Source organism: Streptomyces sp. NPDC052114 (assembly GCF_040680155.1).
Classification (GTDB): domain Bacteria; phylum Actinomycetota; class Actinomycetes; order Streptomycetales; family Streptomycetaceae; genus Streptomyces.
Genome location: NZ_JBFAWC010000017.1, coordinates 55,594 through 112,914 on the forward strand (window position 1 = coordinate 55,594; position 57,321 = coordinate 112,914).

Annotated in this window: 47 protein-coding genes and 1 tRNA gene (1 of these 48 only partly in view); 26 read left to right on the top strand and 22 right to left on the bottom strand. The window is 72.5% G+C overall.

Annotated elements, in window-relative coordinates:
• Together AB0L89_RS31560 and AB0L89_RS31565 are read right to left on the bottom strand one after the other, a co-directional pair.
• Positions 1–536 carry the start of a serine-threonine protein kinase gene (locus AB0L89_RS31560; protein ID WP_365148534.1) on the bottom strand. 733 nt of this gene lie to the left of the window's left edge, so the window shows 536 of its 1,269 coding nt (coding positions 1–536); its start codon is at positions 534–536; its stop codon lies beyond the left edge, outside the window.
• Between the two features lie 118 nt (positions 537–654).
• Positions 655–1,242, bottom strand: coding sequence for a hypothetical protein (locus tag AB0L89_RS31565; RefSeq protein ID WP_365148537.1), 588 nt, complete (start codon positions 1,240–1,242; stop codon positions 655–657).
• Between the two features lie 268 nt (positions 1,243–1,510).
• On the opposite strand from AB0L89_RS31565, the gene AB0L89_RS31570 reads away from it, so the two are divergent.
• Positions 1,511–2,479, top strand: coding sequence for a LysR family transcriptional regulator (locus AB0L89_RS31570; RefSeq protein ID WP_365148540.1), 969 nt, complete (start codon positions 1,511–1,513; stop codon positions 2,477–2,479).
• Positions 2,480–2,563: 84 nt separating this feature from the next.
• On the opposite strand, the gene AB0L89_RS31575 is transcribed toward AB0L89_RS31570, so the two are convergent.
• The gene (locus tag AB0L89_RS31575; RefSeq protein ID WP_365148832.1) at positions 2,564–3,817 is read right to left on the bottom strand and encodes an MFS transporter; all 1,254 of its coding nucleotides are present in this window, start codon (positions 3,815–3,817) and stop codon (positions 2,564–2,566) included.
• Between the two features lie 137 nt (positions 3,818–3,954).
• Positions 3,955–5,283, bottom strand: coding sequence for an erythromycin esterase family protein (locus tag AB0L89_RS31580; protein ID WP_365148543.1), 1,329 nt, complete (start codon positions 5,281–5,283; stop codon positions 3,955–3,957).
• Between the two features lie 159 nt (positions 5,284–5,442).
• Here AB0L89_RS31580 and AB0L89_RS31585 point away from each other — a divergent pair, with 159 nt between their 5' ends.
• Positions 5,443–6,141, top strand: coding sequence for an alpha/beta hydrolase (locus AB0L89_RS31585; protein ID WP_365148546.1), 699 nt, complete (start codon positions 5,443–5,445; stop codon positions 6,139–6,141).
• Positions 6,142–6,177: 36 nt separating this feature from the next.
• Here AB0L89_RS31585 and AB0L89_RS31590 read toward each other — a convergent pair whose 3' ends face one another.
• Positions 6,178–7,434, bottom strand: a complete 1,257-nt coding sequence (locus tag AB0L89_RS31590; protein ID WP_365148549.1) for a DUF1343 domain-containing protein — start codon at positions 7,432–7,434, stop codon at positions 6,178–6,180.
• Positions 7,435–7,559: 125 nt separating this feature from the next.
• On the opposite strand from AB0L89_RS31590, the gene AB0L89_RS31595 reads away from it, so the two are divergent.
• Genes AB0L89_RS31595 through AB0L89_RS31605 form a run of 3 tightly spaced genes read left to right on the top strand, consistent with a single transcriptional unit; the run spans position 7,560 to position 10,621 of the window.
• A complete protein-coding gene (locus tag AB0L89_RS31595; protein ID WP_365148835.1) occupies positions 7,560–8,327 on the top strand; it encodes an SDR family oxidoreductase in 768 nt (255 codons plus the stop codon).
• Complete coding sequence (locus AB0L89_RS31600) at positions 8,324–10,006, top strand: AMP-binding protein (RefSeq protein WP_365148552.1); 1,683 nt, start codon at positions 8,324–8,326, stop codon at positions 10,004–10,006. The genes AB0L89_RS31595 and AB0L89_RS31600 overlap by 4 nt, the downstream gene beginning before the upstream one ends.
• Before the next feature lie 21 nt (positions 10,007–10,027).
• Entirely contained in the window at positions 10,028–10,621 is a 594-nt protein-coding gene (locus tag AB0L89_RS31605; protein ID WP_055700013.1) for a TetR/AcrR family transcriptional regulator, read from the top strand.
• Between the two features lie 7 nt (positions 10,622–10,628).
• Here the strand turns inward: AB0L89_RS31605 and AB0L89_RS31610 are convergent, their stop codons facing one another.
• From AB0L89_RS31610 to AB0L89_RS31620, 3 genes are all read right to left on the bottom strand, one after another.
• A complete protein-coding gene (locus tag AB0L89_RS31610) occupies positions 10,629–11,843 on the bottom strand; it encodes an acyl-CoA dehydrogenase family protein (RefSeq protein ID WP_365148555.1) in 1,215 nt (404 codons plus the stop codon).
• Between the two features lie 9 nt (positions 11,844–11,852).
• Positions 11,853–12,884, bottom strand: a complete 1,032-nt coding sequence (locus tag AB0L89_RS31615; RefSeq protein WP_365148558.1) for a phosphotransferase family protein — start codon at positions 12,882–12,884, stop codon at positions 11,853–11,855.
• Between the two features lie 182 nt (positions 12,885–13,066).
• Positions 13,067–13,363 carry a hypothetical protein gene (locus AB0L89_RS31620; protein ID WP_365148561.1) on the bottom strand — a complete coding sequence of 99 codons (297 nt, stop codon included), beginning with the start codon at positions 13,361–13,363 and terminating at the stop codon, positions 13,067–13,069.
• 152 nt (positions 13,364–13,515) lie between these two features.
• Here AB0L89_RS31620 and AB0L89_RS31625 point away from each other — a divergent pair, with 152 nt between their 5' ends.
• Both AB0L89_RS31625 and AB0L89_RS31630 read left to right on the top strand, forming a co-directional pair.
• On the top strand, positions 13,516–14,451 hold the full coding sequence (locus tag AB0L89_RS31625) for an NADP-dependent oxidoreductase (RefSeq protein ID WP_365148564.1): 936 nt from the start codon (positions 13,516–13,518) through the stop codon (positions 14,449–14,451).
• Between the two features lie 106 nt (positions 14,452–14,557).
• On the top strand, positions 14,558–15,973 hold the full coding sequence (locus AB0L89_RS31630; protein ID WP_365148567.1) for an amidohydrolase family protein: 1,416 nt from the start codon (positions 14,558–14,560) through the stop codon (positions 15,971–15,973).
• A gap of 9 nt (positions 15,974–15,982) precedes the next feature.
• Here AB0L89_RS31630 and AB0L89_RS31635 read toward each other — a convergent pair whose 3' ends face one another.
• The 6 genes from AB0L89_RS31635 to AB0L89_RS31660 all read right to left on the bottom strand — a co-directional run bounded on the left by AB0L89_RS31635 (position 15,983) and on the right by AB0L89_RS31660 (position 19,787).
• Positions 15,983–16,312: a DUF202 domain-containing protein gene (locus AB0L89_RS31635; protein WP_365148570.1), complete on the bottom strand. Its 330-nt coding sequence runs from the start codon at positions 16,310–16,312 to the stop codon at positions 15,983–15,985.
• Positions 16,309–16,701, bottom strand: a complete 393-nt coding sequence (locus AB0L89_RS31640; protein WP_365148573.1) for a DUF202 domain-containing protein — start codon at positions 16,699–16,701, stop codon at positions 16,309–16,311. Before AB0L89_RS31640 ends, AB0L89_RS31635 begins: the two co-directional genes overlap by 4 nt.
• 88 nt (positions 16,702–16,789) lie before the next feature.
• Positions 16,790–17,326, bottom strand: a complete 537-nt coding sequence (locus AB0L89_RS31645; protein ID WP_365148576.1) for an NUDIX domain-containing protein — start codon at positions 17,324–17,326, stop codon at positions 16,790–16,792.
• A 38-nt stretch (positions 17,327–17,364) separates the two neighbouring features.
• Positions 17,365–18,135: a glucose 1-dehydrogenase gene (locus AB0L89_RS31650; protein WP_365148579.1), complete on the bottom strand. Its 771-nt coding sequence runs from the start codon at positions 18,133–18,135 to the stop codon at positions 17,365–17,367.
• Positions 18,132–18,785 carry a TetR family transcriptional regulator gene (locus AB0L89_RS31655; protein WP_365148582.1) on the bottom strand — a complete coding sequence of 218 codons (654 nt, stop codon included), beginning with the start codon at positions 18,783–18,785 and terminating at the stop codon, positions 18,132–18,134. Before AB0L89_RS31655 ends, AB0L89_RS31650 begins: the two co-directional genes overlap by 4 nt.
• A 114-nt stretch (positions 18,786–18,899) precedes the next feature.
• Complete coding sequence (locus AB0L89_RS31660; protein WP_365148585.1) at positions 18,900–19,787, bottom strand: DMT family transporter; 888 nt, start codon at positions 19,785–19,787, stop codon at positions 18,900–18,902.
• 265 nt (positions 19,788–20,052) lie between these two features.
• Here AB0L89_RS31660 and AB0L89_RS31665 point away from each other — a divergent pair, with 265 nt between their 5' ends.
• The 3 genes from AB0L89_RS31665 (at position 20,053) to AB0L89_RS31675 (ending at position 24,478) form a co-directional block, all read left to right on the top strand.
• Positions 20,053–21,708 (top strand): FAD-binding dehydrogenase, encoded by a 1,656-nt coding sequence (locus AB0L89_RS31665; RefSeq protein ID WP_365148588.1) that lies wholly within the window; start codon positions 20,053–20,055, stop codon positions 21,706–21,708.
• 178 nt (positions 21,709–21,886) lie between these two features.
• Entirely contained in the window at positions 21,887–22,849 is a 963-nt protein-coding gene (locus AB0L89_RS31670) for a hypothetical protein (RefSeq protein WP_365148591.1), read from the top strand.
• Between the two features lie 63 nt (positions 22,850–22,912).
• Positions 22,913–24,478 carry an APC family permease gene (locus AB0L89_RS31675; protein ID WP_365148594.1) on the top strand — a complete coding sequence of 522 codons (1,566 nt, stop codon included), beginning with the start codon at positions 22,913–22,915 and terminating at the stop codon, positions 24,476–24,478.
• 144 nt (positions 24,479–24,622) lie between these two features.
• Here AB0L89_RS31675 and AB0L89_RS31680 read toward each other — a convergent pair whose 3' ends face one another.
• A complete protein-coding gene (locus AB0L89_RS31680; protein WP_365148597.1) occupies positions 24,623–26,020 on the bottom strand; it encodes a gluconate:H+ symporter in 1,398 nt (465 codons plus the stop codon).
• Positions 26,021–26,075: 55 nt separating this feature from the next.
• Positions 26,076–26,588: a gluconokinase gene (locus tag AB0L89_RS31685; protein ID WP_365148600.1), complete on the bottom strand. Its 513-nt coding sequence runs from the start codon at positions 26,586–26,588 to the stop codon at positions 26,076–26,078.
• Between the two features lie 181 nt (positions 26,589–26,769).
• On the opposite strand from AB0L89_RS31685, the gene AB0L89_RS31690 reads away from it, so the two are divergent.
• Together AB0L89_RS31690 and AB0L89_RS31695 are read left to right on the top strand one after the other, a co-directional pair.
• Positions 26,770–27,471 (top strand): FadR/GntR family transcriptional regulator, encoded by a 702-nt coding sequence (locus AB0L89_RS31690; RefSeq protein ID WP_365148603.1) that lies wholly within the window; start codon positions 26,770–26,772, stop codon positions 27,469–27,471.
• 38 nt (positions 27,472–27,509) lie between these two features.
• On the top strand, positions 27,510–27,911 hold the full coding sequence (locus AB0L89_RS31695) for a YchJ family metal-binding protein (RefSeq protein ID WP_365148606.1): 402 nt from the start codon (positions 27,510–27,512) through the stop codon (positions 27,909–27,911).
• A gap of 33 nt (positions 27,912–27,944) precedes the next feature.
• Here AB0L89_RS31695 and AB0L89_RS31700 read toward each other — a convergent pair whose 3' ends face one another.
• On the bottom strand, positions 27,945–29,222 hold the full coding sequence (locus tag AB0L89_RS31700) for a lipase family protein (RefSeq protein WP_365148609.1): 1,278 nt from the start codon (positions 29,220–29,222) through the stop codon (positions 27,945–27,947).
• Between the two features lie 374 nt (positions 29,223–29,596).
• Between AB0L89_RS31700 and AB0L89_RS31705 the strand changes: the two genes are divergently transcribed.
• Complete coding sequence (locus AB0L89_RS31705) at positions 29,597–32,470, top strand: peroxidase family protein (RefSeq protein WP_365148612.1); 2,874 nt, start codon at positions 29,597–29,599, stop codon at positions 32,468–32,470.
• Positions 32,457–33,836: a hypothetical protein gene (locus AB0L89_RS31710; RefSeq protein WP_365148615.1), complete on the top strand. Its 1,380-nt coding sequence runs from the start codon at positions 32,457–32,459 to the stop codon at positions 33,834–33,836. Before AB0L89_RS31705 ends, AB0L89_RS31710 begins: the two co-directional genes overlap by 14 nt.
• A gap of 33 nt (positions 33,837–33,869) precedes the next feature.
• On the opposite strand, the gene AB0L89_RS31715 is transcribed toward AB0L89_RS31710, so the two are convergent.
• The gene (locus tag AB0L89_RS31715; protein WP_365148618.1) at positions 33,870–35,435 is read right to left on the bottom strand and encodes an acetolactate synthase large subunit; all 1,566 of its coding nucleotides are present in this window, start codon (positions 35,433–35,435) and stop codon (positions 33,870–33,872) included.
• 73 nt (positions 35,436–35,508) lie between these two features.
• Entirely contained in the window at positions 35,509–36,582 is a 1,074-nt protein-coding gene (locus AB0L89_RS31720) for a helix-turn-helix domain-containing protein (RefSeq protein WP_365148621.1), read from the bottom strand.
• 52 nt (positions 36,583–36,634) lie between these two features.
• Here AB0L89_RS31720 and AB0L89_RS31725 point away from each other — a divergent pair, with 52 nt between their 5' ends.
• Complete coding sequence (locus AB0L89_RS31725; protein ID WP_365148624.1) at positions 36,635–37,045, top strand: cupin domain-containing protein; 411 nt, start codon at positions 36,635–36,637, stop codon at positions 37,043–37,045.
• A 30-nt stretch (positions 37,046–37,075) separates the two neighbouring features.
• On the opposite strand, the gene kdpB (AB0L89_RS31730) is transcribed toward AB0L89_RS31725, so the two are convergent.
• A complete protein-coding gene (gene kdpB / locus AB0L89_RS31730; RefSeq protein ID WP_365148627.1) occupies positions 37,076–39,220 on the bottom strand; it encodes a potassium-transporting ATPase subunit KdpB in 2,145 nt (714 codons plus the stop codon).
• A 351-nt stretch (positions 39,221–39,571) separates the two neighbouring features.
• On the opposite strand from kdpB (AB0L89_RS31730), the gene AB0L89_RS31735 reads away from it, so the two are divergent.
• Both AB0L89_RS31735 and AB0L89_RS31740 read left to right on the top strand, forming a co-directional pair.
• A complete protein-coding gene (locus tag AB0L89_RS31735; RefSeq protein WP_365148630.1) occupies positions 39,572–40,273 on the top strand; it encodes a VOC family protein in 702 nt (233 codons plus the stop codon).
• A 188-nt stretch (positions 40,274–40,461) separates the two neighbouring features.
• Positions 40,462–42,963 (top strand): ATP-binding protein, encoded by a 2,502-nt coding sequence (locus AB0L89_RS31740; RefSeq protein ID WP_365148633.1) that lies wholly within the window; start codon positions 40,462–40,464, stop codon positions 42,961–42,963.
• 11 nt (positions 42,964–42,974) lie between these two features.
• Here the strand turns inward: AB0L89_RS31740 and AB0L89_RS31745 are convergent, their stop codons facing one another.
• Positions 42,975–44,915, bottom strand: coding sequence for an amino acid transporter (locus AB0L89_RS31745; protein ID WP_365148636.1), 1,941 nt, complete (start codon positions 44,913–44,915; stop codon positions 42,975–42,977).
• Positions 44,916–45,176: 261 nt separating this feature from the next.
• Between AB0L89_RS31745 and AB0L89_RS31750 the strand changes: the two genes are divergently transcribed.
• The 7 genes from AB0L89_RS31750 to AB0L89_RS31780 all read left to right on the top strand — a co-directional run bounded on the left by AB0L89_RS31750 (position 45,177) and on the right by AB0L89_RS31780 (position 55,164).
• Positions 45,177–47,018 (top strand): APC family permease, encoded by a 1,842-nt coding sequence (locus AB0L89_RS31750; RefSeq protein WP_365148639.1) that lies wholly within the window; start codon positions 45,177–45,179, stop codon positions 47,016–47,018.
• A gap of 249 nt (positions 47,019–47,267) precedes the next feature.
• Positions 47,268–47,357: a K(+)-transporting ATPase subunit F gene (gene kdpF / locus AB0L89_RS31755; protein WP_033264828.1), complete on the top strand. Its 90-nt coding sequence runs from the start codon at positions 47,268–47,270 to the stop codon at positions 47,355–47,357.
• Between the two features lie 8 nt (positions 47,358–47,365).
• Positions 47,366–49,030 carry a potassium-transporting ATPase subunit KdpA gene (kdpA, locus tag AB0L89_RS31760; protein ID WP_365148643.1) on the top strand — a complete coding sequence of 555 codons (1,665 nt, stop codon included), beginning with the start codon at positions 47,366–47,368 and terminating at the stop codon, positions 49,028–49,030.
• A complete protein-coding gene (gene kdpB, locus AB0L89_RS31765; RefSeq protein WP_365148646.1) occupies positions 49,027–51,180 on the top strand; it encodes a potassium-transporting ATPase subunit KdpB in 2,154 nt (717 codons plus the stop codon). The genes kdpA and kdpB (AB0L89_RS31765) overlap by 4 nt, the downstream gene beginning before the upstream one ends.
• Positions 51,181–51,187: 7 nt before the next feature.
• Positions 51,188–51,856 (top strand): potassium-transporting ATPase subunit C, encoded by a 669-nt coding sequence (locus AB0L89_RS31770; protein ID WP_365148649.1) that lies wholly within the window; start codon positions 51,188–51,190, stop codon positions 51,854–51,856.
• A 95-nt stretch (positions 51,857–51,951) separates the two neighbouring features.
• On the top strand, positions 51,952–52,635 hold the full coding sequence (locus AB0L89_RS31775) for a response regulator (RefSeq protein WP_365148652.1): 684 nt from the start codon (positions 51,952–51,954) through the stop codon (positions 52,633–52,635).
• A 27-nt stretch (positions 52,636–52,662) separates the two neighbouring features.
• Positions 52,663–55,164, top strand: coding sequence for a sensor histidine kinase KdpD (locus AB0L89_RS31780; RefSeq protein WP_365148655.1), 2,502 nt, complete (start codon positions 52,663–52,665; stop codon positions 55,162–55,164).
• Positions 55,165–55,240: 76 nt separating this feature from the next.
• On the opposite strand, the gene AB0L89_RS31785 is transcribed toward AB0L89_RS31780, so the two are convergent.
• A tRNA-Leu gene (locus AB0L89_RS31785) sits at positions 55,241–55,328 on the bottom strand.
• 188 nt (positions 55,329–55,516) lie between these two features.
• On the opposite strand from AB0L89_RS31785, the gene AB0L89_RS31790 reads away from it, so the two are divergent.
• Together AB0L89_RS31790 and AB0L89_RS31795 are read left to right on the top strand one after the other, a co-directional pair.
• Positions 55,517–56,842 (top strand): M20/M25/M40 family metallo-hydrolase, encoded by a 1,326-nt coding sequence (locus AB0L89_RS31790; protein ID WP_365148658.1) that lies wholly within the window; start codon positions 55,517–55,519, stop codon positions 56,840–56,842.
• Between the two features lie 190 nt (positions 56,843–57,032).
• Positions 57,033–57,266 (top strand): chaplin, encoded by a 234-nt coding sequence (locus AB0L89_RS31795; protein ID WP_055702555.1) that lies wholly within the window; start codon positions 57,033–57,035, stop codon positions 57,264–57,266.
• Positions 57,267–57,321 lie beyond the last annotated feature (55 nt).

Sequence of the window (57,321 nt, forward strand, 5' to 3'; positions counted from 1 at the left end):
TCGGTGAGCATCGCGGGCTCGCCCGCGCCGGTGTCCTCGCCGAAGTGCCGGGCCGGGCTGGTCTCCCGCAGCGAGACCAGCTCGCGCACCAGCCGCCCGAACTCATAGATCCGGGTGGGCACTTCGGAGCGCTCGACGAGCAGTTCGGCGATCCGGTCGAGCGTCGCGCCGTGCTCGGGGAAGACCCGGTCGAGCGCCTGCCGGGTCGCCGCGTCGAGGACCGGGCCGCCCGGCGGCGCGGCGGCGGTCACGGTGGCCGAGGGGTCGTAGTTCGGGATGGGCTCGTCGGCGAAGCGGATGGCCGGCCAGAGCACCCCGACGTAGCCGAGGCGCACCTTTGACGCCGAAAGCCCCGGACAGGGGTCGAAGAAGCGACGGTACAGCTGCCGGGCGTCCCGCTTCTCGTTGTTCCAGCCGTGCGCGAAGACCAGCAGGTCGGTGACGCGTTCACGTTCCGCGCCCGACAGCAGCTGTGCGCGCTGCGCGGTGTCGACGTCGCCGTCGGCGTCGAAGGTCAATTCCCAGTAGGGCTCCACGCCGGTATGGTCCTGCGGCCCGGGACACCTGGCCAGATGTCGCGCGGCACACACCGGTGCCGGTATCCACCCCCGGAGGCACCGGTCCCGGTGTGTGCCGCGCGGTGCGGCACGGCGGCTAGGCGCCGGCCTTGTGCTGCCGCGCCCAGCGGTTCACGGGCGGCAGCCAGCACAGCACGATGGCCGCGAGGGCGGTGAGCAGCGAGACGAGGCTCAGCACGACGACGGAATCGGGTTCGTAGTCACCGAGCACGAGGAAATGCGGGAACAGCGCGACGACGGCGGAAACAGTGATCAGGACGCGTGACCAGACGGCGGCGCCGCGGCGCGCGACAAGGGCGAATATCAGCAGGCACACCGCGGTGAACACGGCGAATCCGGCGCGCGCGGCGAGCGTCCCGGCGCGGTCGCTCACCAGCTCGTCCCACATCGGCCCGGTGAGGGCCTTGAGGTCGGCCGCGGTCGTCCCCGACGGCAGGCCCACGACGTCCGGGTGCTCCGCGATGACGTCATTGATGTTCTCCTCGGCCATGTCCTCGCCGCCCGCGAAGACGAGGACGGCGCCGACGACGGCGGAGGCCGCGGAGACCACGGTGGTCCAGAACAGGGCGGCGAGGGTGCCGGGACGCCGGGCCGCGCGCCGCGTGGGGGGTGCGCCCGCACCCGGCGGTGCGGTGGGCGCGGGGGCGGCCTGGAAGTGACTCACGAGCGTGACTCTCCTTGCAGAGATGAATGATCGACCGGGATTGGCTCGACCATTCCACGGGTACCGGGAACGCATCCAGCATTTTCTGGAAGAAATCCCCAGATAATCTGTGCTGAACTCCGGATCAGTTTCCCGCTGTGGTTATGCTGCATGGCCGTAAAAGACGAGGGAGTCGGAGAGCGAGAACTCGCGCATGGCATTATCTGAGCCGCAGCAGGACCCCACATCCCAAACGCGGCAGTACCCCACGGATCTCCTTGACACCACGATGGACCAGTTGCGCACGCTGCTCGCGGTGCACGAGAGCGGCACCGCGCTGGCCGCCGCCCGCCGGCTCGGCCGCGAGCAGTCCAGCGTGCAGAAGCAACTGGACACGATGAACCGCACGTTCGGGGCGCTGTGCGGGGAGGCGCTCGTCCTCAAGCGCGGCCGCGGCAAGGACGTCCTGTTCACCCCCACCGGCGAGGCCCTGGTCGAACTCGCGCGCCGCACCCTCGACCAGTGGACCGAGGGCGTCCACGACGCCCGGCGCCGCCTCGGCAGGACCCTCTCCGTGGGCTCGACCCGCTACACGCTCGGGTTCCTCCTCGACGCCGTGGAGCGGGTCAGCGAGGCGTACGAACGGCGCGGTGTCGACCTGAAGGTGACCCATGTGCGCACCGGTGACCTCTTCGCCCGACTGCAGGCCAAGGAGCTGGACCTGGTCTGCGGCAGCATCGTCGTCACCGAGGGCCGGGAGACCGAGCTCGACCCGTACGAGATCATCGAGTGGCGCCGCAGCGGCCTCTCCCTGCTCACCAATCTGCCCGAGGAACGCCTGCCCGGCCCCTCCGTGACCGCGGGCCGGCTGACCACGCTGCCCCTGGTGGTCTCGGCAGGCGGCCTCATCGCCAGCTTCCTCACCTCCTGGTACGGCCCCGACTACCGCCAGCACCTCTCCGTGGCCGCCGAGATAGAGGCCGCGCACTACGGCTTCGAGCTGCTGCGCTCGGGCGTGGTCAGCGGGGCGATGCTGGTGACGCAGGGCATCGGGGAGGCCGCCGAGAGCGGCAGCCTCCCGGAGGCGGGGGGTCTGCGGCGCCTGGACATCATCGGGGACGTCGGGCCGCGGACCGAGGTGCTCGTCGGGGTGTTCACCCGGCGCGGCGACCGCGCCTCGTGCGGTCCAGGACATCCTCTGAATCTCTTGTGGGACGCGTTGTCCAAGGACAACGAACGCTGGTGGCTCAGCCGCTGAATTGCCCGCGAGAATTCAGCGGCAGTACACATGCGTGAGGCATTCGTGAATTCCCGCCCGAGGCGTCGCGGGTTCCCGTGCGGTTCACGCCAGTTCCCGGTCCCGCGTCTCCGGCAGGGCGAGGACGCACACCAGCGAGACGACCGCCATCGCGCTCACGTACCAGCCCACCGACGACGAGCCGAACGCCGACTGGAGCCGGGTCGCCACCAGCGGCGAGACCGCGCCGCCGAGCACACCGCCGAGGTTGTAGGCGAGGGAGGCGCCCGAGTAGCGCACGTTCGTGGAGAACAGCTCCGGCAGGTACGCGCCCATCGGGCCGTAGACCACGCCCATGCAGAACAGCGCGCCGCCGATCGCGAGGGCGACGAGCACCGGCTGCTCGGTGTCCAGGAGCGGGAAGAGCACAAGTCCCCACACCACCGCGAGGCCCGCGCCCACGAGGACCAGCCTGCGCCGCCCGGCGCCGTCGGAGCGCGTCGCGGCGAGCCAGGTGCCGGCCGCGAGGAAGAGGCAGGCCACCAGCGACAGACCCAGCATGGTGTTGCGGGAGATGTGCAGGGTGCCGGTGGCGTAGGAGAGGCAGTAGGTCGTGGCGGTGTAGAAGAGCCCGTACGCGACGACCATCCCGCCCGCGCCGAGCAGCAGTTCGCGCGGGTGGCGGCGCAGCACGTCGAGCGTGGGGACCTTGCTGGCCTCCTGCGCCGCCATGACCTTCGCGAACACCGGCGTCTCGCTGATCCGGAGCCGCACGAACAGGCCGACGCCGACCAGCAGGAACGAGAGCAGGAACGGCACGCGCCAGCCCCACGAGCGGAACGCGTCGTCGGAGAGCACGGACGAGAGCAGCCAGAAGACGCCGGTCGCCGCGAAGAAGCCCACGGACGGCCCGAGTTGGGGGAAGGCGGCGTACAGTCCGCGCTTCTTCCGCGGCGCGTGCTCCACCGCGAGCAGCGCCGCCCCGCCCCACTCGCCGCCGAGCCCGATGCCCTGGAGGAAGCGGAGCAGGATCAGCAGCAGCGGCGCCCAGATGCCCCACGTGCCGTAGCCGGGCAGCAGGCCGACGAGGGCGGTGGAGAGGCCCATCAGGAGCAGCGAGGCCACCAGGACCGACTTGCGCCCCACCCGGTCGCCGAAGTGGCCGAAGATCACCGAGCCGATGGGCCGTGCCGCGAACGCCACCGCGTAGGTGGAGAACGAGGCGAGCGTGGCGTTGACCGGGTCGAGCGTCGGGAAGAACGCCTCGTTCAGGACGAGGGCCGCCGCCGTGCCGTAGATGTAGAAGTCGTAGAACTCGATGGCCGTCCCGATGAAGGAGGCCACGGCCACCCGCCGCATGCTCTCCGGGCTCGTGTCCGACGGCTCGCTCTCGCCCCGGGCCTGCTGTTTCGCTGCTGCTGTCGCGTCGCTCTGCACGAGCGGCACTCTCGTGGTGGATGTAGGGGCCAGTCAATACTTGATACGGCCGGTCTCGGTCACTGAGACTGACGGCGCGCCGCGGTGACGTCGTGGAGATGGATGAGGACGTCGTGGGACGGCGCGAGACGGACCTTGTACGGGCCGTCGGGCCACCCCGAACCGATGGTGCGGGTCTCGCGCGCCCGGCCCAGCCACTTCCTGGTGTCGGCCGGCAGCTTGCGCAGGTCCACGTAGTAGTCGTCGAAGCGCACCTTGTCGAGCGTGTGCTCGTTCATGCCGCGCGTGGCCGCGCCCAGCGTGATCGGACTCCACTTCTCGTCGTCCCTGCCCTGCGCCATGAACGAGCCCTGGTTGAAGGTGAATCCGATGCTCGCGTACCGGGTGCCGAGCCGGTCGCGCAGGAAGGCGCCCTGCATCTTCGGGTAGCGAGGGTCGTAGGACTCGTACGCGACATGGGCGTTGTGGGCCGACAGGAGCACCTTGTCGCCGGTGTACCGCTGCCACCACGCGGTGTTCTCCGCCATGATGCGGTCGCGGTAGAGCATGGCGTCCTTCTGGCCCTCGGCCGTGTCGAGCGGGAAGGCGTACATGTCCCCGGTCTGCGCGACCGACAGGGCGTGGTGCAGGGCGAGTTCGAACGCCTTGTCCCGGCCCCCGGGACGGCGCTCCTCGAGCAGGTCGTACGCCGCCCACGCCTTCTTCGCCAGGGCCGTGCGCTCGGCGCGGGGCAGCCCCATGTACGTGTCGCCGTCCGTCACGCGCCGCAGCGGCGCGTAGAGACCGTCGATCCGCGCCAGCAGATCCGGCTCGTGGGCGCGCACGTACGTGCGCACCCCGTCGAACAACTCCACGCCCTGCTCGGGGTAGTTGAGGTCGTTGCCCATGAAGCGCAGCGGGCGCTCCGGGTTCCGGTCGTTGTACGCCCGCATCCAGCGCAGCAGATGGACGTACTCCTCGGTGTCCCACGGCGTCTTCGCCAGCTCGCGGTGGACCAGCTCGCGCGCGTCGCCCCGCCCGCCCCGCACATAGGCGTCGAAGCGCAGCCCGGTCGTCCAGCTCATCTCCTGCGCGAAGGTCGTGAACCCCTTCTTCTCCACGAGGTGCCGGAACACCCGCTCCTTCATCGTGAAGAACTCGTGCGAGCCGTGCGTCGCCTCGCCCAGGCCCACCACCGAGGCGTCGCCCACCATCCGGCCGAGCGGCCCGAGGTCCTTGGTGGCGGTGCCCGGGTCGGTGGAGCGCAGGGGGTGTGCCGCGCGCTCGATCGCCGCGACCGGATCGGCGGGGCGCGGCGCCGCCCGCGCGGCCTGGGGGGCCAGCAGCGCCCCCGCACCGGCCGCCGTGACCAGCAGCAGCGGAACCCCGCGGCGCGTCACCCGTGTCATGTCGGTCCTCCTTGGATCTCCGGCGTCGTCCTGAAGATCACGATCCCGTGCGGGGCGGGGCCCGCGCCATGGAGCAGGCACCCACCCGACGATGGAGCAGGCACCCTCATGGGCGGTGGGGTCTGCCCCACCGCGCCCTCGGCGTGTACGTTCTCCGCCATGGCGCAATTCGTACTGGTGGCAGGCGCGTGGCTGGGATCGTGGGCGTGGGAGGAGGTGGCGGGGGAGCTGCGGGCGGCCGGACACGGCGTGCACCCCCTGACCCTCTCCGGGCTCGCGGACAAGCAGGACGTGCCGGCCGGACCGCAGACACACGTGCGGGACGTCGTCGACGAGGTCGAGCGGCTCGACCTGCGTGACGTCGTCCTGGTCGGACACAGCTACGCGGGCATCCCCGTCGGCCAGGCCGCCGCGCGGATCGGCGACCGGCTCGCGCACCTGGTCCTCGTCGACGCCAGCGTCCCCGTCGAGGGCGAGTCGTTCGCGTCGATGTGGTGGCAGGGCGAGGAGGTCTTCGACGCCGCGCTCGCGGAGAACGACGGCGACTGGGCGCCCCTGGGCGCGGCCGACTTCGACGGGCAGGGCCTCGACAGCGAGCAGGTCGCGCGGTTCGCGAGCGGGGCGACGCCGCACCCCGGCGCCACCCTCACCGACCCCGCCGTCCTCGCGCGCCCGCTCGACGAGCTGCCGGCGACGTACATCAAGTGCCTGCTCGACGGGGACGAACCGATGGACGACGTCGCGGAGCTGCTCAAGAGCGAGCGCTGGCGGCTCGTGGAGATGGACACCGGCCACTGGCCGATGTTCTCCAGGCCGCGCGAGCTGGCCAGGATCCTGCACGGGAGCGTACGGGGCTGACCCCGGTCGCCCGCCCTCCCGGGCGGATCCCGCCGCTCAGGCGTAGCGCAGGTACCGGCGGCGCACCGCGCGGAAGCGCGCGAGCTCCTCGGTCCAGGCGCCCACCACCTCGTCGGTGCCGGCCCCCGCGTCGATCGCCGTCCGCACCCGCGCGGACCCGGTGAGCCTGTCGATCCAGTGGTCGGAGCGCCACGCGAACCCGCGCCAGGCCTTCTTGGCGGTGACCAGGAGCGCGATGCCGGTACGCACGGCGTCGTACGCCTCCCGGTCGTGCACGTGGAGCTGCACGCCCCCGATGGTCCTGCCCTGGAACTTGGAGAAGGTGGGGGCGAAGTACGCCTCCCTGAAGTGCACGCCCGGCAGGCCGAGTTCCGCGAGCGCCGCCGCCCAGCGCCGGTCGACGCCGTCCGCGCCGAGCAGTTCGAAGGGCCGGGTCGTGCCCCGCCCCTCCGAGAGGTTCGTGCCCTCGAACAGACAGGTGCCCGCGTAGACCAGGGCGGTGTCGGGCGTCGGCATGTTCGGGCTCGGCGGCACCCACGGCAGCCCCGACGCGTCGAAGAAGTCGGCGCGCCGCCACCCCGTCATCAGCACGGTCTCCAGCTCCACGGGCCGCTTCAGGAACTCCCCGTTGAACAGGAGCGCCAGCTCCGCGACCGTCATCCCGTGCGCCTGCGCGACCGGCTCGCGCCCCACGAAGCTCGCGAACTCCCGGTGCAGGACGGGGCCGTACGCGTCCCGTCCCGAGACCGGGTTCGGCCGGTCGAGGACCACCAGCCGCTTGCCCGCGAGCCGCGCGGCCACCATGCAGTCGTACAGCGTCCAGATGTACGTGTAGAAGCGGGCGCCCGCGTCCTGGATGTCGAACAGGAGCGTGTCCGCGCCGGACGCGGTGAAGACGTCCGCGAGCTCCTTGCCGCTCTTTTGGTACGTGTCGTACACGGGCAGCCCGGTCGCCGGATCGTCGTGGCGCCCCTCGGAGCCGCCCGCCTGAGCGGTCCCCCGGAAGCCGTGCTCGGGGCCGAACACCGCGACCACGTCGACGCGCTCGTCGGCGTGCAGGACGTCCACGACGTGGCGCACGTCGCGGGTCACGCCCGTGGGGTTGGTGATCACGCCCACCCGCCGCCCGGCGAGGAGCGCGTAGCCGTCGGCGGCCAGGCGCTCGAAGCCGGTGCGCAGCCGGTGCCCGGCGGGGTCAGGGGCGTCGGGCAGCGGCGTTCCGGAGGCCGTGGCGGACGGCACCAGTGCGGTCGATGCGGTGGCGGCGAGCAGCCCGCGCCGGGAGAGGTTCATGGCCCCGCACGCTAGTGCCCGAAGGGGGACGGGAGAACGAACGCGGCCCGCACGCCCCCCTTTCGCCACGACATACCGACTGGTTAGTCTGCGATCAAAGCCGAGCCGCAGGTCGAAGGAGACCGATCGTGGAGACCTTGCAGGACAAGGGAGTCGTCGTCACCGGCGCGGGAGGCGGGATCGGGGCCGCGCTCGCCCGCCGCTTCGCCGCCGAGGGAGCGCGCGTCGTCGTCAACGACCTGGACGGCGCCAAGGCGAAGGCCGTCGCGGACGAGGTGGGCGGTATCGCCGTGCCGGGCGACGCCTCCACGATCGTGCCGCAGGCCACCGAAGCGCTCGGCGGGACCGTCGACGTGTACTGCGCCAACGCCGGGCTCGCCTCCGGCGGCACCGAGGCCGCGCCCGAGGACGTCTGGGCGGCGGCCTGGGACGTGAACGTCATGGCGCACGTGCGGGCCGCGCACGCGCTGCTGCCCGGCTGGCTGGAGCGCGGCGACGGCCGCTTCGTCTCCACCGTCTCCGCCGCCGGACTGCTCACCATGATCGGCGCCGCCCCCTACAGCGTCACCAAGCACGGCGCGTACGCGTTCGCCGAATGGCTCTCCCTCACCTACCGCCACCGGGGCGTCAAGGTGCACGCGATTTGCCCTCAAGGCGTGCGCACCGACATGCTCACCGCCAGCGGCACCGCCGGTGACCTGGTGCTCGCGCCGACCGCCATCGAACCGGACGACGTCGCCGACGCGCTGTTCGCGGGGATGGCCGAGGACCGCTTCCTGATCCTGCCGCACCCCGAGGTCGACGCGTACTACCAGGCCCGCGCCGCCACCCCCGACAAGTGGCTGACCGGCATGAACCACATCCAGCAGAAGTGGGAGGCGACGCAGCGGTGAGCGACCTGCACACCGGCGGCGCGGGATACGCCGCCAAGCCCTGGCTCGGCCGGCTCAACGAGGCCCAGCGCGCCCCCGTGACCCCCGCCGACTCCGTCCTGCACGCCTTTCGCGCTGCCGCGGCCCGCGCCCCCGAGCGCACCGCCCTCGCCTACTTCGACGGCCGCCTCAGCTACCGCGAGACCGACACCCTCACCGACTCCGTCGCGGGACACCTCGCCGCGCGCGGCATCGCCCGCGGCGACCGCGTCGCGATCCTCCTCCAGAACACCCCGCACTTCGTGCTCGCGCTCCTCGGCGCCTGGAAGGCGGGCGCCACGGTCGTCCCCGTCAACCCCATGTACAAGTCGGCGGAGGTCGGCCACGTCCTCGCCGACGCCGACGTCACCGCGCTGATCTGCTCGGACCGCGCCTGGGAGACGTATCTGCGCGACACGGCCGCCGGATCGCCGGTGCGCGTGGTCCTCACCGCCTGCCAGCTCGACCTGCAGAGCCGCGACGACGCCCGCGTCCTCGACTTCGACCGGCTGCCGCCCGCCGCCGACGCCGAGGACCTGCTCGCCGTCGCCCGCAAGGGACTCCCGGCCCCCGCGGAGCGCACGCCCGGGCCCGGTGACGTGGCGCTGATCAGCTATACGTCGGGCACCAGCGGCACCCCCAAGGGCGCCATGAACACCCACGGCAACATCACCTACAACGCCGAACGCCAGCGCACCGGATCGGGCATACCGGAGGGCTCCTGCTACTTCGCCCTCGCGCCGCTGTTCCACATCACCGGCATGGTCGCGCAGGTCGCCGCGTGCCTCGCCAACGCGGGCACCCTCGCGCTCACCTACCGCTTCGAGGCGGGCGTCGTCCTCGACGCCTTCGCCGAGCACCGCCCCGCCTACACCGTCGGCCCCTCCACGGCCTTCATGGCCCTGGCCGCGCACCCCTCGGCGACCCGGGCGCACTTCGACTCCTTCGTGCTGATCTCCTCGGGCGGCGCGCCGCTGCCCCCGGCGCTCGTGGAGAAGTTCCGCGCGGCCTTCGGGCCCTACCTCCACAACGGCTACGGCCTGACCGAGTGCACCGCGCCCTGCGCCTCCGTGCCGCCGGGGCAGCAGGCGCCCGTCGACGCGGCCTCCGGGACGCTCGCCGTCGGCGTCCCGGGCCCCGAGACGGTCGTACGCGTCCTGGACGACAAGGGCCACGAAGTGCCCTTCGGGGAACAGGGCGAGATCGTCGTGCGCGGCCCCCAGGTGGTCCCCGGCTACTGGAACCTGCCCGACGCCACCGCCGCCACCTTCCCCGGCGGCGAACTGCGCACCGGTGACATCGGCTTCATGGACACCGACGGCTGGCTCTACGTCGTCGACCGCAAGAAGGACATGATCAACGCGTCCGGCTTCAAGGTGTGGCCGCGCGAGGTCGAAGACGTCCTGTACACGCACGCCGCCGTGCGCGAGGCGGCCGTCGTCGGCGTGCCCGACAGCTACCGCGGCGAGACCGTCAAGGCCTACGTCAGCCTGCGCCCCGGGAGCGAGACCGACCCCGGCGAGCTGGCCGCGTACTGCAAGGAGCGGCTGGCCGCGTACAAGTATCCGCGCGAGGTCGAGATCCTGGCGGAGCTGCCGAAGACGACAAGTGGGAAGATCCTCCGGCGGGAACTGCGTTCCCGTACACAGAACAGTCAGTGAGGCGAAAGGCAGGTGGCGGCAGTGGCCAGGACGACGGACGGTGGCGGCACGCCCGTCCCGCAGCGGCTGCTGGCCGCCGCCACCCGGCTCTTCGCCGACCGCGGCTACGACCGCACGTCGGTGCAGGAGATCGTGGAGGCGGCCGGCGTCACCAAAGGCGCGCTGTACCACTACTTCGGGTCCAAGGACGACCTCCTGCACGAGGTCTACGCCCGGATGCTCCGCGTCCAGCAGGAGCGTCTCGACGCCATCGCGGACGCCGACGCGCCCGTGGAGCAGCGGGTGCGGGACGCCGCCGCGGACGTCGTGGTCACCACCATCGACAACCTCGACGACGCCTCGATCTTCTTCCGCTCCATGCACCACCTGAGCCCCGAGAAGAACAAGCAGGTGCGCGCCGAGCGGCGCCGCTACCACGAGCGGTTCCGGGCCCTGATCGAGGAGGGCCAGGAGTCCGGCGTCTTCTCCGCGGCGACCCCGGCGGACCTGGTGGTGGACTACCACTTCGGCTCGGTCCACCACCTGTCCACCTGGTACCGCCCCGACGGCCCGCTCACCCCGCGTCAGGTCGCCGACCACTTGGCGGACCTGCTCCTGCGGGCGCTGCGGCCCTGAGGGGCCCTCAGAGGTACTTCTTCAACTCCCGCCGGGCCAGCGACCGCTGGTGCACCTCGTCCGGGCCGTCGGCCAGCCGCAGCGTCCGCGCCGCCGCCCACAGCTCCGCCAGCGGGAAGTCCTGGCTGACGCCGCCCGCGCCGTGCAGCTGCACCGCGCGGTCGAGGATGTCGACCACCGCGCGCGGGGTGGCGATCTTGATGGACTGGATCTCCGTGTGCGCGCCCTTGTTGCCGACGGTGTCCATCAGCCAGGCCGTCTTGAGGACGAGCAGCCGCAGCTGCTCCACGGCGACCCGCGCGTCCGCGATCCACTCCTGGACCACGCCCTGGCGGGCCAGCGGCTTGCCGAACGCCGTGCGCGAGACCGCCCGCCGGCACATCAGCTCGATGGCACGCTCGGCCATGCCGATCAGCCGCATGCAGTGGTGGATGCGGCCCGGACCCAGCCGCGCCTGCGCGATGGCGAACCCGCCGCCCTCCTCGCCGACGAGGTTCGAGACGGGCACGCGCACGCGGTCGAAGACGACCTCGGCGTGACCGCCGTGGTAGTGGTCCTCGTACCCGTACACCCGCATGGCGCGCCGGACTTCGAGGCCCGGGGTGTCGCGCGGGACGAGCACCATCGACTGCTGGCGGCGGATGTCGGCGCCGTCCGGGTCGGTCTTGCCCATGACGATGAAAATCGTGCAGTCGGGGTTCATCGCCCCGGAGATGTACCACTTGCGGCCGGTGATGACGTACGCGTCGCCGTCGCGCTCGATGCGCGTGGTGATGTTCGTGGCGTCGGAGGAGGCGACCTCCGGCTCGGTCATCGCGAACGCCGAACGGATCTCCCCGGCCAGCAGCGGCTCCAGCCACTGCTTGCGCTGTGCCTCGCTGCCGAACTGGGCGAGCACCTCCATGTTCCCGGTGTCCGGCGCCGCGCAGTTCAGCGCGGTGGGCGCGAGCTGCGGGCTGCGGCCGGTGATCTCGGCGAGCGGCGCGTACTGGAGGTTGGTGAGCCCGGCGCCGTGCTCCGCGTCCGGCAGGAACAGATTCCACAGGCCCTGCCTGCGGGCCTCGGCCTTCAGTTCCTCGACCACGGCGGGGGTGTCCCACGGCGAGGCGAGCGCGGCCCGCTGCTCGTCGGCGACGGCCTCGGCCGGGTACACGTACGCGTCCATGAAGGCGAGCAGCTTCTCGCGGAGCTCTTCGGTGCGGGCGTCGAATGCGAAGTCCATGGCTCTGTCTCAGCCTTCCTGTCGTCCCTGGAGCGTGGTGAGGCCGTGCTCGATGAACACGGGCACCAGCTCGCCGATCCGGTCGAAGCCCGCGCCGACCGTCTGGCCCAGCGTGTAGCGGTAGTGGATGCCCTCCAGGATCACGGCGAGCTTGAACCACGCGAAGGCCGTGTACCAGGCGACGCCCGACACGTCGCGCCCCGAGCGCGCGGCGTACCGCTCGATCAGCTCGGCGGGGTCGGGGTGGCCCGGCGCGCCCGCCGTGGTGCTGACGGGGGAGTCGGGCACCTCCAGCCTCGCGCTGTACATCACGAGCAGGCCCAGGTCGGTGAGCGGATCGCCGAGCGTGGACATCTCCCAGTCGAGGATGGCCTTGATCCGGTCGTCGTCGCCGATCAGGACGTTGTCCAGGCGGTAGTCGCCGTGGACCACCGTCGGCGCGGGGGAGCCGGGCAGCGCGCGGCCGAGCGCCCCGTGCAGCTCGTCGATGCCGGCGAGGTCGCGGTTGCGGGACGCGTCCAGCTGCTTGCCCCAGCGGCGCAGCTGCCGGTCCAGGAAGCCCTCGGGGCGCCCGAAGTCGCCGAGCCCGACCGACGCCGGGTCCACAGCGTGCAGGTCGACGAGGGTGTCGACGAGGCCGAGCACCGCGCTCCTGGTGCGCTCGGGGCCGAGCGGCGCGAGCTGTTCGGCGGTGCGGTACGGCGTCCCGTCCACGAACTCCATGACGTAGAAGGGCGCCCCCAGCACGGCGTCGTCCTCGCACAGCAGGACCGGCGCGGGCACGGGCACGTCGGTGGGGTGCAGCGCCTCGATCACCCGGTGCTCGCGCTTCATGTCGTGCGCGGTGGCCAGGACGTGGCCGAGCGGGGGCCGCCGGACCACCCAGCGGGAGGTGCCGTCGCCCACCGCGTACGTGAGGTTCGAGCGGCCGCCCTCGATGAGCCGGGCGGTGAGCGGCCCGCCGACCAGGCCGGGCCGCTCGCGGTCCAGATGGCCGCGCAACTGGTCGAGGTCGAGGCCCGGCGGGTGGTCTGAGCTCATCTTCGCTCCTGATCGGACGGGAGGTGGCTGCGTGTGCACCCCAATGATGCCGACCAGTCGGTATGCCGTCCAGAGCGCTGGTGGAACGTGATCGGGATCGCGGCCCCGCCCGGCCCCGGACAGCCGGAACCCCCGCCCCCGACGGCCGGTCGCCGTCGGTGCGGGGGAAGGTCACGGCCTGCTCAGTGGTCGTCCCAGTGGTCGGCGTGCGCCGCGTGCCGGTGGCCGTCGTGGAGGTAGTCGACGTGGTCGCCGTGGGTGACGGCGTCGTGTCCGCAGCCGTCGCCGTGCTCGTGGTCGTGGCCTCGGTGCGTGGTGTGGCCGGTCGGCTCGCACTCGTCGTAGTGGTCGGAGTGCAGACGGTGCAGGTGGCCGTCGTGCGCGTAGTCGACGTGGTCGCCGTGCGGCACCTCGGGGTGGCCGCAGGCGGGGCCGTGGATGTGGTCGTGCACCGGGTGTTCGTGGTGGAGCGTGGTCATGACGCGCACCTTCTGTGACTGCCGGGAGGGTGGCCCTCCAGGGCCCTGTGGCCGCCGGGAGGGGTGACTCTCTCAGGCTAGCCCCCGATGCCCCATTGATGGTGTTATGACAGCCTTGTGGCTGTTTCCGTGAACGCCCCGAAGGGGACCCCATGAAGGCGATCAGCTACCGCAGCTACGGCGGGCCCGAAGTCCTGGAGTACGGCGAGGTGCGCGACCCCAAGGTCGGCCCCGACTCCGTCCTGGTGAAGGTGCGGGCCGCGGCCGTGAACCCCGTCGACTGGAAGTGCCGCGAGGGGTACCTCGACGGGATCCTCGACCCGGTCTTCCCGGTGGTCCCCGGCTGGGACGTCTCGGGCGTGGTGGTCCAGCCCGGCGCCTCCGTGCCGGAGTTCGCCGTCGGGGACGAGGTCATCGGCTATGTGCGCGAGGACTTCCTCTCGCGCGGCACCTTCGCCGAGTACGTCGCCGCCCCGGTGCGCACCCTGGCCCGCAAGCCGCGCAACCTCACCTTCGAGGAGGCCGCCGGCCTGCCGCTCGCCGGGCTCACCGCCCTCCAGGTCGTGACGGGAGCGCTCGCGGTGGCCGAGGGCGACGTCGTGCTCGTGCACGCGGCGGCGGGCGGGGTCGGCTCGATCGCGGTGCAGCTCGCCCGGCACGCGGGCGCCCGTGTCATCGGCACCGCGAGCGAGCGCAACCACGACTTCCTGCGGGAGCTCGGCGCCGAGCCGGTCACCTACGGCGAAGGACTCGTCGACCGCGTCCGCGCGCTGGCCCCCGAGGGCGTCGACGCGGCCTTCGACACGGTCGGCGGCGACACGCTCAAGGCCTCCGCCGAACTGCTCGCGCCCGGTGGCCGCCTCGCGTCCATCGCGGACGGCGGGGTGATCGGGCTGGGCGGCCACTACTGCTTCGTACGCCCCGACGCGGCCGACCTCGCGCGGCTGACGGAGCTCGCGGAGCAGGACGTGGTGACGGTCCACGTCGACGAGACCTTTCCGCTGGAGCGGGCGGCCGACGCCCACCGGCTGAGCGCGGAGGGCCGCACGCGGGGCAAGATCGTCGTGACGGTCGACTGGGCGGACTGACCCGTACGCCGATGGCCCGATTTAGGGTTCCATGTTCCGGAAGTTTATTTCCGTTGGCTGGATTCAGTCCTGTGGTGCGGGTGTTACCGGCGGTACAACACCGCACATGACTTCCACCGCGAACTCCGCCGGGTCCGCCCGGCCACCGCGCCGCCGCACCGTCCTGGCCGGAATCGGCGCCGTCCCCCTGACGGTGGGGGCGGCCGCCGCGCCGCGCCCCGAACCGGCCGACGCACACACGCCCACCACCCTGCTCCGGGGCGCCGAACTCGTCCTCACCATGGACCCCGCCCTCGGCGAGGGCGACCTCGGCACGCTCGAACGCGCCGACGTCCTGATGCGGGACGGGAGGATCGCCGCCGTGGGGCGGCGGCTGACCGCACCGGTCGGCGCCCGCGTGGTGGACGTCTCCGGCATGCTCGTGCTGCCGGGCTTCGTGGACCTCCACAACCACCTGTGGCAGTCCAGCATCCGCGGCGGCTGCGCCACCCAGGACCTGTACGGCTGGCTGGCGGACTGCAACCGCACCACGCTGCCGAAGATCGGCCCCGAGGACATGTACCGCTTCGTGCGCCTGGCCGCGCTCGACGCCCTGCAGGCCGGGGTGACCACCGTCGTCGACTGGGTCCACCCCATCCCGTTCGACACCAGCGAGAGCTACGTCCGCGCGCTCGACCGCACCGGACTGCGCTTCGTGTACGCGATGACGCAGAACGCCGGCGACCTCGACCTGATCCCGCGGGTGAAGAAGGAACTCCTCGACCCGCTGCCGCTGGCCTCGGCCCAGGTCTCCGTGCACGCCGGAATGCCCGAACTCGACCTGCTGCGCCGTTCGCGCGAGATCGCCCGCGATCTCGGCCTGATGCTCAACTCGCACGTCCTGGAGAACCGCGGCGACCGCGAGCGGGAGCCGATCCGGTCGCTGCGCGCCGCCGACGCGCTCGGCCCGGACCTGCTGATGAACCACGCGATCCACCTCACCGACGCGGAGATCGCCGAGATCGCCGAGGCCGACGTGCGGGTGGCGCACTGCCCGCTGAGCAACATGCGGCTGGCCTCCGGCATCATCCGCCTCCCCGAGCTCCGGCGGCACGGGGTGAAGGCAGGGCTCGGCCACGACGGCGGCACCAACGACACCTCGGACATGTTCAACGTGATGAAGGCGGCCGTGGGGCTCCAGCGCGCGCTCCACCAGGACGCCGAGGTGCACCCGACGATCCCCGCCGTGCTGCGGATGGCGACGCTGGGCGGCGCGGAGTGCATCCACATGGCCGACCAGGTGGGCTCCCTGACCCCCGGCAAGCGCGCCGACGTGCTCGTCCTCGACCCGGGAACCCTCAACTTCGCGCCCCGCTTCGACTGGACGAGCCAGATCGTGCTCAACGGCCAGCCGGGGAACGTGAGCCACGTGTACGTCGACGGGCGGGCGCGCAAGGCGCACGGGAAGCTGGTGGACGTCGACACCGCGCACGTGGTGCGGGAGGCGGAGCGGGCCGCCTCCCACATCCGCGCCACGGGCTGACGCGCCGCGTCAGACCACCAGCGCGACGGCGCACACCGCGAGCGCGAGCGTGCACAGCGCCGCCGTCCGCACGGACCGGACCGTGAGCGAGTGGGGCCTGGCCGCGGTCAGGGACACCATCCTGCGGTGGGCGACCGCCAGGAAGCCGAGCCAGAGCAGCAGGCACAGGGCGCAGGCCAGGACGCCCGCCGCGGTCGGCCCGTCGTACAGCGCCGCGCGGGCCGCGAGGACGGCGGCGACCGTGGCCGACAGCGTCGTGCGCCGCCAGGCCAGCCGGGTGCGCTCCGGCTGGAGACCGGGGTCGCGGACCCGCTCGGTGACCGGACCGGGCCGCGTCACCCCTCCCACCCGAAGAGCACGACCACCACCATGGCGAGCGCGACCACCGCGACCGCGAGGCCCAGGACCGCCGGGAAGCGGCTGGCCGGCAGGTCCTCGCCGCGCCGCATGGCCCGCTCGCAGCGCACCCAGTGGTTGACCGCGCGCAGCGAGCACAGGACGCCCGCGCCGAGCAGGGCGAGCGCGAGCCCGATCCGCCAGCCCCAGCGCAGGTCCGGCAGGAACTGGTCCACGGCGAAGCCGCCGCCGATCAGCGCGAGCGCGGTGCGCAGCCAGGCCAGGAAGGTGCGTTCATTGGCGAGCGAGAAGCGGTAGTCGGGGGTGTCGCCCTCCTCGCGGACGCGCTCGGGCGCGAACCACAGCCGCAGGCTCTGTACGAAGTTGCTCACGGGCGCACCATAAACGGCCGCCCCGCCGACGGCCGCACCCCGGGCCGCGCGGGGCGGGGCGGGGCCATCGGCGGGGCGCCGCGTGAGGTCAGGCCGCGCGGAAGGCCCGCAGCCGGTGGTAGGCGTCGAGCCCGTCCGGCACCCACTCCCACGTGCCGAGCCGCCGCTCCAGCTCGTCCTCCGGCAGGAAGGCGTGCCAGGCGACCTCCTCGACCTGCGGGGTGACGGGCAGCTCGCAGCGGACCTCGTAGAGGTACGACCACCAGGTCTTCCCGGCGCCGTCGTCGTAGAGGAACTTGAACAGCGGCGTGGGGCGCGGGAGTCCCCGCACGCCGAGCTCCTCCTCCGCCTCCCGCAGCGCCGCGTCGTCGTAGGACTCCCCGGCCCCGACCACGCCGCCGACGAACATGTCGTACAGCGAGGGGAAGACCAGCTTGACCGGGGTGCGGCGGTGCACGAAGATCCGGTCCTCGGCGTCCCGCGCCAGGATGAACGTGCACCGGTGGCGCAGGCCGCGCGCGTACGCCTCACCGCGCGGGGCCTCGCCGACCACCTCGTCGTTCTCGTCGACGATGGTGATCATCTCTTCGCTGGGGTCGGGCACGGGCCGACTGTCGTCCGTCATGCCGACCATCCAACCTCACCGCCTCGCGGGCGGGTTCCTCACTGCCCCATGACGTACTTGACCGTGGGTCCCGCCGTCCAGCCGCCGTCGACGGCGAGCTCCGCGCCCGTCACGTAGGAGGCGGCGTCCGAGAGCAGGAAGACCATGGCGGCCGCGATCTCGTGGGCCTCGCCGACCCGGCCCATCGGGGTGTTGGGGTACTTGCCCTCGCCCTTCTCGATGCCGACCTGGGCGGTCATCGGGGTGTACGTCATGCCCGGGTGGACGGAGTTGACGCGGACGCGGGCCGTGCCGAGCTCCACCGCGCCGATCTTGGTGAGGCCGCGCACGCCCCACTTCGAGGCGCCGTACCCGGCGGTGAGCGCGAGGCCCATCAGACCGGCGGCCGAGGAGATGTTCACGATCGAGCCGCCGCCCGCCTCCTTCATGGCGGGGACGACGGTCCTCATGCCGATGAACACGCCCGTGAGGTTGATGTCGAGGACCTTGCGGAAGTGCTCCACGGACTCCGACTCCAGGAACTGGCCGGTGGATATCCCGGCGTTGTTCACCAGGCCGTGGACGGCGCCGAACTCGGCGACCGCGAGGTCGGCGACGCGCTGCCAGTCCTCCTCCGACGTCACGTCGTGGTGCGCGAAGCGGGCGCGCTCGCCGAGCTCGGCGGCGGTGGCCTTGCCCTCGTCGTCGAGGACGTCGGTGAGGACGACGTTCGCGCCGGCCGCGACCGCCTGCCGGGCGGCCTCCGCGCCGAGGCCGCGGGCGGCACCGGTGATGATGACGGTCTTGCCGGTGAGGTCGTGCTGGGTCATGCGGTGCCTCCAGGGGTGGGCCGCGGCGCCAGGAGCAGCGCCGCGGTGGTCTCGACGAGGTCGGCGAGGAAGAGGTCCTCGTCGGTCAGGGGGGTGGTGCCCGTCAGGTACTGCCGGGCGCGGTCGCCCAGGGCGGCGCCGACCATCGTGAGCGCGAGGTCGAGCCGCTCCAGGCGGAGCGGCTCGGGCAGCGCGGGGGCCAGACAGTCCTCGACGCGGCCGATCAGCGTCCAGTAGACGGTGCCGTCGATGGTGGGGTGCGGCGTGCGGGTGCGGACGCCGCTCTCGTGGCTGAGCTGGGCGGAGACGCGCAGACAGCGGCGCCCGCGCTCGGTGCGCAGCTCGGTGGCCTCGGTGTTGACCAGGGCGGTGAGCAGGCCGCGCAGCTCGGCCGCCGGGTCCGCGCCTTCGTCGAGGCGCGCCAGCTCGGCGGCGAGCACCTGTTCGGTCCGCTGCTGTCTCGACGCCATCACGGCGTCGAGGAGGCCGCCGCGGGAGCCGAAGTGGTACTGCACCGCGGAGGGGTTGCTCTGCCCGGCGAGCCGGACGATGTCCCGCAGCTGGGCACCGTCCACGCCCTGCGCGGCGAAGACCTCCTCGCCGGCGCGGATGAGCTTCTCCCGGGTCTCGGGACCTGACGTTCTGGCCATGACCTCACTGTAATGCTGGCCATTATTAAATGCGACCGCAGGGGGTGAGGCGCCACACGGACGGTGCGGGGACGTCGTGCCGTGGTGCCGTGCCGTGGTGCCGCGCCGTGGGGCTCAGGCCCGCTGGAGCCTTCCCTCCGGTGCCTCGGACCCGGAAGGCATCGCCGGGTGCAGCCCGAGCAGCACCACCCCCGCGACGATCGCCGCCAGGCCCCCCGCCTCCCAGGCCAGCGCCCCCGCGTCCGTGCGCAGCCGGTCCCCGAGGAAGCCGACCCCGCACGCGATCCCGGCCAGCGGCTGCGCGGCCGTCAGCGCGGGCAGCGACATCCGCAGCGGCGCCGTCTCGAACGCGCTCTGCACCAGGACGAGCCCCACGACGCCGAGCACGAGCACCCCGTACGGCTGCCAGCCCGTGAGCAGCTCGGCGAGGCCGCCCTCGGTGAACCGCTGCCCGCTCACCCGCGTCAGCGCGTCCTGCACGCCGTACAGCAGCCCCGCCGCGAGGGCGAGCAGGACCGGCGCGGCGCCGAGCCGGGACCGCTTCGCGTACGCGGTCAGCAGCAGCGCGGAGCCCAGCATCACGCCGACGATCAGCCAGTGCCGCAGCGGATCGGTCACCGCGTCGCCGCCGCGCGGCTCGCCCGCCACGATGAACGCCGTGACCCCGCCCGCGAGCAGCGCGAGCCCCGCCCACCCCTGGCGGCCCAGCGCCTGCCTGGTCTGGTGGCGGGAGAGCACGAGGGCGAACAGGAGGTTCGTGGCGAGCAGCGGCTCGACGAGCGAGAGCTCCCCGTGCCCGAGGGCGACCGCGCCGAGGACCATCCCGCAGGCCATCAGGCCGATGCCCGCCAGCCACCGCGGCACCCGCACCAGGTCGAGCAGCAGGCGCGGCGAGAGGAAGTCGCCCAGCGGGGCGTGCCGCGCCACGTTCTGCTGGAGGACGAAGCCGACGCCGAGACAGCAGGCGGCGCCGACGGCGAGCGCGAGGACCAGAACAGACACGGCGGACACCTGGCGGGGGAGGGGTCGGGAGCGGTGGTGCGGGAGCGGTGCGGGATCAGGGTGGTGGCGCAACTGCGCCCAAGCCGGGGCAGAAGGCGGCGACTTGGCCGACGATAGCGGCCGTTCGCCCGTCGCGCGCACCCAAGCTTGACGACTTCGCCCGCTCTGTCGGTTGACGTGCGTCACGCCGCTGTTCAGGATCTGACCTGTCCCGGGATCTGACCCACCAGTAACCTTGCGGGACCCTGTCGAGGAGGCGACCCCCATGGCGTACGACGCAGATGTGATCGTGATCGGAGCGGGGCTCGCCGGGCTCGCGGCCACCGCCGAGCTCGTCGACGCGGGCCGCCGCGTCATCCTCGTCGACCAGGAGCCCGAGCAGTCGCTCGGCGGCCAGGCGCACTGGTCCTTCGGTGGCCTCTTCTTCGTCGACTCGCCCGAGCAGCGGCGGCTGCGGATCAAGGACTCCCACGCGCTGGCGCTCCAGGACTGGATGGGCACGGCCGCGTTCGACCGTCCGGAGGACCACTGGCCGCGCCGCTGGGCCGAGGCGTACGTCGACTTCGCGGCCGGCGAGAAGCGGTCCTGGCTGCACGGGCAGGGCGTGCGGTTCTTCCCGGTCGTCGGCTGGGCCGAGCGCGGCGGCTACGACGCGCAGGGCCACGGGAACTCCGTGCCGCGCTTCCACATCACCTGGGGGACGGGCCCGGGGCTGCTCGCGCCGTTCGTGCGGCGGGTGCGCGCCGGGGTGGACCGCGGCCTGGTCCAGCTGCGCTGCCGCCACCGCGTCACCGGCCTCTCGCGCAGCGCGGGCGCCGTCGACACGGTCACCGGCGAGGTCCTGGAGCCCTCGTCCGTCGAGCGCGGGAAGGCCAGCAGCCGCGAGGTGACCGGGACCTTCGAGTTCCGGGCCCAGGCGGTGATCGTCACCTCCGGCGGCATCGGCGGCAACCACGACCTCGTGCGCGCCAACTGGCCGGAGCGGCTCGGCACCCCGCCCGAGAAGATGATCTCCGGCGTGCCCGCGCACGTCGACGGGAAGATGCTCGGCATCGCCGAGGCGGCCGGTGCGCGCCTGATCAACCGCGACCGCATGTGGCACTACACCGAGGGCATCGAGAACTGGAACCCCATCTGGGACCGGCACGGCATCCGCATCCTGCCGGGCCCGTCCTCGCTGTGGCTGGACGCGCGCGGCGACCGCCTGCCCGTGCCGCTCTTCCCCGGCTTCGACACCCTCGGCACGCTCGACCACATCATGAGCACGGGGTACGACTACACCTGGTTCGTGCTCAATCAGCGCATCATCGGCAAGGAGTTCACCCTCAGCGGCTCCGAGCAGAACCCCGACCTGACCGGCAAGTCCGTGCGCGGTGTCCTCGACCGGGCGCGCGCCGACGTCCCGGGACCCGTCAAGGCGTTCATGGACCACGGCGTCGACTTCGTCGTCGAGAAGGACCTCGGGGCCCTGGTGCGCGGCATGAACGCGCTCACCAAGGAACCCCTCATCGAGGAGGACGCGCTGCGCCGCACCCTCGCCGCGCGCGACCGCGAGATCGCCAACCCCTTCACCAAGGACCTCCAGGTGACGGCGATCCGGGGCGCCCGCAAGTTCCTCGGCGACCGGCTCATCAGGGCCGCCGCCCCGCACCGCATCCTCGACCCCAAGGCGGGCCCGCTCGTCGCCGTGCGCCTGAACATCCTCACCCGCAAGACCCTCGGCGGCCTGGAGACCGACCTGTCCTCGCGCGTGCTGACCGAGGGCGGCGAGCCGCTTCCCGGTGTGTACGCGGCCGGGGAGGCCGCCGGGTTCGGCGGCGGGGGAGTGCACGGCTACCGCTCCCTGGAGGGCACCTTCCTCGGCGGCTGCCTCTTCTCGGGCCGCACGGCGGGCCGCGCGGCCGCCCGAGAGGTGGGCTGAGCCGCCGCGCGCCGGGCGGTGGCCGCGACGTGTCCTCGGGCGGCGTGCGAAGTCTGCCGATTTTGAAATGAGTTGGTGAAGGGCGGACAAGACCCCCGGCCTTGACGTGGAGCGGTGCGTACCGGTTTGCTGTGCGTGATCATCCGTACGCAAGCCGCGCCGGGGAGGACGTCCCGCGGTGTCACCACCCCCGCCCCCACTGGGCCGTTCCCGCAAGAAGGCCGCGGGGCACGGCTTCGACGCCGCACTCGACGACGCCGAACTCGTCGCCGCGCGCGCCGCGTTGACGCAGGGGCGCTGGAGCGAGGTCCGCGCGCTGCTCGCCGCCACCGGCGACGACTGGGACCGCAGGGGCCACCGCTTCGACGTGCTGGGCCAGGAGCCCACCACCGAGGCGTGGGCGCGCGACTGGCGGCTCGCCGAGCCCGAGAGCCACGACGCCGGGCTGCTGCTCGTCTTCGCCGCCGTGCACAAGGCCCTGCGCGGCAAGGCGCGTTCGGACAAGGTGCGCGCCCGGTGCCGCGAGGCGGCCGCGCGCGTGCCCGCCGACCCGACGCCGTTGCTCGCGCTGCTCCTGCTCGAACGCTCCCTGGGCCGCGAGGAGGACGTCGTACGCCTCTTCGACGAGATCCGCCACCGCCACCCCGAGCACCACCACGCCCACCACCTGATGGTGGCCCGGCTCGCCGAGCGGCGCCCCGGCGCGGGCCAGGACCCGCTGCACGAGGTCTACGACTTCGCGTCCTGGGCCGCCGAACAGGCGCCCGCGGAATCGCCGTTGGCGGTCCTGCCCGTCGTCGCGCACGCCGAGCGCTACCGCGTCCTGGCCACCGCGGGCCTGGAGAGCGCCGACCCGGCCGCCTCCGGCCACTGGGACGGGCGGCGCGCCCGCGGGGTCATGAAGACCGCCTTCGACTGGTGGCTGGAGTGGGTGACGCCCGACGGCCCCCTCCACCCGCGCTGCCACGTCGACCTCAACTTCCTTGCCCACGCGAAGTCCTGCGAGGGCAGGGCGGCCGAAGCCGCCGCGCTCTTCCACCGCATCGGACGGCACGCGACGCCGGCCCCCTGGTCGTACCCGGACCGGGACCCGCTCGCGGCGTTCCACGCCGCGCGGGCCACGGCGCTCGGATCGGCCTGACCATCCGTCCCCCTCATCAGCCCCGTACCCCTCATCAGCACCCCTGGAAAGGACGACCGCGCCATGGCGACGGGAAGTTCGAGCACGAGCGGCACCAGAGCCGTCGGTGAACCGACGGGTGACACCGGCATCAGCACGTACAAGGGCCAGGAGCGGGCGCTGCGCGCAGGCCGGCTCGGCACGGCGGGCCTGCTGCTGTCCGTCCTCGCCGCGACCGGACCGCTGATGGTCGTCGCCGGCGTCATGCCCACCACCTACGGCGTGATGGGTGTCGTCGGACAGCCCCTGCTCTTCCTCATCCTCGGCGTCGTCCTGGTGCTCTTCAGCTTCGGGTACGCGGAGATGAGCCGCCACGTCCACAACGCCGGGGCCTTCTACGCGTACATATCCCGCGGCCTCGGCGGCACCGCGGGCGCCGGGGCCGCGCTGGTCGCGCTCGTCGCCTACAGCGTCCTCCAGGCGGGCCTGTACGGCATGCTCGGCTTCGAGGTCTCCGGGCTCCTCCAGACGTACTTCGAGATCGAGATCGCCTGGTGGATCCCGGCCCTCCTGACCGTCGCCGTCGTCGCGGTCCTGGCCTGGCTGAAGATCGACCTGAACGCGCGCGTGCTCGGCGTGCTGCTCCTCATCGAGGTGGCGCTCGTCGTCATCTTCGACATCGCGGCCGTCGCCGACCCGGCCAAGGAGGGCCTGTCGCTGCACGCGTTCAACCCGGAGACGCTCACCGGCGCGGGCGTGGCCACCTCGCTCTGCTTCTGCATCGCCGCCTTCACCGGCTTCGAGCAGGCCCCCGTGTACGCCGAGGAGACCAGCCGGCCGCAGGTCGTCGTCGCCCGCGTGATGTTCTTCGCCGTCTGCTTCGTCGCGGTCTTCTTCGCGCTCAGCTCCTGGGCGCTCACGGTCGCTGCGGGCCCCTCCGGGATCGTCCCCGCCTCCCAGGAACAGAGCGCCGGGCTGCTCTTCGCCCTCACCGAGTCGCGGCTCGGCTCCACCTTCACCGACGTCCTGCACGTCCTGTTCGTGACGGGCATGTTCGCGGCGATCCTCAGCTTCCACAACGTCGTCGCGCGGTACGCCTTCGCGATGGGCCGCGAGGGGCTGCTGCCGGCCGCGTTCGGCCGCACCAACACCGCCACCGGCGCCCCCGGCACCGGCTCGCTGCTCCAGACCGTCATCTCCGTCGTGGTCGTCGTGGGCTTCGCCGTCGCCGACGACGGCAAGGCGGGCGACCCGACCGCGCCCGTGCTCCACCTGTTCACCTGGGGCGGCAACATCGGCGCGCTCGGCGTGATCCTCCTGATGGCCACCGCGTCCATCGCCGTCATCGTCTTCTTCGCCCGCCGGGGTGCCGCGCGCGCCCAGGCCTGGCGGATCACCGCGTCCGCGCTCGCCGCGGCCGGCCTGCTCGTCATCGCGGGCTACACCGTCAAGGACTTCGACGTGCTCGTCGGCGCGGGCGAGGGCTCGGTGCTCAGCTGGGTGCTGCCGGGCATCATCGTCGCGGCGGCGGTGATCGGCGTCGTCCACGGCGCGGTCCTGCGCTCCAGGAACCCCGAGGCGCACGCCCGCATCGGGCTCGGGAACGAGGCGTTCCAGCTGGAGAAGGCGTCGAGCTCGCCGGAGGCGTGACGGGCCACGGGGCTCGGTTCGTCACCGGCTCCGCCGAGTTCGTCCTCGAACGCCGGACGGGCTTCAAACGCCGTGGCCGCGCCGGAAGATCCGGCGCGGCCACAGCGTTCTTCCGGTGTGCGCGGTGCGTCGGACGCCCGCCCGCTAGATGATCAGGGACAGCAGCAGGACGAAGCCGCCCGCCACCACCGAGATGATCGTCTCCATCACCGACCACGTCTTGATGGTCTGACCGACGTCCAGGCCGAAGTACTCCTTCACCAGCCAGAACCCCGCGTCGTTGACGTGCGAGAAGAACAGCGAACCGGCGCCGATGGCGAGCACGAGCAGTGCCGTGTGCGAGGTCGACATGTCGGCCGCGAGCGGCGCCACCAGACCGGCCGCCGAGATCGTCGCCACCGTCGCAGAGCCCGTCGCGAGCCGGATGGCCACCGCGATCAGCCAGGCCAGCAGCAGCGCCGGGATCGACCAGTCCTTGGAGAAGTCCAGGATCATCTGGCCCACGCCGACGTCGATGAGGGTCTGCTTGAAGCCGCCGCCCGCGCCGACGATCATCAGCACGCCCGCGATCGGGGCGAGCGACTTCTCGACGGTCGTCGAGAGCCGGTCCTTGGTGAAGCCGGCCGCCCGGCCCAGCGTGAACATCCCGACGATCACGGCCGCGAGGAGCGCGATCAGCGGCGACCCGATGACGTCGAAGACGCGCTGCACGGTGGCCTCGGGGTCGTCGACCACGATGTCCACCAGCGCCTTGGCCAGCATCAGGACGACGGGCAGCAGCACGGTGGCGACCGTCGCGCCGAAGCCGGGGCGCTTCTCCAGGTCCTCCGAGGGACGCTGCGGGATCATCTTCTCGGGCGCGGGCACGTCCACCCAGCGCGCGGCGACCTTGGAGAACAGCGGCCCCGCGATGATCACCGTGGGGACGGCGACGAGGACGCCGAGGGCCAGCGTGACGCCGAGGTTGGCCTTGACCGCGTCGATCGCGACGAGCGGGCCCGGGTGCGGCGGGATGAGCCCGTGCATCACGGACAGGCCCGCCAGCGCCGGGATGCCGATCCGCATCAGCGAGTAGTTGCCGCGCTTGGCCACCATCAGGACGACCGGGATCAGCAGGACGATGCCGACCTCGAAGAAGAGCGGCAGACCGATCACCGAGGCGATGAGCACCATCGCCCAGGGCATCGCGCGCCCGCCCGCCCTGGCGAGGATCGTGTCGACGATCTGGTCGGCGCCGCCGGAGTCGGCGAGCAGTTTGCCGAGGATGGCGCCGAGCGCGATGAGGACACCGACGCCCGCGACGGTCGAGCCGAGGCCCGTGGTGAAGCTGGCGATGGCCTTGTCGAGCGGGGCGCCCGCGAAGGCCCCGAGCGCGAGCGACCCGACGGTCAGCGCGAGGAACGCGTGCAGCTTGAACTTGGTGATGAGCAGGACGATGACGGCGATGCCCGCGAGGACGGCGATCCCCAGCTGGGCATGGCCCGCCGAGGTGATCGGCTCGACGGGGTCCGCTGCCAGCATCTCGACGCTGAGATGGGTCACGGTTGTTTCCTTGTGCGTGGGTACGGGGGTGCCCCGTAAGGGGGGAGCGGTACTGCTAGCGGGGTTCGAGGCCGCTGAGCGCCTCGAAGGCCCGGTCGGCGATCTCCTCGGGGCCGCCCGAGACATCGACGTCGACGCCCGCCTCGTCCGGCCCGAGGGGCTGAAGCGTGGCGAACTGCGAGTCCAGGAGCGCGGTCGGCATGAAATGCCCCTGCCGGTGCGCCATCCGGTCCTCGATGAGCTTCCGGTCGCCGGTGAGGTGGACGAAGACGACACCCGGCGCGGCGCTCCGCAGCCGGTCGCGATAGCTCCGCTTGAGCGCCGAGCTGCTCACCACCCCGCCCTGGCCGGCCCGGCCGTGCGCCCAGACGCCGATGGCGTCGAGCCAGGGCCACCGGTCGTCGTCGGTGAGCGGCGTACCGGAGGACATCTTCTGGATGTTCTCCGCCGGGTGGAAGTCGTCGCCTTCGGCGTAGGGAACGCCGAGACGGTCCGCGAGCAGGGGGCCGATCGTGGTCTTGCCGGTCCCTGCCACGCCCATGACTACGACGACGTGGGGGGTGCTCATCGCTGGTGCCTCGCTGTCTTCATGTCCTCATCGACATCGGTCGCGCGGAACCGGGGCCGAAGGGGGTGGCCCCGGTCCGCGCGTTCACGCCACTGAAACCCATAAGGTCTGACGAATTCAAGAGTCTGTGACATAAAAGTCTGACTTATTGTTCCCGGCGCTCTCCTCGTAGGCTTTCGTCATGACCGCACAGGCCCGAGGGCTGCACTCCCGCGTACTGGAAAGCCTCGGGCCCGCCATCACCGCGGGCGAGTATCCGCCGGGCAGCGTGTTGCGCACGGACGAGCTGGCCCAGCGCTTCGAGGTGTCGCGCTCCGTGATGCGCGAGGCGGTCCGGGTCCTGGAGTCCATGCACCTGGTCGCGTCCCGCCGCCGGGTGGGGGTGACGGTCCTGCCCATCGAGGAGTGGAACGTCTACGACCCCCAGGTCATCCGGTGGCGCCTGGCCGGCGCCGACCGGCCGCGCCAGCTGCGCTCGCTGACCGTGCTGCGGTCCGCGATCGAGCCGGTCGCCGCGGGGCTCGCCGCCCGCCACGCCACGGCCGAGCAGTGCGCTGAGCTCACCGCGTGCGCGCTCGGCATGGTCGCCCACTCGCGCGGCCACCAGCTGGAGGGCTACCTCAAGCACGACATCGCCTTCCACCGGGTCGTCCTCAACGCCTCCGGCAACGAGATGTTCGCCCGGCTCGGCGACGTCGTCGCCGAGGTCCTGACCGGTCGTACCACGCACGAGGTGATGTTCGAGGACCCGGACCCGCCGGCCGTCACCCTGCACGTCAAGGTCGCGGAGGCGGTCAGGGAGGGCGACGCGGCCCGCGCGGAGGCGCTCACGCGCGAGATCGCCCTGGGGGCGCTGGAGGAACTGGACATCCTCGCGCCCTGAGCCGGGCCCTCCGTCCGCCGTCGGACACAATGGGCGGCATGTCCCGACGCACCGCACGCCCCACGCACTGCCCCTGCGGGCACCCCCGGCCCTACGAGCAGTGCTGCGGCAGGCTGCACCGGGGCGAGGCCGCCGCGGCCACCCCCGAGGAGCTGATGCGGTCCCGCTACAGCGCCTTCGCGGTGCGCGACGAGGGCTATCTGCTGCGCACCTGGCACCCGGCGAAGCGGCCCCCGCGCGTGGAGTTCGACCCGGGGATGCGCTGGGCGGGCCTGGACATCGAGGAGACCACCGAGGGCACCGCGTTCCACTCCGCGGGCACCGTCACCTTCCGGGCCCGCTACACCGACGGCGGACGCCCGGACGCGCTCCACGAGAAGAGCCGCTTCGAGCGCGTCGACGGGGCGTGGGTGTACGTCGACGGCGTGTTCATCGACTAGCCGGAGCCCTCACCACGCCTCCGGCCAGAGCCCTCACCGCACGTCCCCGAACTCGCTCAGCACCCCCGGCGGGGCGAGCGCGTTGACGTAGTGCCCCGGGCCGTGGTCCTCGAAGGAGTACGTGAACGGGATGGTCCGCGTCAGCGCGAGCCGCGCCGCGAAGAAGGCCAGGGGCGCCACCACCGCGAGCCCCGCGAGGCTGTCCATCTGCGGATAGTGCAGGCCCGGATCGTGGACCTCCGCCCAGCCGCCGGGCCGCGGCCCGCGCGCCAGGGAGGCCAGCGAGCGCCCCGCCTCGCGCGCCCTGCGCCCCGCCATCTCGCGCAGCCGCCCGCGCAGCAGGTCGCCCGGCAGCGAGACCGCGTCGATCGCCGTCTCCGCCGCGAGCGTCAGCACGCCCTCGGCCACCCCGCGCGGCCTGCGGTAGTGGAACTCCCGGCCGAAGGGGGCGTAGGACCCGACGGGACGCGGCGGCAGGGCGGGGACCACGTCGCGGTCGAAGATGTAGCGCAGCAGCCGGTCCCGCAGGACGTGCTCGCCGCGCCCGTCCGTCGCCCGCGCGCAGGCGTCCGCGAAGTCGGGCCCGCCCAGCAGCGGCTGCCCGAAGGTGTAGACGGCCCGCAGGCGTTCGGCGACCGCCGCGTAGCGCTCCTCGTGGGCCAGGACGACGGCCATCAGGGCGGCCATCGCGCCGCCGAGGCTGTGCCCGGTGATGTACAGCGCCTCCATCCCGTCGCCGCGGACGCCCTTCTCGGCCGGGTTGACCGACTCGCCGCGCACGGCCCGTTCGAGGGCCTGCATGATCAGATGCCGGGTCGCCCGCATGTTGCGGTAGAAGCCCGCGTGCACCTCGTGCCGCTCGCCCGCCAGGTCCACGGAGAGCGTCTCGGGGCGCACGTCGGCGTCCGTGAGGATGCTGATGATGTCCTCGGGCTGGGTGCCGCGGTAGCAGAGGATCACCACGCGTCGGTCCTTGTCCTGCACCAGGTACCCGGCGGACGCTATGTACATGGCGTCCACGCGCTGCTCGAAGACCCGGCAGCGGTTCTCCTCCAGGCCGAGTCGCGCCATGATCGTGGCGACCGTCGCCGGGTCGCCGCCCCCGCCGAACCCCGCGTACGCGTACGCCGCGCACGTCGCCATGGTGTGCGGCACCGGACCCTCGGTCTCGGGCTGCCCCTTGTCGGCGGCCAGCAGGTCCACCAGATCCCGGTGGACGGGGAAGACCGGCCGGTCGGGGCCGTCCTCGGTGGGTGTCTTGAAGGGGCGCAGCTCGGCGAAGCTCGGTCCCTTGGCGAAGTCGTCCCCCATGGTGTCCCCCACGTCGAGCGGTGGTCGCACCGGACCCCCGAGCACACCACCGGCCCGGCGCACCGTCAACTCGCCTCCGCTCCGGGGGCGTGCACCCGTCGGGACCCGGCCATCGCGGGCACCGGGCGCGTGGGACTGGTGGGGAGCGAGGATTCACACGGGGTGCGAACGGCGGTTCCGGCGCCGGGCGCCGCACCCCCCGGACGGCCGCCCACGGGCCCAAACGCCCTGGCCCGCCCGCCTGTTCGAGGTCTCCGAAGTGCCCCGCACATAGGCGGGAACCGCCGCTGCGGCCGACGGTCGCCGCCAGTAGCGTCTGCCTGCCCCCTGTCCTGTACGCAGTCCCGTACGCCGTGCGAAGGAAGTGGCGCCCGATGGCCGACACCGGACAGCACCAGCAGAGTTACGAGCGGTACATGGACGGCAGCCCGGAGGCGGAGCGTCGGCTCTTCGAGCGCCTGGCCGTGGAGCTGATGAAGGTGCAGGAGAGGAACCGGCGGGCGAGCCGGTCCGCGGGCCTGGAGCGCACCCTGCACGCCAAGGCCGCGCTCGGCGTGGAGAACGCCCGCCTGCGCTTCCGCGACGACCTGCCCGACTCGCTGCAATGCGGCTTCGCGCAGCCCGGCGCCGAGTACGCGGCGACCGTGCGGCTCTCCAACGCGAGCGGCATCCGGCAGGCCGACGGCGCGCCCGACCTGCGCGGTGCCGCCGTGCGCGTGACGGTCTCCGCCGAGGAGAGCCACGACCTGCTCGCCACCAGCCACCCGGTCTCGCACGCCCGCGACGCCCGCGAGTTCGTCGCCTTCGCCAAGGCCATGGCGGGCGCCACGACCACCCTCCAGAAGGCCGTCGGCCTGTTCGTCAAACTCCCGCTCGCCGTCGGCCTGTCCACGGCCGCCCGCATGCGCCGCAACGTCCAGTCGGCCGCCCGGCACACCGTGCACAGCCTGGCCGGCGAGACGTTCTGGAGCCGCGGCGCCATCCTGTGGGGCGAGGCGGGGCCGGTCCGCTATCTGCTGCGCCCGGCGGGCAACGGCACCCCGCGCGACGGCGAGCACAGCGACCCGCAGTACCTGCGCCGCGAGCTGGAGACCCGTCTCGCCCGCCAGGACGTCGCCTTCGACCTGTGCGTGCAGCGGTACGTCGACGAACGGCGCACCCCCGTCGAGGACGGCGCCGTGGAGTGGCTGGAGTCCGTCGCGCCCGCCGTGCCCGTGGCCACGCTGACCGTGCCCTGCCAGGACCTCGACACGGCCGAGGCGCGGGCCGCCGGCGGGCGCGTCGAGGCGCTCGGCTTCAACCCGTGGTTCACCACCGACGACTTCCGCCCGCTCGGCAACCTCAACCGCGCCCGCAAGGCCGCCTACGAGGCCAGCGCGGCGCACCGCCAGGGCCTGCGCTTCCTCACCGAGGAGCCGCTGCGCAACCGCGTGCTCGGCGCCCCCGTCGGCGCCGCCTTCCGCCTCCTGAACCGCTATGTGCCCTGGTACAAGCTGCCGGTGGAGGCCGGACTGCTCAACCTCGTCTTCCTCCGCAAGACCCTGCGCCGCCTCAACCTCATCGACACCGACGTGCACGAGGCACCGCCCAGGGCCGTGCCCGCGCCCGCCCCGGCCGACGAACAGCAGCGCACCGCGCGGACCTACGACGGGACGTACAACGACCTCTCCGCGCCCACCATGGGAGCCGTGGGCGCCCCCTTCGGACGCAACCTCCAGCCGGTCTACCGGCCCGACCTCTTCGACGTCCCGAACCCCGTCACGGTCAGCCGCCGACTCCTGTACCGCGACACGTTCCTGCCGGCCACCTCGCTCAACGTCCTGGCCGCCGCCTGGATCCAGTTCCAGGTCCACGACTGGGTCAACCACCGCCGCCACAAGCCCGGCGGCCAGGCCGTCGAGGTGCCGCTGCCGCCCGGCACCACCTGGCACAACACCCCCGGCGGTCCCGCCGAGCAGGTGATGCGCTTCGCCGAGAACGAGGGCATCCACCTCCCCGGCGACCGGCCGCCGCTCCTCTTCGCCAACACCGCGTCGCACTGGTGGGACGGCTCCGAGGTGTACGGCGAGAACGAGCACACCGCACGGTTCCTGCGCGAGCCCGACGGCGGTGCCAAACTCCGCCTGGACGACGGCCACTTGCCGCTCGGCCAGAACGGCATCCCGCTGACCGGCTTCGCCGACAACTGGTGGCTCGGCCTCAGCGCCATGCACACCCTCTTCGCCCGCGAGCACAACGCGGTCTGCGACGCGCTGCGGCACGCGTACCCCTCGATGGGCGAGGAGAGCGTCTACCACACGGCACGCCTGGTCGTCTCCGCCCTCATCGCCAAGATCCACACGGTGGAGTGGACCCCGGCGATCCTCGCCACCGAGGCCATCGACATCGGCCTGCACACCAACTGGGAGGGCCCGCCCGACAGCTGGCTCAACAAGCTCGGCCTGTGGCTCTTCGAGTCGCACGCGCTGCGGGGCATCCCGCAGACGCTGCCGGACCACCACGGCGCGCCGTACTCCCTGACGGAGGACTTCGTCACCGTCTACCGCATGCACCCGCTCATCCCCGACGACTTCGAGATGCGCGAGCACCACTTCGGGCAGCGCCTGGAGAGCCTCACCTTCCACGACATCCAGGGCGGCGCCGCCGAGGCCGCCATCCGCAAGACCGGGCTCGCGAACACGCTGTACTCCTTCGGCATCGCCCACCCGGGCGCCATCACCCTGCACAACTTCCCGCGCGCGCTCCAGCGTTTCGAGCGCGAGGGCGAGATCATCGACCTGTCCGTCGTCGACCTCGTGCGCACCCGCAGGCGCGGCGTGCCCCGCTACAACGACTTCCGCGAGGGCCTGCACAAGCCGCGCATCCGCCGCTTCGAGGACCTCTCCCAGGACCCCGAGACCGTCGCCCGGCTCAAGGACGTCTACCGCTCGGTCGACGAGATCGACACGGTCGTCGGCCTGTTCGCCGAGAACCCGCCGCACGGCTTCGGCTTCAGCGACACGGCCTTCCGCATCTTCATCCTGATGGCCACCCGGCGGCTCCAGAGCGACCGCTTCCTGACCGTCGACTTCCGCCCGGAGATCTACACGCCGCTCGGCATCGACTGGGTCCAGAAGGGCGGCATGAAGTCCGTCCTGCAACGGCACTGCCCCGAACTCGCGGGCCTGCTGCCGCGCGGGGCCAGCGCGTTCGCGCCGTGGCGGCAGGTGCAGCCGACGGGCGACGGGGCCGGACGTGCCGGCGGCTGAGCGCGGGCCCGGTCACCCGGGCCTCGCCGACCTGTTCACCAGGCCCCTCCTGGAGACGGTCTGGCGCCGCCGCACCCACCGGGTGAGCCGCGGCGCCGCCGTCCCGGCGGGCTCGATGAGCTACCGCTCGCCCCACGAGCCGCGACCGCTCTCCGAACTGGAGGAGGCGGTCCTGATCGCGCTGACGGGCTGCACCGGACTGACCATGCCGGACCGCCCCTTCGACGACCCGCGCGACGGCAAGCCCATCATGGCCAAGCCCAACATGACCATGGCGGGCCGCACCGCGGGCAGCCCCGACAACGCGCAGGGCACGCACTTCTTCCTGATCAACGACTCGGGCACGTACTTCCTGCGGAGACTGCCCCCGGCGCCCTCCGCGCCCCTCGACGCGGAGCGACTGGTCGAGCGGGCGCGGCAGGCCAAGGTCCGCGTCCTCGACCACCGCCTGGACGTCGCCGAGGGACAGCGCGACTTCCCGTCCTACCTGGACTCCAACCGCTTCCTGTCCAACCTGCCGGGATCGACGCTCCTGTTCCCGGTGGTCGACCTCTCCCACCAGTACATCAACGCCCTGATGTACCTGCTGACCCAGCCCGACGACGTACGCCCCACCCTCGTCGACGACCGCAACTTCTACCGCCCGGCGGGCGTGAAGAAGTGGGTGCGCAACGGCTTCCTCAACGGCGACATCAAGCTGCCGCTGGGCGCGCTCGGCCCGCTGCGCACCCAGATCGAGGCGGACCTGCTCCTGCAGAACCTGATGCTGACCGCCGAGGCGATGGGCCTGGGCGCCTGGATCCACGCCTCCATCAACCCGCAGATCGCCCTGGGCGACCCGAAGTTCTCCCGCACCTACGGCAGGATGCTCGGCTTCACCTTCGTCACCCCGCGCTGGCGCCTGCCGGACCTCTGGCGCTGGCACGTCCCCCTGCCCAGGTACGCGACGCTGCGCTCCCACCCGGTGGGCCTGAGGTCCCCCGACGGCGAGCCGCTCATCGAGGCGGCGTGCCCGCCGGCGCACCGCACGATGGCGGAGGCGGTGGACGCGGTGATCCGCGCCAAGTTCGGCCCCGGTGGCGTCTACGGCGACAAGGACGTGTTCGCCCGCATCTACAAGGAGGAGTACGGCCAGCGGTACCTGGCGGAGGCGAGCGAGTACGAGGAGCGCGTGATCGCCTGCGCCCGGGACGTCTGTGAGTACATCCTCACGACGCACCGCCGCTTCCCGGCGCACACGGACGCGATCCACGTCCCCGGGGTGTGGCTCCAGGTCCACCACGTGGAGACGGAGTACTACGACACGTTCTTCACCAACGGCCTGACGGAGACGCACCGTCGCCACGAGGGCGTGTGGGACGGGTGAGTCCCGTCGCCACGAGGGCGTCCCGCTCCGCTCCTACCCCAGTGGCGGCACCACGCAGTCGATCAGGAACGGGCCCGGCTCCGCCAGGCCCCGTTTCAGCAGCGCCGCGAACTCCTCCGCCGTGGTGGCCCGTTCCCCCGGCACCCCCATGCCCCGCGCCAGCGCGACGAAGTCGAGGGGCGGCCCGGAGAGGTCGAGGAGCCGCCGGGACCGCGTCCCGCCGGCCACCGCCCCCACCGCCGCCAGCTCCAGATTGAGGATCGCGTAGGACCGGTTGTCGAAGACGACCGTCGTGACGTCGAGCCCCTCCCGCGCCTGCGTCCACAGCGCCTGCAGCGTGTACATCGAGGCCCCGTCCCCGACCAGCGCGAGCACGGGCCGGTCCGGACAGGCCACCCCCGCCCCCACGGACAGCGGAAGCCCCTGTCCCATCGCCCCGCCGGTCAGGGTCAGCCAGTCGTGCGGCGGCGCCCCCGCCGTCGCGGCCGGTAGCCAGATCCCGGACGTGTTCGCCTCGTCGACGACGACGGCACCCTCCGGCAGCAGCGCCCCGATCACGGCGGCGGCCGACTCGGCGGTGAGGTCGCCGACGGGCAGCGCGGGCCGCACGGACTCGGCCCGAGGAGCGCGCGCCCGGGGCGGCCCGACCACCTCGGCGAGCCCTTCGAGCGCCGCCGTCACGTCCTCCGGACCGGCGGCGAGGACGTGCACCGCACACCCCTCGGGCACCAGATCGGCCCGCTGCCCGGGGTAGGCGAAGAAGGCGACCGGCGAGGCGGCCCCGGCGAGCACCAGGTGCCGTACGCCCGCCAGCTGACGCCGCGCGCCGGAGGCGAGGTAGGCGAGCCGATCGACGGCGGGGCGGCCCGCGCCCCGCTCCAGGCGGGCCGGGAAGGTCTCGCACAGCAGCCGCGCGCCGGTCGCCGCGGCCACCCGCCCCGCCGCCGCGAGCCCGGCCCCGCGCGCGGCCTCCGCGCCGAGCAGCAGCGCGACGCCCTCGCCCGAGCGCAGCGCGCCCGCCGCGCCCGTCACCGCGTCCACGGACACGAGCCCGCGCCGCGCCGTCGGAGGGCACGCGGCGACGGGCGGCGATTCCCCCCGCGCCCAGGACACGTCGGCGGGCAGGACCAGCGTCGCGATGGCGCCGGGCGGCCCGCTCGCCGCGGCGAGCGCGTCGGCGACGTCGGCCGCGAGTTCGGAGACGTAGTACGTACGCCGTGTCCAGGCCGACACCGTGCGGGCCAGCGCCCCGATGTCCGACTCCAGGGGCGCGTCGAGCCGCTTGTGGTCCAGGGCGTGGTCGCCGACCACGTTGACCAGGGGAGTGGCGGCCCGCCGCGCGTTGTGCAGGTTGGGCAGGCCGCCCGCCAGGCCGGGACCGAGGTGCAGCAGCGTGCACGCGGGGCTCCCCGTCATCCGCCCGTACCCGTCGGCGGCGCCCGTGGCCACGCCCTCGAAGAGGCACAGCACGGGCCGCAGTCGAGGCACGTCGTCGAGGGCGGCGACGAAGTGCATCTCGGAGGTGCCGGGGTTGGCGAAGCACGCGCGGACGCCCCCGTCCACGAGGCCGTCGATCAGGATCTGCGCTCCGTTCGGCATGGCGGTCCGCCTCTGCTCGGTGCCGAGGGCGCACGTCGGTGGCCTGCGCCCGGTGCGTGGGGGAGGCCAGTCTTCACGGGGTGGCGGCCGGGGCGGCAGCCGGGATCCGGCCAGCCGCCGCGGGCGTGCCGGGCCCGAACCTGCGCCGGTAGCCGGACGGGCTGAGCCCCGTCTCGCGGCGCAGCCGGGCCCGCAGATTGGCCGCCGTGCCCAGGCCGCTGCGGCGCGCGACGACGTCGAGGCGCTCCTCGCCGCGTTCGATGAGTCGGCAGGCCAGGGCCACGCGCTCGGCCGTCAGCCAGGCCAGCGGGGTGGTGCCGAGCTGGGCGCGGAAGCGGCGGTGCAGGGTGGCGGGGCTGACCCCGGCGCGGGCCGCGAGGGCCGCCACGGTGAGCGGGCCCGCCCCGCCGGGCCCCGGCACGGCGGTGTCGCCGAGCCGCTCCTGCGCCCAGGCGAGGAGGGGGGCCAGGGAGACGTCCGGCACGTCGGGCACGGGGCGCTCCAAGAACTGCCGCTGTCCGCCGTCCCGGTGGGCGGCGAACACGAGCCGCCTGCTCACGGAGTTGGCGACCTCGGCGCCGTGGTCCCGGCGCACGAGGTGCAGACCCAGGTCGAGGGCGGCCGAACTGCCCGCCGCGGTGAGGATGTCGCCGTCGTCGACGAAGAGCACGTCCGGTTCGAGCCGCACGGCCGGAAACCGCTCCCGGAAGGAGTCCGCCCACTGCCAGTGCGCGGTGGCCCGGCGCCCGTCGAGGACCCCGGCCTCGGCGAGGGTGAAGGCCCCGCTGCAGAAGCCCACCAGACGCGCGCCGCGCGCGTGCGCCCGCCGGACGGCGTCCAGGACGGCGGGCCGGCGCGGCACGTCGGTGTCCGGCCGGTTGGGCACGATGACGGTGTCCGCGGTGTCGGCCGCGTCGAGCCCGGCGACGCCGCTGAGCGTGAAGAAGCCGTCCCGCATCGGTGTGTCCGGCTCGGGCGAGCAGAGCGCGAAGTCGTACAGCTCCCGCCCCAGTTCGGGCCTGCGCAGCCCGAACACCTCGGTCGCACAGCCCAGTTCGAAGGGGTTGGAGTTCTCGTCGACGATCACGACGACGCGGTGCGGCCGGGCCGGTGCGGTGGTCCCGGGCTGAGAGGATTCTTGCGCCATGTGCGATTTCTAGCACTCACGCGGGGTGCCGGTCACGGCCGAGGATCGTTCCATGACCAGCGCAGCCACACACCGCGAACCCCTTGCCCTCGCCGACGCCCTCGCCTCCTTCGACGCCCTGTGGAGCCCCCGCGTCGTCGCCTCCGTCAACGACTACGACGTACGCGTCGCCAAGGTCGAGGGCGAGCACGTCTGGCACGTCCACGACGACACCGACGAGTTCTTCCTGGTGCTCGGCGGCGAACTCCACATCGACCTGCGCGAACCGGCGGGGGAGCGCAGGGTCACCCTCCCGCGGGGCTCGGTCTTCACGGTTCCGCGCGGCACCGAGCACCGGCCGTACGCCCCGGACGGCGCCCGGATCCTCCTCTTCGAGCCCACCGGCACCTCGACGGTCGGCGACCGCCACGACGAGGTGCCGGACCATGTGGACGCGACGACGGGGCATGCGCTGCGGCTCTGACGCGCCCGGCTCCGGCCCTGGACCGGCCGGTCACGCGAGCCCGGGAACCGTCGAGATCAGCAGATCGATCAGCTTGATGCCGGCGAACGGCGCGATCAGCCCGCCCAGGCCGAACACGGCGAGGTTGCGGCGCAGCAGGTCGTGCGCGGAGGCCGGGACGTAACGGACGCCGCGCAGGGCCAGCGGGATCAGCGCGACGATGATCAGCGCGTTGAAGATGATCGCCGAGGTGATCGCCGAGGTCGGGCTGTGCAGGCCCATGACGTTCAGCGCCTCCAGGCCCGGATACGCCCCGGCGAACATCGCGGGGATGATCGCGAAGTACTTCGCGACGTCGTTGGTGATCGAGAAGGTGGTCAGGGCTCCTCGGGTGATGAGGAGTTGCTTGCCGATCTCGACGATCTCGATGAGTTTGGTGGGGTTGGAGTCCAGGTCCACCATGTTCCCGGCCTCCTTGGCGGCCGAGGTGCCGGTGTTCATGGCCACGCCGACGTCGGCCTGGGCGAGCGCGGGGGCGTCGTTCGTGCCGTCACCGGTCATCGCGACGAGCTTGCCGCCGGCCTGCTCGCGCTTGATCAGCGCCATCTTGTCCTCGGGCGTGGCCTCGGCCAAGTAGTCGTCCACGCCCGCCTCCTGGGCGATGGCGCGGGCGGTGAGCGGATTGTCGCCGGTGATCATCACGGTACGGATGCCCATGCGGCGCAGCTCGGCGAAGCGCTCGCGGATGCCGTCCTTGACGACGTCCTTGAGGTGGATCGCGCCCAGCACGCGCGGCCCCTCCCAGTCGTGCGCCGCGACCAGCAGCGGCGTCCCGCCCGACTGCGCGATCGCGTCGGAGTACGCCCGCGCCTCGGGCGGCACGTGCCCGCCGTACATCTGCACCCACCCGATCACCTGGGCGGCCGCGCCCTTGCGGATCGAGCGGCTCGCGCCGTTGTCCCAGCGCAGGTCGACACCGCTCATGCGCGTCCGCGCGCTGAACTCCACGAACCGTGCCCGGCCCAGCTCGCCGTCCACCGGCTCCCGCAGGCCGTACCGGTTCTTCGCGAGGACGACGACGGAGCGGCCCTCGGGCGTCTCGTCGGCCAGCGAGGAGAGCTGGGCGGCGTCGGCCAGCGCCAGTTCGTCGATGCCGGGCAGGGGCACGAACGCGGCGGCCTCGCGGTTGCCGAGGGTGATGGTGCCGGTCTTGTCGAGCAGCAGCGTGTCGACGTCGCCCGCGGCCTCCACCGCGCGCCCGCTCATCGCGAGGACGTTGCGCTGCACGAGCCGGTCCATGCCCGCGATGCCGATCGCCGACAGGAGCGCGCCGATCGTCGTCGGGATGAGCGTGACGAGCAGGGCGACCAGGACGGTCGTCGACTGGGCCGCCCCGGCGTATGCGGCCATCGGCTGGAGCGAGACGACCACCAGGACGAAGACCACGGTGAGCGCGGCGAGCAGGATGTTGAGGGCTATCTCGTTCGGCGTCTTCTGCCGGGCCGCGCCCTCGACGAGGGCGATCATCCGGTCCAGGAACGAGTTGCCGGGCCGTGAGGTGACCCGTACGACGATCCGGTCGGACAGCACCGTCGTGCCGCTGCGGTCGCCGCCCGACTCCCGTACGACGGGCGCCGATTCACCGGTGACGGCCGACTCGTCGACCGCGGCGACGCCCTCGACGACCTCGCCGTCGGCGGGGATGGCCTCGCCCGCCCCGACGAGCACGAAGTCGAAGGGCTGGAGTTCGGCGGCGGCCACGGCCTCCGTCGTGGCGCGGTCGAGGTCCGTGCCGACCCGCCAGTTGTCGCGCAGGCGCAGCGCCACCGTGTCCGTGCGGGCCTTGCGCAGGGAGGCCGCCTGCGCCCGGCCGCGGCCCTCGGCGACGGCCTCGGCGAGGTTGGCGAAGACGACGGTCAGCCAGAGCCAGCCGCCGATGACCCAGGTGAAGACGGCGGGGTGCAGCACCGCGGAGAGCGTGGTGAGCACGGCGCCGACGGCGACGACGAACAGCACGGGGTTGCGCACCAGCGCGCGCGGATGCAGCTTCCGCACCGCCTCGGGGAAGGCGGCGAGCAGCTGGCGGGGTTCGAAGAGTCCGGCGGGGCGGCGGCGTCGCGCCGGGCGCGGGGCGGCGGGGGCGGGGGCGGGCGGGGAGCCGGGGGCGGCGGGTGCCGTGGGTGCGGGGGGCAGCATGCGGGGGAATCTAAGGCTCCGGGAGCCGTCGAATCCCAGGTGGCGAGGGGTATTTGCGGCTCTCTTACGGAGGCCGTGCGCACCGCGTCAAGCCCTCGTCAAGGGTGCGGAGAACGGCGTCAGGGCGGCGTCAACGCGTACCGAACCGGTGTTCGTGGCCCCGCAGACTGATCGGCACGGGGGACGACGGCCGCCCGGCCGCGGTCGTGAGGGGGACGCGGCCGGGCGGGCCGTGAGCGGGTGGCTCGTGAGCGGACTGGCCGTGAGCGGGCGGGGCGCGGCCGGGAGGTGCGCGGCCGGGCCGACTTATCCCGTAGGCGCTTCTACTCAAATTTGACTAGACTGGCCCGCATGGCCGAGACAACCATTCCGCTCCTGCCGTGCCAGACGATCCAGCCGGTGGTCGACTTCTACACCGCGCTGGGCTTCGAGACGACCTTCCTCCAGAAGAGCCCCTATCCGTACGCCGTCGTCGAACGCGGCGCCGTCGAGCTGCAGTTCTTCGGCATGAAGAACTACGACCCCAAGGAGTCCTACTCCGGGTGCTACGTCCTCACGGACGACGTCGAGGCGCTGCACACCGCCTTCCGCGCGGGCCTCAAGGCGGCGTACGGCAGGATCCCCAGCCGCGGGTTGCCCCGGATAGGCCCGCTCAAGGACATGTCCTACGGCGTGCGGCAGTTCCTGATGACCGACCCCGGCGGCAACAGCATCCGCGTCGGGCAGCCGATCAGCGAGGATCCGTCGCACCGGCCCGTCCCCAAGGGGACCTTCGCCCGCGCGCTCCATCTGGCCGACCTGTTCGCCGACTCCAAGGAGGACCTGCCGGGCGCCGCGAAGATCATCGACCGGGCCCTCGGCCTCACGGACGAGCGGCCCACCCCCGAGCAGCACCTGCGTCTGCTCGTCCTGCGCGGCGACATCGCCCAGCGGCTCGGCGACGACGACCTGGCCGGACGCTTCCTCGGTCAGGCCGAGGCCCTCCAACTCACCGATGGGGAGCGGGAGTCGGTCCGCGACACCCTCGCGCGCCTCGCCGAACTGCGGTCCTAGCGGCGCCCCACGCCCGGGCGCGGCACCCCGCCCACGTCAGGGCGCCGTCAAAGTCCCCGCCCGGGACGCCAGGGCCCCGTCAAGGCCGGTGTCCCGGGCGGCCGCCCCGGGGGCCGGTGGGGCACTCTCCCCAAGGGCGTCCGCCCCGGGAAAGAGCCCCGCGGACCCAGGAGTTGAGCGCCGGAGCCATGAGTGACGTACGACCCGGAAAGCTGAAGGTCTGTCTGGGGTCGGCGCCCGGCGTCGGCAAGACCCACCGCATGCTCGACGAGGCACATCGCAGGGCGGCCCGGGGCGCCGACGTGGTCGTCGGCCTCGCGGTGTGCCACGACCGCCCGCACACGCGCGGCATGCTCGCGGGCCTGGAGGTCCTGCCGCCCGCCCCCGGCGGACGGGGCGACGGAGAGGGGGAGCTGGACCTGGCCGCCCTCCTCGCCCGCCGCCCGGACCTCGCCGTCGTCGACGAGCTCGCCCACACCAACACCCCCGGCGCCGGCCGCAACCCCCGGCGCTGGCAGGACGTCGAGGAACTCCTCGCGGCCGGCATCGACGTCCTCACCGCCCTCGACATCCGCCACCTGGACTCCCTCAGCGACGTCGTCGAGAAGATCACCGGCGTACCCGTGGCCGAGACCGTCCCCGACCGCGTGGTGCGCCGCGCCGACCAGATCGAGCTCGTGGACATCGCGCCCGAGGCGCTGCGCCGCCGCATGGCCCACGGCGACATCCACGCCCCCGAGGACGTCGACGCGGCCCTCGCCCACTCCTTCCGGCCCGGCAACCTCACCGCGCTGCGCGAACTGGCCCTGCGCTGGCTGGCCGGACACGTCGACGAGAGGCTGCGCCACTACCGCCGCGAACAGGGCGTCGAGGGCGTCTGGGAGGCCAGGGAGCGGGTCGTCGTCGCCCTGACCGGCGGCCCCGAGGGCGAGACGCTCATCCGCCGCGCCGCCCGCATCGGCGACCTCTCCCGCACCCTCGGCACCCCGCACTCCGGGGGCGACCTGCTCGCCGTGCACGTGGCCCGCAGCGACGGCCTCGCCGCCGGCGCCTCGCACGCCGCCCTCGTCCGCCAGCGCCGCCTCGTCGAGAGCCTCGGCGGCAGCTACCACTCGGTCGTCGGCGACCACGTCCCCACCGCCCTGGTCGAGTTCGCCCGAGCGGAGAACGCCACGCAGCTCGTCCTCGGCACCAGCAGACGCGGCCGCCTGGAGCGCTTCCTGACCGGCAGCGGCATCGGCGAGACCGTCGTGGCGCTCTCCGGCGACATCGACGTCCACATGGTCACCCACGAACGCGCGGGCCGCGGCAGGCTGCTGCCCTCGCGCCGCCGCACGCTGCCCGCCTCCCGCCTCGTCGCGGGCCCCGTCGCCGGGCTCGTCCTGCCCGTGCTCCTGACCCTCGCCCTGGACCGGCTGCGCGAGCCGCTGAACCTCACCAGCGAGGCGCTGCTGTTCCTGCTCACCGTGGTCGGCGTGGCCTGCATCGGCGGCGTCGCCTCCGCCGTGATCGCCTCGGTCACCGCCTCCCTGCTGCTCAACTACTGGTTCATGCCGCCGATCGGGCACTTCACCCTCGGCGACCCCAACAGCATGGTGGCGCTCGGTGTGTTCGCCGTCGTCGCGGCCACCGTGGCCGCCGTCGTCGACCGCTCGCTGCGCCTGTCGCGGCGCTCGGCACGGGCCACCGCGGAGGCCGAGACGATGTCGTCGCTCGCGGGCAGCATCGTCCGCGGCGACCACGCCATCCCCGCGCTCCTCGAACGGACGAGAGAGACCTTCGGCATGGACAGCGCCGAGCTCGTCGACGAACTCCCCGCAAGCGACGGCACCCTGGTCGCCGTGCCCGTCGGCACCGGCTCCTTCCTCGTGCTGCGCGGCCGGACGCTGCCCTCCTCCGAGCGCCGCGTCCTCGCCGCCTTCGCCGCGCACGTGGGCGCCGCCGTGGCGCGCGCCCGGCTCGCCGAGGCCGCCGCCGAGGTCGAGCCGGTCAAGGCCGCCGACCGGATGCGCACCGCGCTCCTGCGGGCCGTCGGCCACGACCTGCGCACCCCGCTCGCCGCGGGCTGGGCCGCCGTCACCTCGCTGCGCAGCCGCGACGTGGACTTCAGCGCGGAGGACCGCGACGCGCTGCTCGCCACCGCCGACGAGTCCCTCGCCAAGCTGGACCGCCTGGTGGAGAACCTCCTCGACCTGAGCCGGCTGCAGGCCGGCGCGCTCACCCTCACGCTGCGGCCCACCGGACTCCAAGAGGTCCTCGCGCCCGCCCTCGACTCACTGCCGCAGGGCGGCCCCGGCGTCCGGGTACCCGGCCCGGACGACCTCGCGAGGATTCCCGACGTCCTCGCCGACCCACCGCTCCTGGAGCGCGTCATCGCCAACCTGACGGGCAACGCCGCCCGCCACGCGCCGCCCCACGAGCCGGTCATGATCTCGGCGAGCGCGCTGGCGGGCCGCGTCGAGGTGCGTGTCGTCGACCGGGGACCCGGGCTTCCCGCGGCCGGCCGGGAGCGGCTCTTCGAACCGTTCCAGCGCCTCGGCGACACCGACAACAGCGCCGGGCTCGGGCTCGGCCTCGCCCTCTCGCGAGGGCTGACCGAGGCGATGGACGGCACGCTCACCCCGGAGGACACCCCGGGCGGCGGCCTCACGATGGTCCTGTCGCTGCCCTGCGCGCCGTCCGGCCCCTGAGGGGCGCGGGGTCAGCCGACGTGCACCCGCGGCCGGCGCGCCGGGTCCTGCTCCGTGCGGCGCAGCACCTCGCGGGTGACCGGCGCGACCTCGCCGTCGCCGAAGACGAGGAAGCGCAGCAGGTGTCCGAGCGGGTTGCCCTCGGTCCAGTTGAAGTAGGCGTGCGGCAGCCGTCCCGTGCGGTCGCGGATCTCCAGGAGGACGGCGGCGATGGTGTTGGGCACGCCGGGTCCGGTGGCGCGCAGCCGCCGCGCGCCGTGCTTGCGGTCTCCGTGGACCGTCAGCTCGGCGGTGAAGTCGGAGGAGTCGCGGACGAAGACCTCCAGGAAGAGCACGGGCTTGCCGCCGGGGATGTGCGTCTGCTCGCGCTGGCTGTACTCCTTGGCGCGGTACTCGGCGGTGCTGTGCTCCTGCGGTTCGTTGGCGATGATCCGCACCGGGCCCGCCGCGGCGACCTCGTCGATCAGCCGCAGCGCCTCCTCGTCGAACACCACGCCCGCCGAGCGCAGTTCGAAGGCGCGGCGCACCCGAGAGGCGAACGAGGTGAGCACGATGGCGACGATGAACAGCGCCGCGATCTTGATGCCGTCGGGGCGCTCCACGACGTTCGCCACCAGGGTGTACGCGAACACCGCGGTGATCAGCCCGAAGCCGAGGGCGGCCCCGCGGTGGCCCCGGTGGTGCACGGCCACGGTCGAGGCGAAGGCCGCGGAGAGCATCAGGACGAGGACACCGGTGGCGTACGCGCCGCTCTGCGCGTCGACGTCCGCGTCGAACCACAGCGTGATGGCGACCGCGATCGCCATGAACACCAGGACCAGCGGCCGCACCGCCCGCGTCCACTCGGGCGCCATGCCGTACCGCGGCAGATAGCGCGGCACGATGTTGAGCAGCCCGGCGAGCGCCGAGGCGCCCGCGAACCACAGGATCGCGATCGTCGATACGTCGTAGACGGTCCCGAAGACCTCGCCCAGGTGCGCGTGCGCGAGATAGGCGAGGGCCCGCCCGTTGGCCGGGCCGCCGCTCTTGAAGTCGTCCTGCGGGATCAGGATCGTCGTGGCCAGGCTGGAGAGCAGCAGGAAGCAGCTCATGACGACGGCCGCCGTGGTCAGCAGCTTGCGGGTGTCACGGATGCGCCCGGCGGGCTTCTCGTACGTGTCCGACGCGTCGCCCCGCACCTGCGGCATCACCGCGACACCGGTCTCGAAGCCCGACATGCCGAGCGCCAGCTTCGGGAAGACCAGCAGCGCCACGCCGACCATCACGAACGGCGAGGAGTGCTCGGCGGTCATCGCGCTCCACCAGTCCTCGACGTGCACCGGCTCGCTGAGCACCAGCCAGACCGCGGTGGCGACGACCACGAGGTTGAGCGTGAGGAAGACGCCGACGAGCGCCACCGCGACACCGATCGCCTCCCGGAAGCCCTTGAGGAAGACCGCGCCGAGCGCGGCGATCAGGACGAGGGTGATCAGGACCCGTTCGCCCTCCAGCCAGTGCGGGGCGAAGGGGTTCTCCAGCACGTGCGCGGAGGCGTCGGCCGCCGACAGGGTGATGGTGATGATGAAGTCCGTGGCGGCGAAGCCGAGCAGCACCAGGACGAAGATCTTCCCCGACCACCAGGGCAGCAGCCGCTCCAGCATGTGGATGGAGCCCTCGCCGTGCGGGGACTCGTGGGCGACGCGGCGGTAGACCGGCAGCGCGCCGAGCAGGGTGAGCGCGATCAGCACGAGCGTGGCGAGCGGGGAGAGCAGTCCGGCCGCCAGCGCCGCGATGCCGGGCTGGTAGCCGAGCGTGGAGAAGTAGTCCACGCCGGTCAGGCACATGACGCGCCACCAGGCGTGGCCCCGGTGCTCGGCGGGCGGGGTGCCGTGCGGCCCCTGGTGCCGTGACGTCCGCTCGGTGAGCCCGTCGAGGAGCCAGGCGCGCAGCCGGCGGGGGGACTTCGCACTCATGCGCCCATCGTGGCCCCGGGCCGTCAAAAGTGCGTGAAGACCGGGCCGTTGCGCGCGAAGAACGCGCAAGGAACGCGCTGTGCCGACCAGAACCGGACAGAACCTGGGCGCACCTGCCCACGACCGGTCCGAGTGCGGCGGCCCGCCGACGGGCCGCCCGCCCCGGACGCCCGGTCCGTCCGCCCCGGCCCGTCGCCTCCCACCGCCCGACGCGCCGGGGCCGTCCGCCCCGGAAATCCGGGGCCCCGAAGGAGTACGACCATGTCCGTCCTGACCACCGAGCCGGGCGCCGCCGCCGTCGACGAGGACCCTCCGGACGCCGGTGAACGCCACCGCCTCACCGCCGTCACGGGCCTGGCCGCGCTGTCCCTGGACGCCATGGCCTCCGTCGCGTACGGCCCCGAGGCGATCGTCCTGGTCCTGGCCGCCGCCGGCGGCCACGGACTCGGCTTCACCCTGCCGGTCACCCTCGCCATCGCCGCCCTCCTCGCCGTCCTCGTCGCCTCCTACCGCCAGGTGATCGCGGCCTTCCCCGACGGCGGCGGCTCCTACGCCGTGGCCAAGACCCACCTCGGCCGCCGCACCAGCCTGGTCGCCGCCGCCTCGCTGGTCCTCGACTACGTCCTGAACGTCGCGGTCGCCGTCACCGCCGGCGTCGCCGCCCTCACCTCCGCCTTCCCCGGGCTGTACGGCGACCGGCTCTGGATCTGCCTGGCCGTCCTCGTCCTGATCACCGGGGTCAACCTGCGCGGCATCGTCGACTCGGCGCGGGCCTTCATCGCCCCCACCGCCGTCTTCGTGCTCTCGATGCTCACCCTCGTCGTCGTCGGCCTCTTCCGCTCCGCGCCGGTCGGCACCGAGGCCGCCCAGGGCCACGCCTCGGTCGTCGCGGACAACGCCACCACCGTCGGCGCCCTGCTCCTGCTGAAGGCCTTCGCCTCCGGCTGCTCCGCGCTCACCGGCGTCGAGGCCATCGCCAACGCCGTACCGTCCTTCCGCGCCCCGCGCGCCCGGCGCGCCCAGCACGCGGAGGTCGCCCTCGGCGCCGTGCTCGGCGTCATGCTGATCGGCCTCGCGGTGCTCATCTCCCGCTTCCACCTCCAGCCCGTCGAGGGCGTCACCGTCCTCGCCCAGCTCGCCGACGCCTCATTCGGGCACAACGCGGCCTTCTACGTCATCCAGTTCGCCACGATGATCCTGCTGGCCCTCTCCGCGAACACCTCCTTCGGCGGCCTGCCCGTACTCCTCAAGCTGCTCGCCCGCGACAACTTCCTGCCGCACGTCTTCGCCCTCAAGGCCGACCGCCAGGTCCACCGGCACGGCGTCCTCACCCTCGCCGGGATCTCCGCCGCCCTCCTCGTCTTCTCCGGCGGCGACACCAACACCCTCGTCCCGCTCTTCGCGATCGGCGTCTTCGTCGGCTTCACGATCGCGCAGACCGGCATGGTCCTGCACTGGCGCCGCGAGCGGGGACCCAGGTGGCTCGGCAAGGCCCTCCTCAACGGCCTGGGAGCGGTCCTGACCGGCGCCAGCGCCGTCGTCGTCACCGCCACCAAGTTCCACGACGGCGCCTGGCTGATCGTGGTCGCCCTGCCCCTGCTGGTCGCCGCCTTCGAGACCGTCCACCGCGCCTACACGCGGATCGGCGAGCGCCTCGGCCTCGGCCGCGTCCCCGCGTGCCCGCACCGCGTCCCCTCCCTGGTCGTCGTCCCCGTCTCCTCCCTGTCCCGGCTGACCAGCGAGGCGCTGACCGCCGCCGTCTCCCTGGGCGACGAGGTGCGCGCGGTGACCGTCTGCCACACCGACGCCGAGGACCGCGCCCAGGTCGAGGCCCTGGAGCGGGACTGGGCGCTGTGGGACCCGGGCGTGGACCTGGTCCGCCTGCCCTGCGACCGCCGCACGCTGGGCCGCCCCATCGCCGCGTACGTACGCCGGATCGAGGCCGACCGGCCCGGCACGCGCGTCACCGTCCTGATCCCCGAGGTCGAGCCGGCCCACGCCTGGCAGCGGATCCTGCAGAACCAGCGCGGCGCCGTGGTGGCGCACGCGGTGCGCGGCACCACCGACGCGGTGATCTGCCGCCTGCGCATCCGGCTCACCTGAGCGGTCCGCACCGGCGCCGGGAAGCCCGCTCGTCAGGGAGGCGTCAAGAGCCCCCACGGCGCCGTATGGAGGACGTCAACGGCGGCCGGATCCGGCCGAAAGGGCGCTTTCCTCTAATCGTCAGTTCAAGCACTTCCCCCATCCACTCCACGTCCTTCAGGAGCTCACGATGGCCGACGTGGCCTTCGTCGTCACCACGATCGCGGTCTTCGCGCTGGTGGCACTTGTCGCCAAGGGGGTGACCAAGCTGTGACCGCCGAGAACATCGTCGGCCTCGTCGTGGCCGTCGCCCTCCTGGGCTATCTCGTCCTCGCCCTCGTCTTCCCGGAGAGGTTCTGAGTACGGATATGAGCCCCGTCCTTGCTGGTGTGCTCCAGCTGCTCGCCCTGATAGCGGCCCTCGCCCTGGCCTACCGGCCGCTCGGCGACTACATGGCCCGCGTCTACGGCTCGCACAAGCACCTGCGCGCCGAGAAGTGGATCTACAAGGCCATCGGCGCCAACCCCGACACCGAGATGCGCTGGCCCGCCTACCTGCGCGGTGTCCTCGCCTTCTCCGCGGTCGGTGTCCTCTTCCTCTACCTGTTGCAGCGCCTGCAGGGCTCGCTGCCCGGCTCGCTCGGCTTCAAGGCCATCGACCCGGACCAGGCCTTCAACACCGCGGCCTCGTTCGTGGCCAACACCAACTGGCAGTCGTACTCCGGCGAGCAGGCCATGGGCCACGTCGTGCAGACCGGCGGCCTCGCGGTGCAGAACTTCGTCTCGGCGGCCGTGGGGATCGCCGTGGCGGTGGCCCTGGTCCGCGGCTTCGCCCGCTCCCGCACCGGTGAGCTCGGCAACTTCTGGGCCGACCTGGTGCGCGGCACCGTCCGCATCCTGCTGCCCATCGCCGTCGTCGGCGCGCTCGTCCTGGTCGCCTGCGGCGCCCTCCAGAACTTCGCCGGCATCCACGAGGTCGGCCAGTTCACGGGCGGCAGCCAGCAGTGGAACGGCGGCGCGGTGGCCTCGCAGGAGGTCATCAAGGAGCTGGGCACGAACGGCGGCGGCTACTTCAACGCCAACTCCGCGCACCCCTTCGAGAACCCCAACGGGATCTCGAACCTCTTCGAGATCTTCCTGATCCTCGTGATCCCCTTCGCGCTGACCCGGACCTTCGGCAGGATGGTCGGCTCGGTCAAGCAGGGCTACGCGATCCTCGCCACGATGGCGACGATCTGGATCGGCTTCACCGCGCTGATGATGTGGACCGAGTTCCACCACGGCGGCCCGGCGTTCGACCTGGCCGGCGGCGCGATGGAGGGCAAGGAGACCCGCTTCGGCATCGGCGGCTCGTCGATCTTCGCGGTGGCCACCACGCTCACCTCCACGGGCGCCGTGAACTCCTTCCACTCCTCCTACACCGGCTTCGGCGGCGGCATCGAGATGCTGGGCATGCAGCTCGGCGAGATCGCCCCCGGCGGCACCGGCTCCGGTCTCTACGGCATGCTGATCATGGCGATCATCGCGGTGTTCATCGCGGGCCTGATGGTCGGCCGTACGCCGGAGTACCTGGGCAAGAAGATCGGCACCCGCGAGATCAAGCTGGCGGCCTGCTACATCCTGGTCACGCCGGCGCTCGTCCTCGGCTTCACCGCGGTGTCGATGGCGCTGCCCACGCCCAAGGACTCGATGCTCAACTCCGGGGCCCACGGCTTCTCCGAGATCCTGTACGCCTTCACCTCCGGAGCCAACAACAACGGCTCGGCCTTCGGCGGTCTGAGCGCGGACACGAACTGGTTCAACACCACGATCGGCCTCGCCATGCTGCTCGGCCGCTTCCTGCCGATGGTGTTCGTCCTCGCGCTCGCCGGATCGCTCGCCGAGCAGAAGCCGATCCCGGCCACCGCGGGCACCCTGCGTACCGAGAAGCCGCTGTTCACCGGCCTGCTGGTCGGCACCATCATGATCATCACCGGTCTCACCTACTTCCCCGCCCTGGCGCTGGGACCGCTTGCCGAGGGGCTGGCGTCATGAGCACACACACCCACAAGAACGACACGGACGACCGGGACGGGGGAGCGGTCGCGACCGCGACCCGCGCCCCCCACCAGGACGTCCCCACCGGCCACAAGCCGGCCGACGACGGCAAGGTCGGCGCGGGCCTCTTCGACCCCGCCCAGCTGCTGAAGTCCCTGCCGGACGCCGTCCGCAAGCTGGACCCGCGCGTCATGGTCAAGTCGCCGGTCATGTTCGTCGTCCTGATCGGCTCGGTGGTCACCACCGTGCTCGCGGTCAAGGACCCGACCGACTGGTTCGGCTGGGCGATCGCCGCCTGGCTCTGGCTCACCAACGTCTTCGCCAACCTCGCCGAGGCCGTGGCCGAGGGCCGCGGCAAGGCGCAGGCCGACACCCTGCGCAAGGCCAAGACCGACACCGTCGCCCGCCGCCTGACCGGATCCACCGAGGAGTCGGTGCCCGGCACCGAGCTGCGCATCGGCGACCTGGTGGTCTGCGAGGCGGGCGACATCATCCCCGGCGACGGTGACGTCGTCGAGGGCGTCGCGTCCGTCGACGAGTCCGCGATCACCGGCGAATCGGCCCCCGTCATCCGGGAGTCGGGCGGCGACCGCTCGGCCGTCACCGGCGGCACGAAGGTCCTCTCCGACCGCATCGTCATCAAGATCACGACGAAGCCCGGCGAGACGTTCATCGACCGCATGATCAACCTGGTCGAGGGCGCGGCCCGCCAGAAGACGCCCAACGAGATCGCCCTGAACATCCTCCTGGCGTCCCTCACCATCGTCTTCCTGCTGGCCGTCGTCACCCTCAAGCCCTTCGCGATCTACGCCGGGGCCGACGACCAGACCTCGATGATCGTGCTGACCGCGCTGCTCGTCTGCCTGATCCCGACGACCATCGGCGCCCTGCTCTCCGCCATCGGCATCGCCGGCATGGACCGCCTGGTCCAGCGCAACGTCCTCGCCATGTCCGGACGGGCCGTCGAGGCCGCGGGCGACGTGTCCACGCTGCTGCTCGACAAGACCGGCACCATCACCCTCGGAAACCGCCAGGCCGCCGAGTTCGTGCCGGTGCGCGGCACCACCGAGGCCGAGGTCGCGGACGCCGCGCAGCTCTCCTCGCTGGCCGACGAGACGCCCGAGGGCCGCTCCATCGTCGTCCTCGCCAAGGAGAAGTACGGCCTGCGCGAGCGCCACCAGGGCGAGCTGACCGGCGCCGAGTGGGTGCCGTTCACCGCGCAGACCCGCATGTCGGGCGTGGACGTGGACGGCCGCAAGGTGCGCAAGGGCGCGACCGGTTCGGTCGTCGCCTGGGTCAAGGAACGCGGTGGCGAGGTCGCCGAGGACGCGCAGGAGCTCAACGACCGGATCTCCCAGGCCGGCGGCACGCCGCTGCTCGTGGCTCTGGAGGACGCCGACGGCGCCCGGGTCCTCGGGGTGATCCACCTCAAGGACGTCGTCAAGGAGGGCATGCGCGAGCGGTTCGACGAGCTGCGCCGCATGGGCATCAAGACCGTCATGATCACGGGCGACAACCCGCTGACCGCCAAGGCGATCGCGGACGAGGCGGGCGTGGACGACTTCCTCGCCGAGGCCACGCCCGAGGACAAGATGGCGCTGATCAAGCGCGAGCAGGCCGGCGGCAAGCTCGTCGCGATGACCGGTGACGGCACGAACGACGCCCCCGCGCTCGCCCAGGCCGACGTCGGCGTGGCCATGAACACCGGCACCTCGGCCGCCAAGGAGGCCGGGAACATGGTGGACCTGGACTCCAACCCCACCAAGCTCATCGAGATCGTCGAGATCGGCAAGCAACTCCTCATCACCCGAGGAGCCCTGACCACCTTCTCGATCGCCAACGACGTGGCGAAGTACTTCGCGATCATCCCCGCGATGTTCGCGGTCGCCTATCCGTCGCTGGACAAGCTCAACATCATGGGCCTGTCGTCGCCCGAGTCCGCGATCCTCTCCGCGGTCATCTTCAACGCGCTGATCATCATCGCGCTCGTGCCGCTCGCGCTGAAGGGCGTGCGCTACCGGCCGATGAGCGCGGACCGGATGCTCCGGCGCAACCTCGGCATCTACGGCCTGGGCGGGCTCGTCGCCCCGTTCATCGGCATCAAGGTTATCGACGTACTCCTCTCTCTCATCCCCGGCATTGGGTGACGTGGTCATGAACAACTCCGTAGGAAACACCGCCCGGTTGATCGGCGCCGGCCTGCGCGCCCTGCTGGTCCTCACCGTGATCTGCGGCGTCCTCTACCCGCTCGCGGTGACCGGCGTCGCCCAGGCCCTCTTCAACGACAAGGCCAACGGCTCCGAGGTGACGGCGGACGGCAAGGTCGTCGGCTCCGAACTCATCGGCCAGCGCTACGACCTGCCGCTGAAGAAGGGCCAGGAGACGGCCGAGCCGGACCTCAAGTGGTTCCAGCCGCGCCCCTCCAACGGCCTGGGCGAGAACAGCGTCAACACCCAGTACAAGCTGCTCCTGTCCGGCGCCACCAACCTCTCCGGCGACAACAAGGACCTGATCAAGCAGGTGAAGGACGCCAAGGCGGCCGTCATCGAGGACAACTCCACCGCGGGCCACGAGATCAAGCCCTCCGAGGTGCCCGCCGAGGCCGTCACCTCCTCCGGCTCGGGCCTCGACCCGCACATCTCCCCCCAGTACGCCGACCTCCAGGTCCGCCGCGTCGCGGAGAAGAACCACCTGGGCGTCCGGCAGGTCCAGAAGCTGGTCGACGAGCACACCGACGGGCGGATCCTCGGCTTCATCGGCGAGCCCCGCGTCAACGTCCTCCAGCTCAACGTCGCCCTCAAGGAACTGACCGAGAAGGGCTGATGGGCTTAACCCCGACCGGCGGGAGCCGGCGGCCCCGGGACACGACCGGGCCCGCCGGCTCCCGCGGACACGACGACAAGGAAGGCCGCGCACCGATGACCCGGGTGCTGGTGGTGGAGGACGACGCACAGCTCGTACGGGCGCTCGTGATCAACTTGCAGGCGCGCAAGTACGGCGTGGACGCGGCCCCCGACGGGGCCACCGCGCTGCGCCTGGCCGCCGCCCGGCAGCCGGACGTCATCCTCCTCGACCTGGGCCTGCCCGACATGGACGGCATCGACGTACTGAAGGCCCTGCGCGGCTGGACCCGCGTGCCCGTCCTCGTCCTCACCGCCCGGCGCGCCTCCGACGAGAAGGTCGCGGCGCTCGACGCGGGCGCCGACGACTACATCACCAAGCCGTTCAGCATGGACGAACTCCTCGCCCGGCTGCGTGCCGCCGTCCGCCGCACCGAAGCCGCCCCGGCCGCCCACGAGAGCGTCGTGGTCACCACCGACGAGTTCACCGTCGACCTGGTCGCCAAGCGGGTCACCCGCGCCGGCCGCGACGTACGCCTGACCCCCACCGAGTGGCAGCTCCTCGAAATACTCATATGCCACCCCGGACGGCTCATCACCCAGCGCCGGCTGCTGCTCGACGTCTGGGGACCGTCCCACGGCACCAAGACCAACTATCTGCGGGTCTACATGGCCCAGTTGAGACGCAAGCTGGAAGCGGATCCCTCCCACCCCCGGTACCTCATCACGGAACCGGGTATGGGATACCGCTTCGAGAGCTGACCACCCTGCGGACGGACACACGCACCCATGGCACGCGGCACACTCCGGATCTATCTCGGCTCGGCACCGGGCGTCGGCAAGACGTACGCGATGCTCTCCGAGGCACACCGTCGCGTCGAGCGCGGCACCGACTGCGTGGTCGCGTTCGTGGAGCACCACGACCGGCCGCGCACCGAGGTGATGCTGCACGGCCTCGAAGTCGTCCCGCGCAGGGAACTGGAGTACCGCGGCGCCCTCTTCACGGAGATGGACCTCGACGCGGTCCTCGCCCGCCGCCCCGCGGTCGCCCTCGTCGACGAACTCCCGCACACCAACGTCCCCGGCTCGCGCAACGCCAAGCGCTGGCAGGACGTCGAGGAACTCCTCGCCGCCGGCATCGACGTCATCTCCACCACCAACATCCAGCACCTGGAGTCCCTCGGCGACGTCGTCGAGTCGATCACCGGCGTCCGGCAGAAGGAGACCGTCCCGGACGAGGTGGTGCGCCGCGCCGACCAGATCGAGCTGGTCGACATGTCGCCCCAGGCGCTGCGCCGCCGCATGGCCCACGGCAACATCTACAAGCCCGACAAGGTCGACGCGGCCCTCTCGAAGTACTTCCGGCCGGGCAACCTCACCGCCCTGCGCGAGCTGGCGCTCCTGTGGACCGCCGACCGCGTCGACGAGTACCTCACCGAGTACCGCGCCGAGCACCGCGTGAAGAGGATCTGGGGCTCGCGCGAGCGCATCGTCGTCGGCCTGACCGGCGGCCCCGAGGGCAGCACCCTGCTGCGCCGCGCCGCCCGCCTCGCGGAGAAGGGCGCGGGCGGCGAGGTCCTCGCCGTCTACATATCCCGCAGCGACGGCCTCACCTCGGCCTCGCCGAAGGAACTCGCCGTCCAGCGCACCCTGGTCGAGGACCTCGGCGGCACCTTCCACCACGTCATCGGCGACGACATACCGTCCGCGCTGCTCGACTTCGCGCGCGGCGTCAACGCCACCCAGATCGTCCTCGGCGTCTCCCGCCGCAAGAGCTGGCAGTACGTCTTCGGGCCCGGCGTCGGCGCGACCGTGGCCCGCGAGTCGGGCCCCGACCTCGACGCCCACCTCGTCACGCACGACGCGGTCGGCACGGGCCGCGGTCTCCCGGCGTCCCGCAGCGCCCGGCTCGGCCGCGCCCGCAGCCTCGCCGGCTGGCTGATCGGCGTCGGGGGACCGGTGCTGCTCACCTTCCTGCTCAGCACCTGGGCACCCGGTGTGGGCCTCGCCAACGACATGCTGCTGTATCTGTCGCTGACCGTCGCGGCCGCGCTGCTCGGCGGCGCCTGGCCCGCACTCGTCTCGGCGGGCTTCGGCTCCCTGCTCCTGAACTGGTACTTCACGCCGCCCCTCGGCAGGCTCACCATCAGCGACCCGAAGAACATCGTGGCCCTCGCGGTCTTCATCGGCGTCGCGGTGTCGGTGGCCTCCGTCGTGGATGTGGCGGCCCGCCGCACGGCCCAGGCGGCGCGGCTGCGCGCCGAGGCGGAGACCCTGTCCTTCCTGGCGGGCATTGTGCTGCGGGGGGAGACGAGTCTGGACGCGCTGCTTGAGCGGGTGCGGGAGACGTTCGCGATGGATTCGGTGGCGTTGCTGGAGCGGGCGGGGGACACGGATCCGTGGACCTGTGCGGGCCGTGTGGGGGACGGGCAGGCGCTGAAGCGGCCCGAGGACGCCGATGTGGACATGCCGGTGGGCGATCACATGGCGCTGGCGCTGTCGGGGCGGGTGCTGCCGGCCGAGGACCGGCGGGTGCTGGCCGCGTTCGCCGCGCAGGCCGCGGTGGTCCTGGACCGTCAGCGGCTGCAGTCCGCGGCGGATCAGGCCCGGACGCTGGCCGAGGGCAACCGCATCCGCACCGCTCTGCTCGCCGCGGTCAGTCATGACCTGCGCACCCCGCTGGCGGGGATCAAGGCGGCGGTGTCCTCGCTGCGCTCGGACGACGTGGAGTGGTCCCCGCAGGACGAGGCGGAGCTGCTGGAGGGCATCGAGGACGGCGCGGACCGGCTGGAACACCTGGTGGGCAATCTCCTGGACATGTCCCGGCTGCAGACCGGGACCGTCAACCCGCTGATCCGCGAGATCGACCTCGACGAGGTGGTCCCGATGGCCCTGGGCGGCGTACCGGAGAACAGCGTCGACCTGGACATCCCGGAGAACCTGCCGATGGTCACCGTCGACAAGGGGCTCCTGGAGCGGGCCGTGGCCAACATCGTCGAGAACGCCGTGAAGTACAGCCCCGACGGCATCCGCGTCCTGGTCTCGGCCAGCGCCATCGGCGACCACGTCGAACTGCGCGTCGTGGACCGCGGCCCCGGCGTCCCCGACAGCGCCAAGGACCGCATCTTCGAACCCTTCCAGCGCTACGGCGACGCGCCCAGGGGTGCCGGCGTCGGCCTCGGCCTCGCCGTCGCCCGCGGCTTCACGGAGGCGATGGACGGCACGCTCACGGCCGAGGACACCCCGGGCGGCGGCCTCACGATGGCGCTGACCCTGCGGGCCGCGGTCTAGCGGGCGGGCGGTGGTCCGCGGACCACCGCCCGCCGGACCAACGCGAAAGACCCCAGTCGATGACTGGGGTCTTTACTGGTGTCCGAGGGGGGACTTGAACCCCCACGCCCGATAAAGGGCACTAGCACCTCAAGCTAGCGCGTCTGCCATTCCGCCACCCGGACAAGGTGTCTGTCTTCGCGGGGTGTTTCCCGCGGCGACACAGAGAACATTACCAGGCTTCAGGGGGTACTCGATCACCCCGCCCGTCCCCTGTGAACGGCGCATTGCGACACCCGCCCGCCCTTGGGCCCGTGGCGTCGGAGAGAGAGGATGAAGGGGACCACCAGCAGCGAATGCGGGAGGAGCCAGCGTGAGCGGGTCCAGCACGGGCAAGGCCGTCACCGGTGAGGACGAGGTCGTCGACCTCTGTCGCGAACTGATCCAGATCGATACGAGCAACTACGGCGACCACTCGGGCCCGGGGGAGCGCAAGGCCGCCGAGTACGTCGCGGAGAAGCTCGCCGAGGTCGGGCTCGAACCGAAGATCTTCGAGTCCCACCCCGGCCGGGCCTCCACCGTCGCGAGGATCGAGGGCGAGGACCCCTCGCGGCCCGCGCTCCTCATCCACGGCCACACGGACGTCGTGCCCGCCAACGCCGCGGACTGGACGCACCACCCCTTCTCGGGCGAGATCGCGGACGGCTGCGTGTGGGGCCGGGGCGCCGTCGACATGAAGGACATGGACGCGATGACCCTCGCGGTCGTCCGCGACCGGCTGCGCACGGGCCGCAAGCCCCCGCGCGACATCGTCCTCGCCTTCCTCGCGGACGAGGAGGCGGGCGGCACGTACGGCGCGCGGCACCTCGTCGACAACCACCCCGACCTCTTCGAGGGGTGCACGGAGGCGATCAGCGAGGTCGGCGGCTTCTCCTTCACCGTCAACGAGAACCTGCGCCTCTACCTCGTCGAGACGGCCCAGAAGGGCATGCACTGGATGAAGCTGACCGTGGACGGCACCGCCGGTCACGGTTCGATGATCCACAAGGACAACGCGATCACCGAGCTGTCCGAGGCCGTCGGGCGCCTGGGGCGCCACAACTGGCCGATCCGCGTCACCAAGACGCTGCGCCACTTCCTCGACGAGCTCGGGGACGCCCTGGGCACCGAGCTCGACCCGGAGAACATGGACGAGACGCTCGCCAAGCTCGGCGGCATCGCCAAGCTCATCGGCGCCTCCCTGAAGAACACCGCCAACCCGACGCAGCTCGGCGCCGGTTACAAGGTGAACGTGATCCCCGGGCAGGCCACCGCGCACGTCGACGGCCGCTTCCTGCCGGGCTTCGAGCAGGAGTTCCTCGCCGACCTGGACCGGATCCTCGGCCCGAACGTCCGGCGCGAGGACGTGCACGCGGACAAGGCCCTGGAGACCACCTTCGACGGCGCGCTCGTCGACGCCATGCAGAGCGCGCTGCGCGCCGAGGACCCGATCGCCCGCGCCGTGCCGTACATGCTCTCCGCCGGCACGGACGCCAAGTCCTTCGACGACCTCGGCATCCGCGGCTTCGGCTTCGCGCCGCTGAAGCTGCCGCCGGAGCTGGACTTCGCGGGCATGTTCCACGGCGTCGACGAGCGGGTGCCGGTGGACGGCCTGAAGTTCGGTGTCCGGGTCCTTGACCGGTTCATCGACGCGTCCTGACGCGATTCGGCCAGGGAGCGCCCGGTCATCAGCCGCTTTGCGTGCTGAAACGACACTCCAATAATCGTCAGCGCGTGCGTACTTGACTGAAAAGAGTGAAAGGAACCATAGGCTCGTAGCCCCATAACTTTCTCCTCGTTACAGGTGATGCAGTCCGCGGCTGGGACTGCATTGCCAACAAGGAGGAATAATGATCAAGAAGGTCGTCGCTGCTGTGGCTGCCACTGGTGGTCTCGTGCTCGCTGGTGCGGGTGTCGCCGCTGCCGACGCCGGTGCCCAGGGTGCCGCCGTGAAGTCCCCCGGCGTTGTCTCGGGCAACGTCATCCAGGTGCCCGTCCACGTGCCGGTGAACGCCTGCGGCAACACGGTCTCCGTGATCGGGCTGCTGAACCCCACCTTCGGCAACACCTGCATCAACAAGTGACGTTGTTGTGCCTCACCCCTTGAGGGTCTGAGTCCGTTCGGCCCCGGAGCGCGCG

What these genes read in the sequence shown, in the direction of transcription:
- AB0L89_RS31570 (WP_365148540.1), top strand. Translation starts at nt 1,511, where the DNA reads ATGGACCAGTTGCGCACGCTGCTCGCGGTGCACGAGAGCGGCACCGCG.
- AB0L89_RS31575 (WP_365148832.1), bottom strand. Translation starts at nt 3,817, where the DNA reads ATGCGGCGGGTGGCCGTGGCCTCCTTCATCGGGACGGCCATCGAGTTC.
- AB0L89_RS31580 (WP_365148543.1), bottom strand. Translation starts at nt 5,283, where the DNA reads ATGACACGGGTGACGCGCCGCGGGGTTCCGCTGCTGCTGGTCACGGCG.
- AB0L89_RS31585 (WP_365148546.1), top strand. Translation starts at nt 5,443, where the DNA reads ATGGCGCAATTCGTACTGGTGGCAGGCGCGTGGCTGGGATCGTGGGCG.
- AB0L89_RS31590 (WP_365148549.1), bottom strand. Translation starts at nt 7,434, where the DNA reads ATGAACCTCTCCCGGCGCGGGCTGCTCGCCGCCACCGCATCGACCGCA.
- AB0L89_RS31610 (WP_365148555.1), bottom strand. Translation starts at nt 11,843, where the DNA reads ATGGACTTCGCATTCGACGCCCGCACCGAAGAGCTCCGCGAGAAGCTG.
- AB0L89_RS31615 (WP_365148558.1), bottom strand. Translation starts at nt 12,884, where the DNA reads ATGAGCTCAGACCACCCGCCGGGCCTCGACCTCGACCAGTTGCGCGGC.
- AB0L89_RS31620 (WP_365148561.1), bottom strand. Translation starts at nt 13,363, where the DNA reads ATGACCACGCTCCACCACGAACACCCGGTGCACGACCACATCCACGGC.
- AB0L89_RS31625 (WP_365148564.1), top strand. Translation starts at nt 13,516, where the DNA reads ATGAAGGCGATCAGCTACCGCAGCTACGGCGGGCCCGAAGTCCTGGAG.
- AB0L89_RS31630 (WP_365148567.1), top strand. Translation starts at nt 14,558, where the DNA reads ATGACTTCCACCGCGAACTCCGCCGGGTCCGCCCGGCCACCGCGCCGC.
- AB0L89_RS31645 (WP_365148576.1), bottom strand. Translation starts at nt 17,326, where the DNA reads ATGACGGACGACAGTCGGCCCGTGCCCGACCCCAGCGAAGAGATGATC.
- AB0L89_RS31650 (WP_365148579.1), bottom strand. Translation starts at nt 18,135, where the DNA reads ATGACCCAGCACGACCTCACCGGCAAGACCGTCATCATCACCGGTGCC.
- AB0L89_RS31655 (WP_365148582.1), bottom strand. Translation starts at nt 18,785, where the DNA reads ATGGCCAGAACGTCAGGTCCCGAGACCCGGGAGAAGCTCATCCGCGCC.
- AB0L89_RS31665 (WP_365148588.1), top strand. Translation starts at nt 20,053, where the DNA reads ATGGCGTACGACGCAGATGTGATCGTGATCGGAGCGGGGCTCGCCGGG.
- AB0L89_RS31675 (WP_365148594.1), top strand. Translation starts at nt 22,913, where the DNA reads ATGGCGACGGGAAGTTCGAGCACGAGCGGCACCAGAGCCGTCGGTGAA.
- AB0L89_RS31685 (WP_365148600.1), bottom strand. Translation starts at nt 26,588, where the DNA reads ATGAGCACCCCCCACGTCGTCGTAGTCATGGGCGTGGCAGGGACCGGC.
- AB0L89_RS31690 (WP_365148603.1), top strand. Translation starts at nt 26,770, where the DNA reads ATGACCGCACAGGCCCGAGGGCTGCACTCCCGCGTACTGGAAAGCCTC.
- AB0L89_RS31695 (WP_365148606.1), top strand. Translation starts at nt 27,510, where the DNA reads ATGTCCCGACGCACCGCACGCCCCACGCACTGCCCCTGCGGGCACCCC.
- AB0L89_RS31700 (WP_365148609.1), bottom strand. Translation starts at nt 29,222, where the DNA reads ATGGGGGACGACTTCGCCAAGGGACCGAGCTTCGCCGAGCTGCGCCCC.
- AB0L89_RS31705 (WP_365148612.1), top strand. Translation starts at nt 29,597, where the DNA reads ATGGCCGACACCGGACAGCACCAGCAGAGTTACGAGCGGTACATGGAC.
- AB0L89_RS31715 (WP_365148618.1), bottom strand. Translation starts at nt 35,435, where the DNA reads ATGCCGAACGGAGCGCAGATCCTGATCGACGGCCTCGTGGACGGGGGC.
- AB0L89_RS31720 (WP_365148621.1), bottom strand. Translation starts at nt 36,582, where the DNA reads ATGGCGCAAGAATCCTCTCAGCCCGGGACCACCGCACCGGCCCGGCCG.
- AB0L89_RS31725 (WP_365148624.1), top strand. Translation starts at nt 36,635, where the DNA reads ATGACCAGCGCAGCCACACACCGCGAACCCCTTGCCCTCGCCGACGCC.
- kdpB (WP_365148627.1), bottom strand. Translation starts at nt 39,220, where the DNA reads ATGCTGCCCCCCGCACCCACGGCACCCGCCGCCCCCGGCTCCCCGCCC.
- AB0L89_RS31735 (WP_365148630.1), top strand. Translation starts at nt 39,572, where the DNA reads ATGGCCGAGACAACCATTCCGCTCCTGCCGTGCCAGACGATCCAGCCG.
- AB0L89_RS31740 (WP_365148633.1), top strand. Translation starts at nt 40,462, where the DNA reads ATGAGTGACGTACGACCCGGAAAGCTGAAGGTCTGTCTGGGGTCGGCG.
- AB0L89_RS31745 (WP_365148636.1), bottom strand. Translation starts at nt 44,915, where the DNA reads ATGAGTGCGAAGTCCCCCCGCCGGCTGCGCGCCTGGCTCCTCGACGGG.
- AB0L89_RS31750 (WP_365148639.1), top strand. Translation starts at nt 45,177, where the DNA reads ATGTCCGTCCTGACCACCGAGCCGGGCGCCGCCGCCGTCGACGAGGAC.
- kdpA (WP_365148643.1), top strand. Translation starts at nt 47,366, where the DNA reads ATGAGCCCCGTCCTTGCTGGTGTGCTCCAGCTGCTCGCCCTGATAGCG.
- kdpB (WP_365148646.1), top strand. Translation starts at nt 49,027, where the DNA reads ATGAGCACACACACCCACAAGAACGACACGGACGACCGGGACGGGGGA.
- AB0L89_RS31770 (WP_365148649.1), top strand. Translation starts at nt 51,188, where the DNA reads ATGAACAACTCCGTAGGAAACACCGCCCGGTTGATCGGCGCCGGCCTG.
- AB0L89_RS31775 (WP_365148652.1), top strand. Translation starts at nt 51,952, where the DNA reads ATGACCCGGGTGCTGGTGGTGGAGGACGACGCACAGCTCGTACGGGCG.
- AB0L89_RS31780 (WP_365148655.1), top strand. Translation starts at nt 52,663, where the DNA reads ATGGCACGCGGCACACTCCGGATCTATCTCGGCTCGGCACCGGGCGTC.
- AB0L89_RS31795 (WP_055702555.1), top strand. Translation starts at nt 57,033, where the DNA reads ATGATCAAGAAGGTCGTCGCTGCTGTGGCTGCCACTGGTGGTCTCGTG.